The sequence below is a fragment of the Massilia sp. PAMC28688 genome (assembly GCF_019443445.1).
In the GTDB taxonomy this organism is placed as follows: Bacteria; Pseudomonadota; Gammaproteobacteria; order Burkholderiales; family Burkholderiaceae_D; genus Telluria_A.
The window spans coordinates 4,763,536-4,820,236 of record NZ_CP080378.1; the positions used below are offsets into that span (position 1 = coordinate 4,763,536).

Here is a 56,701-nt window from a genome sequence, read left to right on the forward strand (position 1 = left end):
CCACGTCGCGCAACGGCAGTAATGGCAGCGTCGTTTGCTCGGTTAATTTGGAAGTTGTCATGGCATACCTTATAGAAAAGCGTGTGTATGATGTTGGCACAAAATGCCCAAACACAAGACCGGAAAATGAAAAATATTTTCTATAAGCGGTTTGAATTAACTAACAACTTATATCGAATACACCGGAATTAATCTAAATGAATTTTTGAACTATCAAATAAAAAAAGCCACTGCACAGCAGGCGCTGCGAGTGGCTTTTCGATTGAAGCCTGATTCTTTTATTGAGGTAAATTGTACCGTCAAGAATTAGGGAGTCAACGTGTTTTGTTGTGTGCACACGGCACAATCTCAATTTTCGCCCGAAGCCTTCGCAGATTCGCTGTAAATGAGTAAAGGTTTTGCCCCATTCGTGATCGTATTTTCATCAATCACGACCTTGACGACGTTTTGCTCATTTGGCAGTTCATACATTACATCCAGCAGTGCATGTTCGAGAATGGAACGCAGGCCGCGCGCGCCGGTTTTGCGGGCCAGTGCTTTTCGTGCAATGGCATGCAAGGCGGCCGGGCGGATTTCAAGTTCCGCGCCTTCCATTTCGAGCAGTTTAGAATACTGTTTGATCAAGGCGTTTTTCGGCTCGATCAGAATCTGGATCAGCGCGTCCTCTGTCAATTCCGACAAGGCTGCCACCACCGGCAGGCGGCCCACCAATTCGGGAATCAGTCCGAACTTGATCAGGTCTTCCGGCTCGGCTTCCAGCAAGATGTCGCTGTTATCGCGTTCCACGGTGGTTTTAACACTGGCCGAAAAACCGATGCCGCCCTTTTCGGAACGGTTCTGGATAATCTTTACCAGGCCGTCAAATGCGCCACCACAGATAAACATGATATTGGTGGTATCAATCTGGACAAAATCCTGGTTGGGATGCTTGCGTCCGCCCTGCGGCGGTACCGATGCCATGGTGCCTTCGATCAGCTTGAGCAGCGCCTGCTGCACGCCCTCGCCCGATACATCGCGGGTAATCGACGGATTATCGGACTTGCGCGAAATCTTGTCGATTTCATCGATATACACAATGCCGCGCTGGGCCTTGTCGACTTCGTAATTGCAGCTTTGCAGCAGCTTCTGGATGATGTTCTCGACATCCTCGCCCACGTAGCCCGCTTCCGTCAGCGTGGTGGCGTCGGCAATGACGAAGGGAACGTTGAGCATGCGCGCCAGGGTCTGGGCCAGCAGCGTCTTGCCCGAGCCGGTAGGACCGACCAGCAGGATGTTGCTCTTGGCCAGCTCGACATCATCCTTCTTGCCGAGGTGCTTGAGGCGCTTGTAATGGTTGTAGACGGCGACCGACAGGATGCGCTTGGCCTTTTGCTGGCCGATCACATACTGGTCAAGCAAGTCCTTGATTTCGTTGGGCGTGGGCAGGTCGGACTTGGCGCCGGACACCGATTCCACGTTCGAAGTTTCATCGCGGATGATGTCGTTGCACAGGTCAATGCATTCATCGCAAATGAACACCGATGGTCCTGCGATGAGTTTCTTCACCTCGTGCTGGCTCTTGCCACAGAACGAGCAGTAAAGGAGTTTTTCGCCGCTGGAGGATTTTTTGTCAGACATGGGCAGATTTCTAATGGATTGCAGTGAATATAAGGCCTGGGCGGGCTAGCCACAAGTGCGGCCGCGCACATTAGCATGCTACCCGAAATAAAAAACAAACGCCCGAACGTTGTCGCGCCCGGGCGTTTTATTCAGCAACAACGTGGTGCTTGCATCAAGCGCGGCTGGTCAGGACTTTGTCAATCAGGCCATACTCGGCGGCTTCGTCGCCGGACATGAAGCGATCACGGTCAGTATCCTTGTGGATCTGTTCCATGGTCTTGCCGGTGCGCTCCGCGAGGATGTGGTTGAGGCGCTCGCGCAGGTACAGGATTTCCTTGGCCTGGATTTCGATATCCGAAGCCTGGCCCTGCGACCCACCGGACGGCTGGTGAATCATGATGCGCGAGTTTGGCAGCGAGAACCGCTTGCCGCGGGCGCCCGCCGCCAGCAGGAAGGCGCCCATCGACGCGGCCATGCCGGTACACAGGGTGGACACGTCGGGCTTGATGAAGTTCATCGTATCGAAGATGGCCAGGCCCGCCGACACCGACCCGCCAGGCGAGTTGATGTACAGCGAAATATCCTTGTCCGGATTCTCGCTTTCGAGGAACAACAGCTGCGCCACGATCAGGTTGGCCATCTGGTCATTGACCGGACCGACCATGAAAATCACGCGCTCCTTGAGCAGGCGCGAGTAGATATCGTAAGCGCGTTCGCCACGGCCGCTTTGCTCCACGACCATCGGCACGAGGCCGAGTGCTTGCGTATCCAATGCAGGATTATGGTTCATACCTGGCTATTCCTTTAAGAAGAGCTTAAACAGGAGCTTAAGCTTGTGCGTTAGAGCCCATCAGTTCGTCAAAGGCGACCGCCTTGGTGGTGGTCTTGGCCTTGCCGAGTACATAGTTAACGACGTTTTCTTCCAATACAAGGGCTTCCACTTCCGACAGGCGGCGGCGGTCGCTGTAGTAGTACTTGAGTACTTCGCGCGGATCTTCATAAGACTGGGCGAAATCTTCGATCTGGGCCTTGACCTGTTCCGGGGTGGCTTGCAGTTTGTTGTCACCAACCAACTGCGACAGGATCAGTCCCAGGCGCACGCGGCGCTCGGCCTTGGTGGCGAACAGCTCGGTCGGGAACTGCATGTTCTTGACATCCATGCCACGCTGGGTCATGTCCTGGCGCGTCATTTCGGCCAGGCGCTCGCAATCCTGGGCCACCATCGACTGCGGCACATCCATCTCGACAACCTTGACCAGGGCATCCATGACGGCTTCCTTGTTGCGGGCCTTGACGCGGCCGGCCACTTCACGCTCGAGGTTGAGCTTGATGTCGGAACGCATCTTGACCAGGTCGCCGTCTTCCATGCCCAGCGACTTGGCAAATTCTGCATCGACTTCCGGCAGGTGGGCCCATTCGAGCTGCTTGAGGGTGATGGTGAACTCGGCGGTCTTGCCGGCCACGTCCTTGCCATGGTAATCCTCGGGGAAGGCCAGCGGGAAAGTCTTGCTCTCGCCCACTTTCAGGCCGACGGTGGCAGCTTCGAATTCCGGCAGCATGCGGCCTTCGCCGAGCACGAAGGTGTAGTCGTCGGCTTTGCCGCCTGGGAACTCCACGCCATCGATCACGCCGACGAAGTCAACGGTGACGCGGTCGCCGTTGGCAGCAACCGGTTCGCCGCCGTCGCCGTGTTCGCCTGCCACGCCTTTTGGATGGTAGTGCACGCGCTGCTTGCGCAGGATGTCGATGGTTTTTTCGATTTCAGCGTCCGACACTTCGGCCTGGACGGTTTCGATTTCCACGGCCGACAGGTCGGGCACGACCACTTCCGGGTAGACTTCGAAGGTGGCGTCGAAGGACAGCGTGCCTTCGGGCGACTCCTGCTTTGGCTCGATCTTGGGGAAACCGGCGACGCGCAACTGGGCAGCATTGGCAGCGTCATTGAACGCGCGGCCGACCTTGTCGTTGAGGACATCGGACTCGATCTGGTAGCCGTACTGGGCAGCGACCATCTTCAGAGGAACTTTACCTGGACGGAAGCCGGGGGCTTTCGCGGTTTTCGCCTGTTGCTTGAGGCGTTTTTCGACTTCCGTACGGACGTCAGTCAGCGGAAAAGAGATCGTCAAGCGACGTTCGAGTTTACCCAGGGTTTCGACTGCAGTTGCCATTGTAAAAATCGTCCAAAAAAATATGAATTAAACTCGTGGTGCGAGGAGGGGGACTCGAACCCCCACACCATTGCTGGCGTCAGGACCTAAACCTGGTGCGTCTACCAATTTCGCCATCCTCGCGGGATCGCAGCCGCCTTTGCGACTGCCTCTGACCGTCTGAAAACACAAAGGGCGCCCGACGAAGAAACCGGCCGCCCTGTCCTGCTGTGTTACGGGCTACAACATCAACCCGGTATTTTACTGGATTTCTTGACCACATAGGGGAAATTTCCTTGCGCCCCCCTGCCGCGGGCGATTGTACGCCGTCTGCGCCGGCCCGGCAAACCTGCCATACCCACAATCAATTTCCCCACTCCAGGGTCAGACCACTTAAACACACCAAAATCAATTTCCTCACGCCAGGGTCAGACCACTTGCGGGGCAGGCGCAATAATTTGCTGTCCAGCATTGACGGCAATGGTGTCCAATGCCAATTTATCCGTCAAGCCAGCGGCCTTCGCCCAAGACTTAGGCCCACGCGTTTCGCCGTAACGAGGCGACAATTTGTTTAAGAAATTGATTTTAGCCGCTTTAAGTGGTCTGACCCCGCCTGTAGGAAAGAGCCATTGATCAATTAACTTCGAGGGAGGAACTGCTGCTATGGAATAATTGAAACGGGACGCGGTGTGCGTCGGCAAGAACGTAAAGCGCCGTGACAGGCGCGATACCTTTCGCCATAGGGCGCCACGTTGCCCAGGCGGTGCGGGGTCTGACCCTGCTGCAAGGATATTGATTTTTGAGCGTTTAAGTGGTCTGACCCTGGCGGGAGGAAAGGATTGGCAGCCATGCGGACACGGCTGCCGAACGCTTCACTTATGCGGCGGGCTTTTTGACGCGGAACCAGGCTGCGTACAGCGCCGGCAGAAACAGCAGGGTGAGCGCCGTCGCCACTACCAGGCCGCCCATGATGGCCACCGCCATCGGGCCCCAGAACACTGAACGCGACAGCGGTATCATGGCCAGCGCCGCTGCAGCAGCGGTCAGGATGATCGGCCGGCAACGCCGCACCGCCGCTTCGATCACGGCATGCCACGCCGGCGTGCCGTTGGCAATGTCGTGCTCGATCTGGTCGACCAGGATCACGGAATTGCGGATGATCATGCCGAACAGCGCGATCACGCCCAGGTTGGCCACGAAGCCGAACGGCCGGTCCAGGATCAGCAGCGCCATGGCGGCCCCCGCCACACCCAGCGGACCGGTCAGGAACACCAGCAGCGATCGCGAAAAGCTATGCAGCTGCAGCATCAGCAGGGTGAATACAATGAACAGGACCAGCGGCACATTGGCGGCAATCGAGGCCTCGGCCGCCTTGCTGTCGGCCGCGGCGCCTTCCAGCTCGATGCTGTACCCGGGCGGCAGCGCAGCGCGCAATTGGCCCAGCTTGTCACTGATCTGCGCCGATACGGTCGGGCCCTGGATGCCGTCGATGACGTCACTTTGCGCCGTGATGGCCCATTCCCGCCCCTCGCGCCACACCACGCCCGGCTCCCACACGAACCGCACCCGCGCCAGCTGCCCGATCGTGACCGACTTGCCGGAGGCAGTCGGGATGTTGGTGTCGTTGAGGATGGAAATGGTCGAGCGCTCCTCCACCGGCTGGCGCACGACGATATCGATCAGTTTGTTGTCTTCCCTGAACTGGCCAATGGTCGTCCCGGACAGGATGGTATTTGCCGCCCGCATGACCGTTTGCGACGTCACGCCCACCGCACGCAGCTTGTCCTGATCGAGCTCCAGGCGCAGCACCTTCACCGATTCATTCCAGTTGTCGTTCACGCCCACCGTGTTGGGATTGGCGCGCATGATGTCCTTGAGCTTGTCGGCGTACAGGCGCACGGTCGCAATCTCCGGCCCGGCCACCCGGAACTGCACCGGATACGGTACCGGCGGACCATTGGGCAGCAGCTTGACGCGCCCGCGCACTTCCGGGAAGTCGTTTCGGAAGACCTCCACGATCTTCAGGCGCAGCGCTTCGCGGCTTTTCAGGTCCTTGGCCAGCACCACCACCTGCGACACATTCGACTGCGGGAAGATCTGGTCCAGCGGCAGGTAAAAGCGCGGACTGCCATTGCCGACATAGCTGGTGTAGCTTTCCACGTTGGCCTGCCTGGCGATGAAGGCCTCGAATTTCTTCACCTGCGCCTCGTTGGCCTGGAAGGCCGTCCCTTCGGGCATCCACATTTCCACCATCAGCTCGGGCCTGCTGGAATCAGGGAAGAACTGCTTTTCAATGAATTTGAAGCCGAACACGCCCAGAAAGAATACGCCAAGACTGAGCGCGATGGTGGTCTTGCGCCACTCCACGCACCACGTCACCACGCGCCTGAAGCGCTGGAAGCCGGGCGTGTTGAAGACGTCGTGCCCGGCCTCCCCCGGCTGGTGCGGCTTGACCTTCAAGATCAAAAATCCAATGTAAGGCGTAAACAGCACCGCCACGAACCACGAGACAATCAGTGCGATCGCATTCACGGAGAACATGGAAAAGGTGTATTCGCCTGCCGCCGACTTGGCCAGGCCAATCGGCAGGAAGCCGGCGGCCGTGATCAGGGTACCGGTCAGCATGGGCATGGCGGTGGAGGTATAGGCAAAGGTGGCCGCGTCAAAGCGCGACATGCCCTCCTCCATTTTTCGCACCATCATTTCAACAGCAATGATGGCGTCGTCCACCAGCAGTCCGAGCGCGATGATCAGCGCGCCCAGCGAGATCTTGTGCAGGTCGATCTCGAAAATGCGCATGAAGAGAAAGGTAATGGCCAGTACCAGTGGAATGGTGAGCGCCACTACCAGGCCGGGACGCACGTCGAGCCGGAACGGTTTGGTATGCAGCCCCAGCGCGAGGAAGCTGACGATGAGGACAATGGCGATGGCTTCGGCCAGCGTCACGAGAAATTCCGTGACCGATGCGGTGACGGCGCGCGGCTGGTCCGACACCCGCTGCAGCTCGATCCCGACCGGCAGCTTGGCGCGGATCTCGGCCACGGTCTTGTCCAGGCCTTGGCCCATGGTGATGATATTGCCGCCCTTTTCCATCGATACGCCCAGGCCGATGACTTCCTTGCCGTTAAAGCGCATCTTGTCCCCCGGCGGGTCCTGGTACTGGCGCTTGATGGTGGCAAAATCCCCGAGCCGGATGGTGGTGTTATTGGCGCGCAGCTCCAGGTTTTCCAGGTCCTTGACCGAGCCCAGGGCGCCGGTCACGCGCACCTGCAGGTTGTCGGTGGGGGTGACAATCACGCCGGTCGCCTCCACCGTGTTCTGGGTGGCGATCTGGTTGGCGATGACCTCAAAGGGCACGCCCAGCTGCGAGAACTTCTTGTGGGAGAACTCGATGTTGATCTTTTCCTGCTGCACGCCGAACTGCTCGACCTTCGCTACCAGCGGCACCTGCAGCAGCTGCTGGCGCACGAAGTCGGCGTAATCCTTCATTTCTGCGTAGGTGAAGCCGTCGCCCGACAGGGCAAAGATGGAGCCGTAGGTGTCGCCAAATTCGTCATTGAAGAACGGCCCGATGACGCCGGCCGGCAGCGTGGCGCGGATGTCGCCGACTTTTTTTCGTACCTGGTACCAGGCGTTGGCGGTCTCGCGCGGCGGTGTCGATTCGCGCACCTGTACCAAAATGAGCGTCTCGCCCGGCTTGGAATAGCTGCGGATGGTGTCGATGTAGGGCGTTTCCTGCAACTTGCGTTCAAGCTTGTCGGTCACCTGTTCGGCCATCTGCACGGCGGTGGCGCCCGGCCAGATGGCGCGCACCACCATCACCCGGAAGGTGAATGGCGGGTCTTCATCCTGGCCCAGGCTCATGTAGCTGAAGATGCCGCCCAGGAGCAGCGCGGCGATCAGAAAGCGCGTCAGCGGGATGTGTTCGAGCGCCCAGCGCGACAGGTTCACGCCCCTCATTTGGGCACTCCGGACACTGCTGCCTCGCTGGCCAGGATCTTGACCTTCTGACCGGGCTTGAGGAGGTTGACGCCGGCCGTGACCACGGTCTGCCCGGGCTTGACGCCCCCGGCCAGCACGATGTCGTTACCCGAGGTGCCGCCCACCTGCACCGGCACCAGCTTGACTGCGCCGTTTTCCACGATCCACACCGATGTGGCGGAGCGGTCATGATACAGCGCTGTCAGGGGCACCCGTATTTGCGGGGTGTCGGTGGTGGAGGCGAACTGCACGCGCGCCGTCATGCCCAGTTTGACGTTGGGGGCAGTGTCGGGTATCGACACCTTGGCAGCGTAGGTGCGCGTGGCAGGATCGGCCACCGGGGAGACTTCGCGGATCTTGCCGGGAATGGCCTGGTCGGGACTGGCCCACAGGCGCACGGTCACGTCCTGCATCTCGCGCAGGCTGTCGACCTTGTCTTCCGGCAGCCCGATCACCACTTCCTTGCCGCCGCTGCCCGCCAGGCGCACCACCGGCTGGCCGGCCGTCACCACCTGCCCCACGTCGGCGTCCACTGCGGTGACGACGCCGTCGATGTCGGCCACCAGCGAGGCGTAGCTGGCCTGGTTGCTCTGTCCCGCAAACCCTGCGCGGGCGGCGTCCACATTGGCCTGGGCCGCCGCCAGTGCCGACGCTTTCTGGTCCAGCACTGCCTGGCTCACGAAGTTCTGGCCGCGCAGCTCCTGGTAGCGCTTCAGGTCCGCGCGGGCCAGGTCGCGCGTGGTCTCGGCCGCGCGCAAGGCGGCGCGCGCCTGGGCCTGGGACAGCCGTAAATCCTGCGGGTCGAGCTGCATCAATACCTGCCCGCGCTTGACTTGCGTGCCGGGGTCCACCTTGCGCACGGTGATTTTGCCCGGCACCCGGAACCCCAGGCGCGACTCCACCCGGGCCCGCACTTCGCCTGAAAACTCGGCCTGCATGCCCACATTGCTGGCGTCGAGCACGATCGCGCGCACCGGGCGCACATCTTCCACCTTGGCCGGCTCTTTCGTGCATGCGCTGAGCATGAGGGCGAACGCGAGAGGGAGTAATTTCAAAGAGGACACAGGATTTCCTTTATTATGCGGTAAGCAACTTACAGGGCGCGGTCGCGCCGGCGCCACTAACTGACTTTCCAGTTAGTAATTATAATACTGCAAAAAATCCGTCGCAAATGACTTTCGCGTCATTTATATTTCATGCCAGTTGATCATTACGAAAATTTCCCGGTCGCGTCCATCCTGCTCCCCAAACGGCTCGTCCCCGCGGTCGAGGCGATTTACGCGTTCGCCCGCAGCGCCGACGACATCGCCGACGAGGGCGATGCCGCGCCCGCCGAGCGGCGCGCCGCGCTGCTGGCCTATGAAGCGGCGCTCATTTCCATCGGCCGGGGCGAACCGCAGGCGGCGCCGATGTTCGACCGTCTCGCCAAGGTCATCGTTCAATACGGCCTGCCGCTGCAGCCCTTTCATGACCTGCTGACGGCGTTCATGCAGGACGTCGACACCACCTCCTATGCCGACTTCCCCCAGCTGCTCGACTACTGCCGCCGCTCGGCCAATCCGGTCGGCCTGCTGATGCTGTCGCTGTACGGGGCGGCCACGCCGGGCAATATCACCGATTCCGACGCCATCTGCTCGTCGCTGCAGCTGATTAACTTCCTGCAGGATGTGGCCATCGACCGCCAAAAGGAGCGTACGTATATTCCCCAGGGCGACCTGGCGCGCTTTGGCGTGGACGATGCGCAGCTTGACCGCGGCCAGGCCGACGCCCGCTTCCGCGCCCTGATGCTGTTCGAGGTGGAGCGTGCGCGCGCGCTCATGCTGTCAGGCGCGCCGCTGGCCCTGCGCCTGCCGGGCCGCATCGGCTGGGAGCTGCGCATGGTGGTCCAGGGCGGGCTGCGCATCCTGGAGCGCATCGAGCAGGCCGGCTTTGATGTCTTTCGCCACCGCCCGCGCCTGGGCAAGCGCGATTGGCTGCTGATCATGTGGCGCGCGCTGACCATGGGCGCAAAAAACAGCCGGGCTTGACCTGTCCGGCGCCGCCACGCTATAGAATAGCGGCTTCGCTCCGCCCACCATTGCATCTTTGACCATGTCACCCGACGAATACTGCCAGCAAAAAACCGTCCAGAGCGGCTCCAGTTTCTATTACAGCTTCCTGTTCCTGCCCCCGGAGCGGCGCCGCGCCATCACGGCCCTGTATGCATTTTGCCGCGAAGTGGACGACACGGTCGATGAATGCACCGACCAGTCGATTGCCCGCATCAAGCTGGCATGGTGGCGCAATGAAGTGGCGCAGACCTATGCCGGCAAACCCACGCACCCGGTCATGCAGGCGCTCGAGCCGCACCTGGCACTGTACGATCTGCAGCAGCAGCACATGCAGGCGATCATCGATGGCATGGAGATGGACCTGGACCAGACCCGCTACCTGGACTATCCGGCCATGCAGCGCTATTGCTGGCATGTGGCAAGCGTGGTGGGCATCCTCTCTGCCAGTATCTTCGGGCTGACCAATCCAAAGACGCTGGAATACGCGGAAAAACTTGGCCTGGCCTTCCAGCTGACCAACATCATCCGCGATGTGGGCGAAGATGCGCGCAAGGGCCGCATCTATTTGCCGGTCAACGAACTGCAGCAATTCAATGTCACGGCGGCCGATCTGCTCAATGCCCGCCACAGCGACAAGTTCGAGAACCTCATGCGCTTTCAGGTCGAACGGGCCAAGAAGGTCTACGATGAAGCCTTTGCACTGCTGCCAAGGGAAAACCGGCGCGCCCAGCGCCCGGGCCTGATGATGGCGGCCATCTACCGCACGCTGCTCGACGAGATTGAGCGCGACGGCTACCACGTGCTCACCCAGCGCATTTCGCTGACCCCGATTCGCAAGCTGTGGCTGGCGTGGAAGACCTACGTCCGTGGCTGAGGCGCGCAGGAGCGCGGTGGTGGTCGGCGCCGGGTGGGCCGGCTGCAGCGCCGCGGTGGAACTGGCCCATGCCGGCTACCGGGTCACGCTGCTGGAAGCGGCGCGCACCCTCGGCGGCCGTGCGCGCGCGGTGCAGATCCAGGGCCGCTCGCTCGACAACGGCCAGCATATCCTGCTCGGCGCCTACAAGGAAACACTGCGCCTGATGCGCAAGGTCGGCATCGATCCGGCCAGGGCGCTGCTCAGGCTTCCGCTGCAGATGCGCTACCCGGCCCATTCCGGCGGCATGGATTTTCTCGCCCCGCGCCTGCCGGCGCCCTTGCACCTGGCCATTGCCCTGCTGCGCACCACCGGCCTGTCGGGCGCGGACAAGATGTCGCTGGCGCGCTTTTCGACTACTGCCCGCTGGATGGACTGGCGCCTGCACCACGATTGCAGTGTCAGCGAACTGCTGGAACGGTTTGATCAGACCGCGCGCCTCACGGCTCTCATGTGGCGCCCCCTGTGCCTGGCGGCGCTCAACACGCCCCCCGAGCGCGCGTCGGCCCAGGTATTTTTGAATGTGCTGCGCGACAGCCTGGGCGCACGGCGCGCCGATTCGGACATGCTGCTGCCGCGTACCGACCTGACCGACCTGTTTCCGATCGAGGCCGCCGCCTTTGTCGGCGCGCGCGGCGGCTGCGTGCGCACCGGCGCCAAGGTCAGTGCCGTCACGCGCGAGGCTGGCCACTGGCGGGTCGAGGCGACCGGCAATGCCGGCGAAGGCAGCTTCGGCACCGAGGCCGATGCCGTGGTGCTGGCCGGCGGTGCGATCGCCACCGCGCCTTTGCTGGCCCGGCTCGGACGCGAGGAGCTGGCAGAGCAGCTGAGCGCCTTCAGCTACGAGCCGATCACCACCTGCTACCTGCATTACCCGAGCGGCACTGCCCTGCCCCTGCCTTTTTATGCGCTGGTGGACCGGCCGGACCTGGGCCACTGGGGACAGTTCGTGTTCGACCGGGGCCACCTCGATGCGGGCCAGTCGGGCGTGCTGGCCGTGGTCATCAGCGCCTCCTCGGCAGCGGCGTCGCTCGAGCGGGCAGCGCTTGGTGCGGCCATTGCCGGGCAGCTGGCAGCCGTCTTCGCCAGCCCGGCCCTGGCAGCGCCGGACTGGACCCAGGTAATCACCGAAAAACGTGCAACCTTTGCCTGCACGCCCGGCCTGGCCCGCCCGGCCAACGATAGCGGTTTGTCAGCACTGGCCATTGCCGGCGACTACACGGCCGGCGACTACCCGGCCACGCTGGAGGGCGCAGTGCGCAGCGGCGTGGCCGCGGCGCAGCTCGTGAAGCGGTAGGCGCACGCGCGGCTGTCGCCGCCCTGGGTCGCCTGTTCCGTGAAAATTGCAGACTGTCGCACCGCGCTGGCGCGGCCCGGGCGCTTTTCGTACAGTAGCACCATCGAAAACCAGCCTGAAGGATCCCCACGGGGACAAGCAAAATGAACATGAGTTTGGGATTGCGTGCTGTTGCTTTGCTGGCATTTGTTGCCGCAACGACTGCTGTGATTATCGAACCGGAACTGATTGGCGGCCCACAGGCAGCCACGGTCCGGACACTGGATCCGGTGGTGGCCATCAGCCACCCCTGACCGATCAGAACATGGAACAGAATATGGGCAAGACCGATTACCTCGAAGCGCTGCGGCGCGCCATGACCGGCCTGCCGCCGGAGGCGCAAGCGAAAACCCTGGCCCTGTACGAGCAGCGCTTCGTTGACGGCGTCCTGAATGGGCAGAGCGAAGAGGACGTCGCCCGGGAGCTGGACGACCCGAAGAAGATCGCCCTGACGCTGCGCGCCAGCATTCACCTGCAATCGTTCAACCGCAGCAAAAGCCCCGCGACCTTCGTGCGCATGGCCTTCGCGGCGGTGGGCCTGCTCATTTTCAACCTGGTGATGGTGCTGCCGGCCATGGTGTACGCGGCCGTGTTGGCTGCCATTTACGCGTTCGGCTTCGCCGCCTATCTGTACGGCGTGGTGATCACGGCCAGCGGCCTGACCGGGGTCACCGAAGTGAACCTGGACGGCGTCGGCCAGTACCAGCATCGCGAAGACAATGGCAGCATCACCCGTCATGACATCAATGTGCGGGTACTGATCAGCGGCCCGAATATGCGCTTTTTCGCCAGCCAGCATCCGGGCCGCGAGAAACAGGTGGGCACGGCCGGCTTCATGTTTGCCAGCGAGCTCGAAGATGCATCGCGTCCGGTGCAGTCCTTCCTGGGGCTGGGCATTACCCTGTTTGGCATCCTGATGCTGCTGATGTCGGTGCTCATGACGCGCTATACCCTGGTCGGCATCCGCCGCTACATCGACATGAATTTTTCCCTGCTCAAGGGGCACTGACCTATGCGTATCCTGTTCAGAATTGGCGCCGCCCTGCTGCTGCTCTCGTTTGTGCTGGTGGGTGTCACCGCCAGCCTGTTGAAAACCCACGGCACGGTCAACCGCACCACCCCGGAAATGCGCGAAGTGCGCAGCCAGACCCGCCCCGTGACGGCGGAGGTGACCGACATCGTGCTGTCCGGTTCCGTCAACGTCATGCTGCGCCAGGGGGCGGTGCCGTCCATGACGGTACGGGGCGAAGAGCGCCTGCTGGCCAATGTCGAAACGCGCCAGGATGGCGACACCCTCCACATCGGTATCACGGGCATGCTGCTGCATCATCGCCAGCCGCTGCAGGTGATCCTGGTATTGCCGGAACTGGAAACGCTGCGCATCGCCGGCTCGGGCGACAGCGAAGTCAATGGCTTCAATGGCGAGCATATCGACGTGCGGCTGGAGGGCCGCGGCAGCCTCAAATTCAACGGCCGCTACAAGCATGTACGGGCCACGCTGAAAGGCACGGGCGACATGGAAATGAACGGTGGCGCCAGCGACGAGGTGGAAGTGGCCATGGACGGCTCCGGCGACATGACGGTCGTCGGTTCAGCCAAACAATTTCGCGCCACCCGCAAGGGCTCCGGCGACCTCGATGCCCGGCACCTGGCCGCTGATGACGCCGAGGTGGTCGTCACCGGAAGCGGCAGTTCCGTGGTCCAGGCCCGCAAGAGCGTGGAAGTGACGCTGCATGGCAGCGGCGAGGTGACGGTGTTTGGCAATCCGGCCGAGCGCGTGACCGAGCGCACCGGCAGCGGCGAGATCAATTTCAGGCAGTAGCAGGGGCGCGCCGGGCCAGCCAGTGCAGCGCGTCCATGGCGGCCACGCGGCCACTGGCAAAGCAAGCCGTGAGCAGATAGCCGCCGGTGGGCGCTTCCCAGTCCACCATTTCCCCGGCCACAAACACACCGGGCAGCGCGTGCAGCATCAGCGTGCCGGGTTCGAGCGCCGCAAAGCGCACGCCCCCGGCGCTGCTGATTGCCTCGTCGATGGGGCGCGCGGCCTTGAGCACCAGCGGCAGGCGCTTCAAGGATTGGGCCAGGATCGCGGTATCGTTAAACTGGGCCGCCGTCAGGCATTCGCGCAGCAGGCCGGACTTGACGCCCTTGATGCCCAGCCGGCTTTGCAGGTGGCTCGACATCGAGCGTGAGCCGCGCGGCCGTGTCACTTCGTCGTGCACGCGCTGCAGGTCATGGTCGGGCACCAGGTCGAGCCAGATGGTGGCACTGCCGCACTCGGCAATCTGGTCGCGCAGCGGCGCCGACAGCGCGTAAATCAGGCTGCCCTCCACCCCAGTGGCCGTGACCACGAACTGACCCCGGCGCCGCGTTTGCACGCCCTGTTCGTCGGTGGCGATGATGGCCACCGTGGTCAAGGGTTCGCCCGCATGGCGGGCGCTGAAATGCGCGCTCCAGCCAACATCAAAACCACAGTTGGCAGGCACCAGGGGCGCCACCGACACAGCCTGTTGTTCGAGCAGCGGGACCCAGGCGCCGTCCGATCCGAGCCTGGCCCAGCTTGCGCCACCAAGCGCCAGCACGACGGCGTCGGCGCGCACCTGCTGCTCGCCGACCGGCGTGGCCAGGCGCAGCGCGTCGCCGTCCCATCCCAGCCAGCGATGGCGCATGTGAAAACGCACGCCCGACTCGCGCAGGCGGTGCAGCCACGCGCGCAGCAGCGGCGCGGCCTTCATATCAGCCGGGAAGACGCGCCCGGAACTGCCGACAAAGGTGTCCACCCCAAGGCCGTGGATCCAGGCGCGCACGGCATCGGCATCGAAGTCGTTGAGCCACCCCTGCACCTCGCCCGCCCGGGCGCGGTAGCGCTGCACGAACTGCGCGAACGGCTCCGAATGGGTGATGTTCATGCCGCCCTTCCCGGCCAGCAGGAACTTGCGTCCCACCGAAGGCATTGCATCGTACAGGTCAACCTGCACCCCCCTGGCACTGAGCACTTCAGCTGCCATGAGGCCGGCCGGGCCGCCGCCGATGATGGCTACGCAAGGGGAACTGGTGGATGAAGTGGACATGGTCGCGGCAGGTCTGGAATCGACCCGCATTGTAGTCCAGTTTGACCGCCGCAAAAAAAATGTAAAGGCAGCTTGACATGTCAAGGAAGCTTGACTACGATGTAAAGCATACTTTACTAAAGGAGAAATGTCATGCACGAAAAGACAGTGGCCCGCGTCTATTTTCGCGAACTGGGAGGCGCGCTGCTCATCTATGGGACCTTGCTGGTGGCAAGCATTGTGTTTGGGCGCGCCATGGCGCCAGGGATGCTGCGCACCGTGGTCCTGCTCAGTCCCATGATCGGCTTCGCCCTCGCTGCCTGGGCGATCGCCCGCCACCTGGGGCGCATTGATGAATACCAGCGCCTGATGACGCTTGAAAACCTGGCCATTGCCGCCGCCACCACGGCCGGCCTCTCCTTCAGCTACGGCTTCATGGAAACCGCCGGTTATCCAAAACTGTCCATGTTCAGCGTGTGGGTGGTGATGGGGGCGTCCTGGTTTGTGGTGCAGTTCATCCGCTGCAGGTGGCCACGTTGAACAACCATATCCGCGAACTGCGCGCTGCCGCAGGCTGGAGCCAGGCCCACCTGGCCGACCTGCTGCAGGTGTCGCGCCAGACCATCAATGCCATCGAGACCGGCCGCTACGATCCCAGCCTGCCGCTGGCGTTTGCGATCTCGCGCCTGTTTTCCCAGCCAATCGAATCCATTTTCACACCCGACCAGGAGACAACATGATCAAGCGCCTCATTCTCGCCCTTTCGCTCAGCCTGCCGCTGGCACAGACCGCCGCGGCGCAAGCCGGCCCGGTAGCGAATCGCTACGCCGCCACCATCGCCGCGGCCGAACGCTTCACCGTCGGCGATACGCTGGTCGAACGCCATGGCAGCGGCAGCCCCGCGCTCATTCTCATTCCCGGCCTGGCCAGCGGGGCGTGGGTGTGGCAGGAAACGGTGCGCCAGTTCGCGCCGCAGCACAGTATCTACGTGCTCACCCTGCCCGGCTTTGATGGCCATCCGGCGGTGCCGGGCAAAGGCATGGCCGCGGCCATGGAATCGGTGCGCGAGCTGATCGCCTCGCGCAAGCTGGTGCGTCCGATCCTGATCGGCCACAGCCTGGGCGGAATCATGTCGATTGATCTCGCGGCGCGCTATCCGGACCTGGTGCGCGGCGTGGTCAGCATCGATGGCTTGCCCGTGTTCCCGGGCACCGAACAGTGGCCGCAGGCCCAGCGCAGCGCCATGTCGGCCACCCTGGCGGCAAGGCGCTCGTCGCCGGCACTCTTTGCCGAGCAACAGCAGCAGTACATGAGCGGTACAGGGACGATCGACATGAGCCGCGCCGCGGACCTGGCCAGGCTGACGGCAAAAAGTGATCCGGCTGCCGTGGCGCGCTACATGGCCGACGGCATCGGGCTAGACCTGCGCAGCGCGCTGCCTGCGATCAAGGCGCCGGTACTGGTACTGTCGCCGTTTGCGGCCGTCGATGGCGACCAGCTGCAGATGAACGAGGAAGGCAAGACCGCGTACTACAAGTCGCTCATGCAGGGCACGCCGAATGTGACGGTGCAATCGATTTCGCCGGCACGCCACTTCGCCATGTTTGACCAGCCGCAGAAGGTCAATGACGCACTGCGCGCCTTTATCGCCGGCCTGCCCAGGTAAATTCAGCCGCCGGTGACGGGAGGGAAAAAGGCGACCTCACCGCCATCGGCGATGGCGGTATCGGGTGCACACATCACATGGTTGAATGCCATGCGCAGCGGGCGGTCCTGGCCCAGCGCGTCGCTCCACAGGCCGCCGCGCTGCTGCAGGAAGGTGCGCACCTCGCCCACGGTCGCCACGCCGGCGGGCAGCGTGAGCTGTTCCTGGGAAGTGCCAAGCTGCTCGCGCACGCTGGCGAAAAAACGCAGGGTAATTCTCATGATGTCCTAATACAGTAAGCCGGAAAACGGAATGAACCGCACCATGTCGCCCGGCGCGATCGCCTGACCCGGCGCATTATCGACCAGGCCGTCGCCCCACACCGTCGACGTCAGTACACCTGAGCCCTGATTGGGAAACAGATCAAGGCCGCCGCCGTCATTGATGCGCACCCGCAGGAACTCGTTGCGGCGGTCAGGCCTCGGCCAGTGAAAATCAGATCGCATGGCATAGGCGCGGGGAGCAAAGTCGCCGGCGGCGCCCTGCAGGCGCAGGATGAACGGACGCACGAACAGCAAAAAGGTAATAAAGCTCGACACCGGGTTGCCGGGAAGGCCAAGGAAATAGGCGCAGCCGTCGTCGCGCCGCACTTCGCCAAAGGCCAGCGGTTTGCCCGGCTTGACGGCGATCTGCCACATGTCGAGCCGCCCTTCCGCTTCCACGGCAGGCTTGATGTGGTCTTCTTCGCCCACCGATACCCCGCCTGAGGTGATGATGAGGTCATGCTCCCGGGCTGCCGCGCGCAAGGTGGCCCGGGTGGCGTCCAGCGTATCGGGCACAATGCCGTAGTCGGTCAGCGAACAGCCCAGGTTTTCCAGCAGCGCGCGCAGGGTAAAGCGGTTGGAGTTGTACACCGCTCCCGGGGCCAGCTTGCCGCCGGGAGCTTCACCGGGCATGGTCAGTTCGTCGCCGGTAAAGAACACGGCCACGCGCAGGCGCCGGTACACCGACAGATGCGCCAGGCCCACCGAGGCGGCCAGGCCGAGCTCCTGGCTGCGCAGGCGCGTGCCGGCGGCCAGGATGACGGAGCCGGCCACGATGTCTTCGCCGGCGCGGCGGATCCACTCGCCCGGCTGCGGCGCGTGCAGGACCCTGACCATGTCGGGCGCCACGGCTTCGCACTGCTCCTGCATGACCACGGCGTCGGCGCCTTCGGGAATCATGGCGCCGGTGAAAATGCGCGCCGCGCAGCCGGGCTGCAAGGCTTCTCCCACATGGCCGGCCGGGATGCGCTGGCTGACCCTGAGCGTCGCCGCGCCGCTGACGCAATCGGCCGCGCGCACGGCATAGCCGTCCATCTGAGTATTGTCGGCTGACGGCACATTGATGGCCGAGGCCTTGGCTTCGGCCAGGACGCGGCCATTGGCGTCCAGCGTGGGCACGATCTCGGCCTTGAGCGCCTGGCGCGGGGCGGCCGCCATGAAGTCCAGCGCCTCGCGCACGGTCAGCATGGGCCGTTTCGCAGCATTCATCGCCTACAGTCCCGTATTGGCCGCGATATAGGCCTTCATCTGCTCCACGTCGGGCGGCATGACGACGAATTTTTGCGGCAGCGACTCGATATTCTCGAAGCCGGGCGGCCGTGCGGCGTCCACGCCCAGCGCATCGAGTATGGTCTCGTTGAACTTTGCAGCCAGCGCGGTTTCGAGCACGATCATGGGAACGCCCGGCGCCACGTACTGGCGCGCCACCTTGATGCCGTCGGCCGTGTGGGTGTCGATGGTGATGTCATAGTCGTCGGCCACGTCGCGGATGGTGTCGAGGCGATCCTTGTGGGTCGATTTGCCCGATGCGAAACCGTATTCGGACACCAGCTTGAATTCGTCGCCGTCGCTGCCAGGCTTGCCGGACAGGTCGAAGCCGCCCTGGGTTTCCACCTTGTGGAACAGCTCGCGCACGCGGTCGCCGTCGCGCCCTACCAGGTCGTAAATGAAGCGCTCGAAGTTGGACGCCTTGGAAATATCCATCGACGGACTGCTGGTGTGGTAGGTCTCGGCGGACTTGCGCACGCGGTACACGCCGGTGCGGAAAAACTCGTCCAGCACATCGTTTTCGTTGGTGGCGGCAATCAGGCGGTCAATCGGCAGGCCCATCATGCGCGCGATGTGACCGGCGCAGATATTGCCGAAGTTCCCCGACGGGACCGTGAACGACACCTTTTGCGTGTTGTCGGTGGTGGCCGCGAGGTAGCCGCGGAAGTAGTACACCACCTGCGCCACCACGCGCGCCCAGTTGATGGAGTTGACGGTGCCGATCTTTTGCCGGCCCTTGAACGGCAAATCATTGGAGACTGCCTTGACCAGGTCCTGGCAGTCATCGAACACGCCTTCAACGGCGATGTTGAAAATGTTCGGGTCCTGGAGGCTGAACATTTGCGCGCTCTGAAAAGCGCTCATCTTCTTGTGCGGCGAGAGCATGAAGACACGGATGCCCTTCTTGCCGCGCATGGCGTATTCGGCGGCACTGCCGGTGTCACCGGAGGTGGCGCCAAAGATATTGAGTTCGGCGTTGGACTTGGCCAGCGCGTACTCAAACAGGTTGCCAAGCAGCTGCATGGCCATGTCCTTGAAAGCGAGCGTGGGGCCGTTCGACAGCGCTTGCAGCATCAGCGTCTTGTCGCCATCCTGCTCCAGCACGCGCAGCGGCGTAATCTCCCCTGCATCCTCGCCGGCGCGCGCATTGCAGTACACGTCGCTGGTGTAGGTACGGGTGGTGAGCGCCATGAGGTCCGCATCCGGGATGTCGGTGGCGAACTTGCGCAGGATTTCATAGGCCAGGCTGGCGTACGACAGCTTGCGCCAGGCATTGAGCTCTTCGCCGGTCACCTGCGGATACTCGGCCGGCAGATACAGCCCACCGTCCGGGGCCAGGCCGCCGAGCAGGATGTCGCAAAATTGTTGGGGAGCTGGCGCTGCGCCCTTGCCGGCGCGGGTGGAGACGTAATGCATGGTGGAAGGGGTCCGTTATAAGCTGCGTCGATGAAAACTGCGCGCATACTGCGCTATCTGACGTTTATTATAGTGCGGACCGGATTGTCTCGCGTGAAACGGCGATTTTTCCGAATTATTCGCGGCCAGTCACTGCCGGCCGCGCAATCGCGCCTGAAACCTCAGCAGGCCGCGTGATTGACCGTGACCACGTGGATTGCCAGGCCGCCGAGCGAAGTCTCCTTGTACTTGACCTGCATGTCGGCCCCGGTCTGGCGCATCGTTTCGATCACTTCATCAAGGCTGACGAAGTGGGTGCCGTCCCCGCGCAGCGCCAGTGAGGCGGCCGTGATGGCCTTGATGGCGCCCATGCCGTTACGCTCGATGCAGGGAATCTGTACCAGGCCACCAATCGGGTCGCACGTCATGCCCAGGTGGTGCTCGATGCCGATTTCGGCCGCGTTTTCGATCTGTTCGTTGGAGCCGCCCAGGGCCGCCACCAGGCCCGCTGCCGCCATCGCGCACGCCACGCCCACTTCGCCCTGGCAGCCGATTTCGGCGCCCGAGATGGAGGCGTTCTTCTTGCACAGCATGCCGATGGCAGCTGCCGTGAGCATAAAGGCGCGCACGCCCGTGACCGGGTCGCTGGGACGGCAGTCTTCGGCGTAGTAGCGCAGCACGGCGGGAATGATGCCGGCCGCGCCGTTCGTTGGCGCAGTCACCACACGCCCGCCTGCCGCGTTTTCTTCATTGACCGCCATTGCATACAGGCTGACCTGGTGCATGGCATCGTGCGGCAGGTCGTTGGCGCGGTTGTCGCCATTGAGCACGTCCTGCGCCTGGGTCCAGAGCGCCGCGGCGCGGCGCTTGACATTGAGTCCGCCCGGCAGCTGGCCGGCAGTGACGAGGCCGTGGGCGATACAGTCGCGCATGACCTGCCAGATCTGGTCCAGGCCAGCGTCAAGTTCCGCTTCGCTCATGCGCATCAGTTCATTGGCGCGCATCATCTGGGGAATGGTTTTGCCGCTTGCCTTGCCATGGGCCAGCAGCTGGTCCATGGTATCGAAGGCAAACGGGATCGGCGCCGAGCCGCCCGAGGCGCTCTGGCGCGCCTGCGATTCCCCCGCCGCGTGGATAAACCCTCCGCCGACCGAGTAAAAGATGCGCTCGATGACCGAGCCATCGGCCAGCTTGAGGGTAAAGCGCATGCCGTTGGGGTGCTCCGGCAGGGTCGAGGTCTTGTGCCACAACAGGCCGGTACGCGCCGTAAACGGCACTTCCTTCACGCCCAGCAGCTTGATGACGCCATCGAGTTCGACCTCGGCCAGGCGGTCTTCGACCGTATCCGGATTGATGCCCTGCGGTGTCTCGCCCATCAGGCCCAGGATGACTGCCTTGTCGGTGGCGTGGCCGACGCCGGTGAGGGCAAGCGAGCCGTAAAGCGCCGCTTCCACGCCGACGGCGTTGTCGAGCGGGCCGCATTCGACCAGGAACCGGCGCGCCGCCACCATCGGCCCCACCGTGTGGGAACTGGACGGACCAATGCCGATCTTGAATAGGTCGAATACGCTCATGTCCATCGTCTTGCCTCTTTCTGTTCTCGTGCGCCTTGTGAGCGCGTATCAGGCAGCCTGGCTCAGGCCGACGTCGATGTTGTCGAGCATGTCGGTGACCAGCTGTTCGAGTCCGATCCGGGCTTTCCAGCCCCAGTCGCTTGCAGCTTTGCTGTCGTCCAGGCTTTGTGGCCAGGTATCGGCAATGGCCTGACGGCTGTCAGGGACGTAGCTGATCGTGAAGTCGGGCTGCACCACGGTGATCGCGGCCGCCAGTTCACGCGGTTTGAACGACAGACCCGCCACATTATATGCCGAACGAACCGCGATCTTGTCGGCCGGGGCGTCCATCAGTTCAATGGTTGCGCGAATGGCATCGGGCATGTAGATCATCGGCAGCGTGGTCTCGGGGCCGAGGAAGCACTCGTAGCGCGTGCCCTTGAGCGCGGCGTGGAAGATGGCGATGGCGTAGTCGGTGGTGCCGCCGCCAGGGGGCGACTTGTAGCTGATGATGCCGGGGTAGCGGATGCTGCGCACGTCCACGCCGTACTTGGTGAAGTAGTACTCGCACAGGCGCTCGCCGGCCAGCTTGCTGATGCCGTAGATCGTGGTCGGATCCATGACGGTGAACTGCGGCGTGTTCTGCGCCGGCGTGTTGGGGCCGAAGGCGGCAATCGAGGATGGCCAGAACACGCGCAGGGGCTTGCCCGCTTCGCCGCGCTCGCGCGCCACTTCCAGGATGTTGAGCAGGCCATCCATGTTCAGCTCCCACGCCTTGAGCGGGGCTTTTTCGCCGGTGGCGGACAGCAGCGCGGCCAGCTGATAGACCTGGGTGATGCCTTCGTCGGCCACCAGTTGAGCCAGGCGGGTGCGATCGAGCACGTCGAGCTGGGTGTAGCGCGCAGCCTTGTAGACGTTGCTGGTGCCGATGTCGGAGGCGATGACGTTGTCCGCGCCGTGCTGCTCGGCCAGTGCGCCGACCAGCTCACTGCCGATCTGGCCGTTGGCGCCGATGATGAGGATGCGTTCCATGTGTTTTCCGTATTCTTGTGCGTCGCTGACGTGGTCAGTTCTTGAGGATGCCCAGCTCGCGCCCGGCCTGTTCGAATGCTTTCAGTACTGTCTCGAGCTGCTCGCGGGTGTGCGCGGCCGAGAGCTGCACGCGCACGCGCGCCTGGCCCATTGGCACCACCGGGTAGAAAAAGCCCGACAGCAGCACGCCCAGCTCATACATTCGGGCTGCGAACTTCTGTGCCACCGGCGCCTCGAACAGCATCACCGGCACTACCGGATGGGTGCCCGGCTTGATGGTAAAGCCGATGCGCTCGATCTCCCGGCGGAAGAACGCGGTATTGTCGTGCAGGCGGTCGCGCAGTTCCGTCGACTGGGAAATGCGCTCCAGTACCGAGAGCGAAGCGCCCGCAATGGATGGCGCCAGCGTGTTGGAGAACAGGTAGGGACGCGACTTCTGGCGCAGCGTCTCGATCACTTCCTTGCGGGCGGCGGTAAAGCCGCCCATGGCGCCGCCCAGGGCCTTGCCCAGCGTGCCGGTGATGATGTCGATCCGGCCCATGACATTGTGGTGCTCGTGGGTGCCGCGCCCGGTCTTGCCCATGAAGCCGGAGGCGTGGCATTCGTCGATCATGACCAGCGCGCCGTATTTGTCCGCCAGGTCGCAGATCTTGTCGAGCTGCGCGATGGTGCCGTCCATGGAGAACACGCCATCGGTGACGATGACCTTGTGGCGCTTGCCGGCATCCACGGCGGCCTTGAGCTGCACTTCGAGGTCGGCCATGTCGTTGTGCAGGTAGCGATAGCGCCCTGCCTTGCACAGGCGGATGCCGTCGATGATGGAGGCGTGATTGAGCGCGTCCGAAATGATGGCATCGTTCTCGTCAAACAGCGGCTCGAACACACCGCCGTTGGCGTCGAACGCGGCGGCGTACAGGATCGTGTCTTCGGTTCCCAGAAATTGCGAGAGCGCCTTTTCCAGTTCCTTGTGCACGGTCTGGGTACCGCAGATGAAACGCACCGACGACAGGCCGTAGCCATATTTTTCCGTCGCCTCGATCGACGCCTGCTGCGTCTGCAGGTCGCCGGACAGGCCGAGGTAATTGTTGGCGCACATATTGATGAGCGTGCGGCCATCTTCTGCCACCACTTCGGCGCCCTGGCGCGAGGCGATCACGCGCTCCGGCTTGTACAGCCCCTGCTCGCGCAGCGTGTCCAGCTTGTCCTGCAGACCACTGAAAAACGCATTCTTGGCTTGTTCGCTCATTTTTATCCCCCGTGGTGACGCCGGCTTGACCGACTGTTGCACTATGCTGTACCGTGATCGCTCGATGCTGCTAATTCCTGCATATCGAACTTAAATTCAATATAATGGATATTACCCAAGGCTGTTGAACTTGGCAAGCATGACGTTGGCTTAATTTCGATCAACTTTACTGAAATATCATGAACACAGCCCTGTCCACCAATTCTCCTCCAGAAGTCGGCGCCACGCTGCAAAGGCTGCGCCTGGCGCGCGGGCTGACGCTGGAAGACCTGTCGCGCATTGCAGGGGTGTCGAAATCGATGTTATCCCAGATCGAAAGGGAGAAGGCAAACCCGACGATCGCCATCACGTGGCGCCTGGCCAACGCGCTGGGCGTGGCCATCGGCGAATTGCTGTCGTCGGAGACGCGGGTGGCGGAAACGATCCGGGTGCTGGAGGCGCACGAGACCCCTACCCTGCCAGGCGCCCATGCCGGCTACACCCTGCGCATCCTGGGGCCGATGGAAATGGCCGGCAAATACGAATGGTATGAACTGACGCTGGCGCCAGGCGGCGAACTGGCCTCGCAGGCGCACGATCCCGGCACCAGCGAGCACATGACCGTGATCCAGGGCGCCATCGAGGTGGAAGTGGGCATGGAAAAGAAAAAACTCAAGCTGGGCGCCACGGCGCGCTACCCGGCCGACCAGAACCATGTGCTGCGCAACATCGGCAAGACCGAGGCCAGGGCCCTGCTGGTGGTGGTACACCGCTAGGCGCGGCTGCGGCGCGCGAACTGGCGTGCCAGGACAAAGGCTGCCAGCGTGGCCAGCACATGCTTGATGGTGTGCCCGCTCATCACATCGAGCGCGTCGAGCACGGCGTGGTCGGCCACCTCGAACAGCTTGGCCCACACGTACAGCACAATGGCGATGAAAAAGGCGGTGCGCTGGGCCATGGGCGCGCGCGCCTGCCACTGCAGCACGGGAATCAAGACCAGCGGCGCGCCCTGGATCAGCAGGTAGTAGCGCAAGTCGCCCGTCCACGACCACCACAGCACACTGCCGATGCCAAAGGCGACCAGCGCCGGCAAGGCCATCGCGGCCGCGGCGCCGCGACAGGCGTCGCGCATGGTGGCGGCCAGCAGTGCGGCGCAGGCAACGGCGATCGGCATCCGGTCCCACAGCAAGCGCGCATCGTCGGGCGCCAGGTGATACCAGCCGGAGCCGATGGCCGTCAGGCCGATGGCCGCGAAAAACACCGCGTACGCGGGGCGGGCGGGATCGGCTGCCGAACCGCGGCGCAGGGCCACCAATCCATAGGCCGCCACCAGCAGGAAGCCGAAATTGGACAGTACATCGGCACCCCGCGCGATCCCGAACAGCGCGCGCTGGTCGGCAAAGGCATGGTAGTCGTGCGGCTGGGCGATGGGGCCGGACAGGACCAGCGCCGCCATGAGCGCCAGGGCGACGAAAGGCGCCACGCGGGGCCGTGCTTGGGTAGAGTTCATAGCAGTCTCTTCGTGAAAGGGAGCCCAGTGTGCCCCCGCCAGGCGCCAGATCAAATCACCCTGCCTCTGGTGCCTTAAACGGCCACCTCACGTACCGGATTGTAATACCCACCGGGCCGGCCAGCGCGCGCCAATGAAAACGCCGCCTCGTGGGCGGCGCTGGAACACTGGTGACTGCTTACTTGCTCGCTACCTTGGCCGGCTGGCTCATCCCCAGCGCGCGGCTCAGGAAACCCCAGCGGTCTGCCGCCTCTTCGATCACCTTGGCTGTCGGCTTGCCGGCACCGTGGCCAGCCTTGACGTCGATGCGGATCAGGATCGGCGCGCCACCCGCTGCCTGGGCTGCCTGGGCAGCGGCGGCAAACTTGAAGCTGTGCGCAGGCACCACGCGGTCATCATGATCGGCGGTGGTGATCATGGTGGCCGGATAGCAGGAACCCTTCTTCAGGTTATGCAGTGGCGAGTACTTGACGAGCGCCTTGAACTCTTCCGGATTGTCGGCCGAACCGTAGTCGGAGGTCCATGCCCAGCCGATGGTAAATTTGTGGAAGCGCAGCATATCGAGCACGCCCACCTGGGGAATGGCCGCGCCGAACAGTTCCGGACGCTGGGTCATGGCCGCACCCACCAGCAGGCCGCCATTGCTGCCGCCGCCGATGGCAAGCTTGGACGGCGAGGTCACCTTGTTGGCCACCAGCCATTCGGCCGCGCCAATAAAGTCGTCGAACACGTTTTGCTTTTGCAGCTTGGTGCCTGCAGCGTGCCACGCTTCGCCGTATTCGCCGCCGCCGCGCAGGTTGGCCACCACGTAGACGCCGCCCATCTCCATCCACGCCACGTTGGCGGTCGAAAAGCCAGGGGTCAGCGAGACATTGAAGCCGCCGTAGCCATACAGGTAGGTCGGGTTGGAGCCGTCCATCTTGATGCCCTTCTTGGACACGATGAACATTGGCACCCTGGTACCGTCACGGCTGGTGTAGAACTGCTGGCGCGTCTCGTACTGGGATGGATCGAAGTCCACCTTCGGCTTGCGGAACACGGTGCTGGCGCCGGTTTTCAGGTCGAGGCGATAGATCGTGGTCGGAGTGGTAAAGCTGGTGTACGAATAAAAGGTTTCGCGGTCATCGCGCTTGCCGTAAAAGCCGCCGGCCGAACCGATGCCGGGCAGTTTCACCTCCCGTACCATCTTGCCCTTCAAGTCGAACACCTTGACCATGCTGCGCGCATCGGCCAGGTACTCGGCCACGAACTGGTTGTTGAGCAGGCTGACATTGGCCAGCGTCTGGGCCGATTCCGGAATGATCTGCTTCCAGTTCGCTTCTGCAGGCTTGCGGGTGTCAATCGCCACCACGCGCGAGCGGGCAGCCTTGCGGTCGGTCTTGAAGTAGAAAACGGGACCGTCATTGTCGATGAAGTCGTAGGCCGCCTCGAACTGGTCGATCAGCGGCAAGACCTTGGCGTCCGGCTTGGTCAGGTCTTTATAGAATATGCGGTACTTGGGGGCGGTGCCCTTGGTGGCCGTAATGAGCAGGTACTTGCCGTCGTCCGTCACCTTGGCGCTAAAGCCCCATTCCTTTTCGTCCGGACGGTCATACACCAGCGTGTCGGCGCTTTGCGGGGTGCCGATCTTGTGATAGAAGACCTTCTGGAAATAGGTCACGCCCGAGAGCTTTTCCGATTCCTTCGGTTCGTCGTAGCGGCTGTAGAAGAAGCCCTTGCCGTCCGGGGTCCAGGACGTGCCTGAGAACTTGACCCACTTGATGTGGTCTTCCAGGTCCTTGCCGGTATCGATGTCGCGCACCTTCCATTCGTTCCAGTCGGAGCCGGAAGCTGCGGTGCCATAGGCCAGGTATTTGCCGTCCGGGCTGACGGAGGTGCCCGACAGGGCCACGGTGCCGTCGGCGGCCAGGGTGTTCGGGTCGAGCAGCACGCGCGGCGTGTCCGACAGCGACTTCATGGTGTACAGGACCGACTGGTTCTGCAGGCCGTCGTTGCGGCTGTAGAAATAGCGGCCGCTTTCCTTGTATGGCACGCCGTAGCGCTCGAAATTCCACAGCTTGGTCAGGCGCGCCTTGATCGCTTCGCGCTCGGGGATCTGGCCCAGGTAGCTCTGGGTGACCTTGTTCTGGGCCTCGACCCAGGCCTGGGTTTCGGCGCTGTTGGCGTCTTCCAGCCAGCGGTACGGGTCGGCGATGCTGGTGCCGTGATAGACATCCTGCTGCGCCACGGTCTTGGTGACCGGGTAGGTCAGTTCGGGGCCGGTGGCGGGACAGGTTTGCGCCATCGCGTTCGCGCCAAGCGCGGCGAGCAGGCTGGCAACCAGGGGGACGAGCTTCATCTGCATAGGAGTTTTTCCGTCTTTGTCTGTAAACAATCGAGGACGGCAGCCGGATCGCGGCGTGCCGGTGCTGGCAAGATGCCGAGCCAGATGATAGCGTGAATCGGCCCCAGCGGCCAGCAGGGCTACGCCGGGGCGGACCCGGTATTGACAGGAAGGGTGATGCGGGTGCCGCTCTGGCTCACGCAGACCAGGGGCAGAATTTCTGCGCTGCCCGATCCCGCTGGTTTTCGGGACGGCTGGCCCGGCGGCGAGCCCGCGCTGCAGTTTCATCGGGCGGCGCAGAAGAAGGCTCCTTGCGCCTGACAGCCTGCTGCGGCCCGTGAAGGATAGTTCCGAAAGAAATTTGCCTAATCCGTGGCGGGCCTGTTGGACACAGGACCCGCAGCGGCCTGGTGGCTCAGCTGCCACTGGCGCGACATGTCGAGGGCGCAGCCGATTTCGGTGGGGGTGAGGCGGCGCGCCACGATGCTCTTGTTGGCGCCAGCCGTTTCGTCCCCCGCCTCCGCTGCCAGCAGCATCCACATGTAGGAGCGGACCGCATCGCGCGGCACGCCGCGCCCGCTGCCGTACATGCCGCCGAGATTGTACTGGGCCAGGGCATGGCCCTGCTCGGCTGCCTGGGCGTACCAGAATACGGCCATCGCATCGTCCTGGGGCAATCCTTGGCCGTTGGCATACATGACGCCCAGGTTGTTCTGGGCGCTGGCGTCGCCCTGTTCGGCGGCGATACGGTACCAGCGCGCCGCCTTCGCTTCGTCCCTGGGCACCCCCTGGCCGGTGGCGTAGATGACGCCCAGGTTGAACTGGGCGTTGGGCGCGCCCTGTTCGGCCGCGCGGCGGTACCATTCCAGCGCGCGCAGCTCGTCGCGCGCCACGCCGCGCCCGTTGGCATACATGCTGCCCAGGTTGTACTGGGCCATGACGTGCTGCTGTTCGGCCGCGCGCAGATACCATGACAGTGCGCGCGCTTCATCCTTGTCCACGCCCTGGCCGTTGGCCAGCATGACACCGAGGCTGAACTGGGCATCGCGATCGCCCTGCTCGGCGGCGCGCTGCAGCCAGGCCAGCGCGCGCAAGGCATCGGTGCGCACGCCCGCGCCTTCCGCATAGGCAATGCCCAGCTGGCGCTGGGCCGCCGCATTGCCCTGGGCTGCGGCCTGGCGGAACCAGCACAGGGCCTGGGAATCGCTGGCGTCAACGCCCTGCCCGCGCTTGTACATCAGCCCCAATGCCAGCTGGGCCGGCGCATCGCCCTGCACTGCCGCCTTGCGGAACCAGGCCATGGCCAGCGGATAATTGACCGGCGCGCCATGCCCGGTGAGATAGCATTCGGCCAGCAAGGTCTGGGCGCTGGGCGAACCCTGCTCGGCCGCGCGGTAAAACCAGGCCAGGGCCAGCTCGTGACTCTGTTCCAGGCCGCGGCCCTTCTTGTACATCTGCCCCAGGTTTTGCTGGGCCGAGGGATCGCCCTGTTCGGCCGCATGGCGGAACCAGTAAGCAGCCTCGACGTCGCTGCGGCACACGCCGCGCCCGTTGTAGTACAGCGCCCCCAGGTGGTTCTGCGCGAACGCCAGTCCCTGCAAGGCCGCCTGGCGCAGCCACTTGAAGGCGTGCACATAATCGCGTTCGATGCAGTCGCCTTTCTTGTACATGAGCCCGAGGTTGAACTGGGCGTAAGCGTCTCCGCGCTCAGCTGCCTGGCGGAACCACACGTATGTCTGATAGTTCTCGCGCGATGTATTCTGGCGGTTCATGCTTATCCTCCGGCGCGAAGCCGTGATCGTGCAGGAAAAAAGGCGTCGATGGCGTGGGGCGGGACCGGCAACAGGCGAAGCGGCCTGGAAGTATTGCTAAAAGTTTAATGGAGCAAGGCGTGTGCCGTTTGACTGATCACAATCGTCCTATCAGATTGTCACCGTGCGGGCGCAAGAAAAAACCCCGCGGACGCTGGCGCCGGCGGGGTTTGTGTGTGGCTGGAAAAGTTTTACAAGGGCGATCCGGCTCAGAACTTGGTGCGCGCACCAAACACGAGGCTGCGTCCCGGCAGCGGCGTGATCGACTTCAGTACCGAAGTCGACAGGCGGATATCCTCGTTCAGCAGGTTCTTGGCCAGCACGAACCACGTCACATCCTGACCGCCAAAGGGCTGGGTGTAGGACAGGTTGGCGTTGACCTGGGTGTAGCCGGGAGTGGCTTCTTCCTCGAACGTGGCCAGGCGGTCCTGGCGCAGCGCGCGCATGACCGACAGGCCGGTGCGCAGGCGCGCCGTGCGGTAGCCAAGGTCGGCCCCGACCCGGGTGGCAGCCTGCAGCGGCAGGTTGCCGCCGTTGTCGAGCTTGCCGCGCGAGGTGTCGGCGAACAGGCGCCCGGTGACGCCCATGCCGGAGGCATTGTAGGTCAGCTCGGCTTCGGCGCCCCGGATGGTGGCATCGGCCTGCTCGAAGATGCGTTCGCGCAGTTCGTCGCCGGGGTTGCCTTCTTCGTCCAGCAGATTGCCGTTGATATTTCCGTAAATGAAATCCTTGACCTGGTTGTAGAACAGGTTGCCCTTCCATTGCACCAGGCCGGTCGTCTTTTGCGCCGTCAGTTCCAGATTGCGCGACGTCTCCTTGCGAAAAGCGCTGTTGCCGATGTCGAAGGTTTCGGTCGCTTCATGCGGGCCGGCCGAATACAGCTCCTCGGTGGTCGGGGCACGCTGGGCCACCGACACCGTGGCGCCGGCGCTGTAGCCGGGCGCGAGCGGAACCATGGCGCCCACGGAGTACGAGGCCAGGCTGAAGTCGCGCTCCGGTCCCGTTTCCGGGCGGCGCTTCACGTTTTCTCCGCGTACACCGGCGTTCAGGCGCACTACGCCGAAGTTGCGTTCTTCGACCAGGAAGACGGCTACCGACGTGGAACGGGTGACCGGCACTGTGTCTGGCCCCCCTTCGGTGGCCTTGCCCGAAAAATTGGCATGCTCGGTCTGCACGCCAAAGGTGCCGTGCCATCCGGCAACAGGCTTGTGGGTCGCTTCCAGGCGCGACTCGAGCGCCCGGTTTTCGTAGCGGATTTCCGGTTCGTCTTCGTCGTTGATTTCTTCGTGATGGTAGTCGGTGTAGCCCAGCTTGAAATGCACCGCTTCCAGGGTCGACATAGGCGACTTGAACAGGACATCGGTGTCATAGCGGGTCTGCGACATGTCAATGCGCGCCCCTTCCAGGCTGGGAATGCCATAGAACTGGTCGAGCACCGACACGGACGCGCCGGCGTGGCCCCAGGCACCGACCACGGAGGCACCGGCCCCGGCCGTGTCCTGTTCGATAAAGGAGCGCGGCAGGCGCCGCTCAGCGCCCATGTCCCCGCCCGTGTCCCCGCCTAAGATGCGCTCGCCGGGGATCTTGTAGTCATCGGTACGGCGCACATTGCCATCGACATGAAAGCCGATATTGCCCACCGAGCCATCGACCGAGGCCGAGCCATTGCGGCCCTTGTCGACCGTGCTGTAGCGCACTTCAGCCTGGCCGCCGATGCCGCCTTCCAGGGCATTGGGGATGCGCTCGTTGACCACGTTGACCAGGCCGCCAATGGCGCCGGAGCCATACAGCAGCGCGGCCGGACCGCGCAGGATTTCAATCTGGCGCGCGGTGGCGCCATCGGCCGAGACGGCATGGTCATTGGACAGACCGGACACATCCGACACCGCCATGCCATTTTCCAGCATTTTCACGCGCGTGCCTTCCAGGCCGCGGATGATGGGGCGCGAGGCACCGGCGCCGAAGGCCGAAGCCGATACGCCCAGTTCCTGCGACAGCGTTTCACCGAGGGTGGCGCCCAGCTTGTCGCGCAGCTCGTCGCCGGCCAGGATCTTGGCCGGGGCCAGGATCTGGTCGGTTTCCGTCTGGCCAAACGGCGTGGCAGTGACCACGATCCTGGGAACGACGTCAGACTCGGTGGACGCGGTGGTCTGGGCCACGGCAAGGGTCGACAGCGCCGACAGGATGGCGCTGGTAAAAACGGTACGCTGGAAATTCATGTAATAACCTCAAAACAAAACTGACAGGAACAGGCAAATGCAACACGCCGGCGCTGGCCGGAGGGTTGATCAGATCAAGGGAACAAGCTGTCAGGCGTGAGGCGGACCGCGGGAATGAAAGGCGAGGATGGTGCGCGCGTGAGCGGCAGCGACTTCGGCACCGAACACAGGCAGGGACCCGCATGCGGGCAGGGGGAAGGCAAAATACGGGGTGGCAAGCGGGCCGCCGAGCTGGGCAAAGGCGAGGCACTGGTGGCAGCTCTGGTCAAGGGCCAGCGCCGTGGCCGACCCGGGCGCCGCAGATTCGCTGCCGCTGTGGGCCTGGGCGCTGCGCTCGATCGACCCGCTCCAGTGCGACAGCACGTGTGCAGTGGCCATGTGCTGGGAGGCCAGCAACAGCAGCGACAGCAAAACACGGAACAGGGCGTGGCGGGTCATGGTGCGAATATTGTAAAGCGATTAGCTTTCCTGTGTCGCATTATTTGTTTCCGCATATTTCTGCAGGAAGGCCGGGACTTTGGCTGCGCTCAATTTATTGAGCGACAATAGCAAATCGGGCGTGACCGGCCTGCCCAGGGTATAGGTGGTCCCCAGGTGGCGGCCGATGTGGATCAGCACTTGCGCCGCCACTTCCGCATCGGACTCGGCGCGGTGGGCGGCGCTACGGAAGGCAATTCCCAGCTGGCCCGACAGCAGCCCCAGCTTGTAGCTGGACATGCCGGGAAACACCCGGCGCGACAGCTTGAGCGAACACACAAGGCTTGCGTGGCGGGGCGACAGGGACAGGCGAGCCGCTTCGGCCTTCAGGAATTTTTCATCGAAGCTGGCGTTATGGGCGGACAAGGTGTCGCTCCCGATGAAGTCGAGCAGCTCGGGCACCACCCGCGATACGGGCGGCGCATTGTCCACCATGTCCTGCGAGATACCCGTCAGCTGGGTGATGAAATAGGGAATGCGCGCGTTGCAATTAATCAAAGACACATAGCGCTCGCGCACCACGCCGTCGACAATGCGCAGGGCGGCGACCTCGGTGATGCGATCGCCCATCACGGGCGACAGACCGGTTGTTTCAAAGTCGAGCATGACAATCGGTTTTTCGAACACGCAGGCCTCCTAGCCGTATTTGCGCACGGCGTCGAGTGCGAGGCCGGCCCCGATACTGCCGAACAGGTCGCCTTCGACCTTGCGCGCATTGGGCAGCAGCGCGCCAATGCGCTCGCGCAGCATGCCCACCCCGCTTGATCCGCCCGTAAAAAACACCGTATCGACGCCGCCCCGCCCCACGCCCGCGTCGGCCAGCAGCTTGAGTACCGTCTGGTCAATCTGGTCCACCAGATGGCCGATCGCGTGCTCGAACGCGGGACGGGCAATGGTGAGGGTTTCCGGAGGGCTCAGGCGGTCGAGCATGAGCTCGATGGCATCAGCGTCCGACAGCGCGATCTTGGCTTCTTCCACCTTCATCGCCAGCCAATGGCCTTCACGCGCTTCGATCAGGCGCTGCAGACGGCCAAGCTTGGCCGGTTCGCGCGCGTCGCGCACCACGTCGGCCAGCTGGGTCCAGGTCTTTTTGGTGTAGGCCTGGTTGATGGTGTGCCAGGTGGCCAGGTTGAAGTAATAACCCGACGGGATCGCGCTGTCATTATTCATCAACGTCTGGTAACCGAGTAGCGGCATGACCGACGTCAGGCTCAGGTACTTGTCAAAGTCGGTACCGCCGATGTGGACGCCGCCGGTGGCCAGGATATCGTCGCGCCGCTCGGCCCTGGCCGCCCTGTCGGGAGACAGCCTGACCAGGGAAAAGTCCGAGGTACCGCCGCCAATGTCGGCGATCAAGACCAGTTCTTCGCGCGCGATCTGAGACTCGTAGTCAAACGCGGCGGCAATCGGCTCGAACTGGAAGGACACCTCCTTGAAGCCGACCGCATGGGCGATCCCGGCCAGGGTATCTTCGGCCAGCTTATCGGCCGCAGCGCTGTCGTCGATAAAAAACACGGGGCGGCCGAAGACAGCGCATGAAAACTCCTGCCCGGCCTGGCGCTCGGCACGCCGCTTGACTTCGCCAATGAACTGCTGCAGCAGCAGGCGAAACGGCAGCGAACGCCCCGCCACCTCGGTCTGGCCATCGATCAGGCTGGTGCCGAGCAGGCTCTTGAGCGAGCGCATCAGGCGCCCCTCGTAACCTGCCAGATAGCCGGCCAGCGCGGCGCGACCGTAGCTCACTTCATCGTCATCGGCATTGAAGAACACAACCGACGGCAGAGTCGCCTTGCCGTCTTCCAGCGCGAGCAGGGACGAACCCACGGCGCCGGTGGCGCGCGAATCAATATAACCAACCGTGGAGTTTGACGTGCCGAAGTCGACGCCGCAAGCCTGTGCCATGTAAGCCTTCGTAGTGAGGGGCGGTATTTTATCAGAAACCAGGCGGGCCCGGCTATCTTGTGGCGTACTCGCACAAGGTTCCCAGGGTGGCAATCTGGTTTGAGTGGGATCAATCTGCCGCCGCCTGCCAACCGTGTACGGTCTTGCGGCCCCCTACCAGCGTGGGTGCCGCGCCGTTTTGGCCAACGCAGGTATACTGGCTGTTCACAGTCGTACCGAACATCCAGGGCGGCCAGGATCTGGATGGTGACAAGGGGCTGTAATGGGCTGTACGAGTGCTGCACCCTTTCACATTTTTGAACAAGCCCCCCATCATTAAACTGCAGGCATCCACGCGCAACCATGCAACATGAATGGCTCCTGAAACGCAATTGCTCCATGACGCCCCGGCAAGTGGCCAAGGCGTATGGCATGCTGTGCACCGGCGTGCTGGGCGTGAGCCTTGCCTTCGCCATGCAGGGGATCTGGATCGTGTTCGCGTTCGCGCTACTGGAAATCACCGTTGTCGTGGCGGCGCTGTTGTACTACGCCCGCCATGCACTGGATCAGGAGCGTGTATGCCTCAGTGACAGCTGTCTGCGCATCGAGCGCACCCATGCAGGCCAGGTGGAGCACTTCATCCTCGACCCGCACCGCACCCGGATTGTTGTCCCGGACCGGCGACGCCAGCTGATCGCATTGGAGTCACGCGGCGTCAAGATCGAACTGGGGAGCTACGTGTCAGAAACGGCGCGGCGGGCCGTGGCGCGCGAACTGAAAGCCAGCTTGCCGCGCGGGCTGTATTCGTAGTGGTGGACTACCCGTCGGCACGTCCGCCCGAGCGGTTTTGCGGTGTGTCCCTGGAAACCCAGGTAGATTCATGGTTGCCGGCATCATGCACATGAAATCCGGGTAGTACATTGGCAAAGCGGCATCGATTGCCTGAAAAGCTGGTCGTCAGCGAACGTCACACCAGCGCTGTAACGGGCCTTGGCCTGCTCGGGCCCGGCGCGGCCCACCCACTGTTCCTGATTCCACTTTATGACGCGCCTATACAAGGTATAGCACTAGCAAGCTATGGCTGCCGCACGAGCCAATTGTTACATCGCCGCCCCCGCCCCATCAAACCCCGGGGTCAGACCACTTAAACGATCCAAAATCAATTTCCTAAATCCAGGGTCAGACCACTAATTCGCGGCACAGGCAATATTTTTAGGCGTCCGTTGGTATTTTCTTGTGCAGGCGATCATAAACTTACCCATCGTACAGATGGAGAATGCCACTGCGACATACTTCCGTGTGAATGACAAACAATTGATCGAATTGTGACGGAAAACTGGCTGTATCCGTACTGCGATCACGGCCGTCATTCGTGATTGGCGCCGACGAATGCACGGCCCAGACCCTGTCACGATGAATACAATTTCGAAAGTTTCATTTGTGTGGTTTAAGTGGTCTGACCCTGAAATTAGGAAATTGATTTAAGCGCGTTTAAGTGGTCTGACCCTGGCTGGGGGAAATCTTTCAGGGGCTGGCGGCTGCCTGGCCTACGGGATCGCGTTTCCGCCCTCGCCCGCCTGAATGCTGCCCCGGCGCGACAAATCCAGCACGCTGCGCACCCGCGCCGCAAGCTGCTCCGAACGGTATGGCTTGCCCAGCAGGTGCACGCCGGCCGCCAGCCGCCCGTCCGTACACAGGGCGTCGCGCGTATAGCCGGACGTGTACAGCACCGCAATATGGGGGAAGCGGGCCACCGCCTCGCGCGCCAATTCCGTACTCGACACCGGGCCGGGCATGACCACATCGGTAAACAGCATGTCTACCCGCGCCTGTCCACGCAGCAGGCGCAGGCCGGATTCGCCATCTTCTGCCGCCAGGATGTGATAGCCAAAGCCGCTGAGCATGGTCACGGCGGTGCTGCGCACTTCCGTATCGTCTTCCACCACCAGGATGATCTCATGGCCGCCCTCAGTGGCAGCACTCCCCGCCTCGACAGCGGGCGTGGCCGCTTCGTCCGAACGGGGGAAAAATAGCGCAACCGTGGTCCCGGCCCCCGGCGCACTGTCAATCTCAATGTGGCCGCCGCTTTGCTTGACGAAACCATAGGTCATGCTCAAACCCAGACCCGTGCCCTTGCCCACCGGTTTGGTGGTAAAGAAGGGCTCGAATGCCAGGGCCTTCACGTGCTCATCCATGCCGGTCCCGGTATCAGTGACAGCCAGCCGCACGTAGCTGCCTTCGCGCAGTGCCCCGCCCGCTTCCTCCACTACATGGTTGGCCAGGCTGATGGTGACCGGCCCGCCGTTCGGCATGGCGTCGCGCGCATTGATGACGAGATTGAGGATCACATTTTCGAGCTGCCCGACGTCGACCAGCGTATTGCCCAAACCCGGGTCGACCTGGAAACGCAAATGGTATTGTTCGCCCAGCGCCGGGCGCAGCAAGCCGTCCAGGCCCTGGACCACGTCGCGCAGATTGACCACGGTCGGCTGCAGCGGCTGGCGGCGCGCAAACGACAGCAGCTGGGACGACAGTTTGGCGCCCTTGTCGACGGCCGATTGCATGCTGGCCAGGCGCTGCAAGAGCCGCTCTTCGCCGCTCAGCGACATTTTCAGCAGCTGCAGGTTGCCGCCAATGACATGCAGGACATTGTTGAAGTCGTGCGCAACGCCGCCCGTCAGCTTGCCCACCGCTTCCAGCTTTTGCGCATGCTGCAGCGCCGTGCGCGCTTCTTCGAGGTCGCGCGTACGTTCCGCTTCGAGCCGCTGCGCCTGCTTGCGCTCGGAAATATCGCGCACAAAGGCACTTACCGCATAACCTTGCAGGTCGGGAAAGCCGGCAATGGCCAGTTCCACCGGTACCAGGTGCCCATCGCGGTGGACCGCTTCCACTTCCACGACATTGCGCAGCAGCTGCCCCTGCCCGCTTTGCACAAAGCGCCTGAAGCCGGCGTTGTGGGCCTCGCGCAGGGGCGCCGGGATGATCAGTTCGGCCAGGTCGGCGCCGATTGCCTGCTGCGCCGGCCAGCCCAGCATGCGCTCGGCCTTTGCACTCCAGTCCGTCACCCGCCCCTGGGGCGACACGGCAATGAAGGCGTCGTGCGAATTTTCAAACATGAGCTTTACGCGCTGCTGTTCCGACGCCAGCATGGCGTTTGCATGGCGCAGTGCCGCCTCGTCGGCCTTGGAGCGGCTGATGTCGGTGTGGGTGCCGATCGTGCGCAGCGGCTTGCCGGCGCTGTCGCGGGTCACTGCCATGCCGCGGGCCAGGATCCACTTCCAGCTGCCATCCTTGCAGCGCAGGCGGAATTCGACGGCGTAATGCTGGTCGGTGCTGTCGGTGTAGCTTGCCAGGGCTGCCTGGATGGTGGCCAGGTCGTCCGGGTGGATCAGGTCCTGGAAGGCTTGCAGGGTTTCGTCGATTTCATGGGCCTGGTAGCCGAGCATTTCCTTCCAGCGCCGCGAATAGACGACCGTGCCGCTGGGGCGGTCCCAGTCCCACACGCCGTCGCCCGCCCCTTCGAGCGCGTACTTCCAGCGAAATTCACTGGCGCGCAATTTGTCAGTGGCCCGCGCCGCCAGCTGCAGGGCCTGGCGCCGCCCGCTGGCCAGTGCCCATACCAGCATGCCCAGCAGGATGCTGGCTGCCGTGCCGATAATGGCGACCAACACCGGCTTGTTGGAGTGCAGGCGCTGTTCGAATACGGGCGTGGAAGCCATTTCCAGCGTCCAGGGACGGCCCGCAATCGATACCGTCTGCACCGTCCGGAAGCGGGCACTGCGCCCCGGGCCGGCCGGCCCGGCCGATTGATACAGCTGCTGCGCCGGATCAATACCGGCCCCGTCATAGATGGCCAGGGTCAGGTCGCCGGAGCGCTCGCCGCCCAGGCCGGCCATCAGGTCATTCATGCGGAACGGGGCACCGACCCAGCCAATATGCTGCGCGCGCCGCTGTGCCAGCGTCTGCAGCACCGCGCCGCGCCTGTACACGGGCAAATACATGACCAGCCCGGCCTGTTCGTCCCGTCCGTCTTCCTGGATCAGGCGCACCTTGCCCGAGGCGGCGGCCTGGCCACTGTCGCGCGCCCGTTCCATCGCCACGCGCCGGGTGGGGTTGGTCAGCATGTCGTAGCCGGGGGCGCGGATGTTCAGGCCCGAATACGGCGAAATATGGGTGATCGAGGAATACACGGGGCGCTCGCCCAGCGGATGGACCCGGTAGCCGGGATCGTCGCGCTGGCGGTCGCGCACGTGCGCTTCCAGCCGTTCGGGCGCAATCAGTTCCACCAGCGCGATGCCCTGGATTCCGGGATAGAGTTCGGCCAGTTTCAGGCTGTCGACAAACAAGTGAAAATCATCGCGCCGCACGTCCATGGACCCCAGCAGAAAGGCCTGGGTACTGCGCTGCACCTGTTCATAGGTATTCATCCGTTCCGCAATGCGGCGCACGGTCTGGCGCGTCTGGAAGTCGAATTCGAGGCTGCTGCTGCGCGCCAGCTCAGTGCTGGCGAGCTGCCAGAAGGACGCCGTGGCAGCCAGGGCCACGCCGCTCATCACGACAGCCAGGACCAGCGCGCCGCGCACGCCGCGTACCGGCGCGCCGCGCGCCCCGCTGCCGGCTGCTGCCAGGTCCGGATGGTCCGATGAAACTGATGTCATAGCCACTCATGGTTGATTCCAGATGGCATTATCTGACAAGCTGGCAAGGTCCGGCGCCACTTTGCCGCCGTGCCCGCTTTGCGCACGGGGACAGTGCACGGAGATCGTCACGCCAGAGCGTCGCCTCAGCGTGGCCCGGCACCCGCTCCTACCTGGGCCGGCAGCTTGTCCACCGGGTCGAGCCGGTAGGCATACATGGCCACATCGGCCAGGGCGCGCGCGCCCGTGTGCCTGTACGGGTCGCTTGCCGATACGCCGGTATACCGATTCGATGCCAGGTTTGCATCGAGCATGCCGCCGGCTTCGGCCCAGTGCGGCCGCACCGTATTGGCAAAAAAGTTTCCGTCGATCCGGGCCTGGGCGCCGTTATTCGCATTGATGGCGAAATACGTGACATCGAGCCAGTAATTGTTGTAAAGATGCACACGGGTCGCAGCGCCGTCGAGCTTGGGGTTGCGCCCGGAAGGCTTGTTCCAGAAATTATGGTGCAGCGTGACCTGGGAGTCGGCGATGGCATTCGTGTAGTGGTGCTTGCCACCACACACGGCCGGGTTGAGCCCGTCAAAACGATTCCAGCTCAGCGTGACATTCTTGCTGTTTTGAATATCGACATGGCCATCGCTGATCATGCTGAAGCGCACGTGGTCGATCCAGACATGACTCGACTGATTGAGTGTGATGCCGTCGCCGGCTTCGATCAGCCCGGGGTTGACGTGCTCGATCGCCAGGTTACGGATGATCACGTTTCTCGCGTTGCCCAGGTTGAAGGAGGCGCCAATAATGCGCGAACCGCTAGATAAACCCACCAGCGTCTTGTTGGATGCGACCTTGATCGTCGTTTCATTGCGCGTGCGGGCATGGCGCGCATCGGTCGCACTGCCCAGCTGCTTGCAGGTCTGGGTGCCCACAGGAACGCGGTAAAACGTCTTGCCCGGGTCCTGGTAACTGGGGCAGCTGATGGCGCAGGCACTCTGGCTGCGCGCAGCCGTACGGCAGTCGATGGTGGCGCCGGCCGCCACCTGGATCACGGCCGGCGAAGCAGATTGCAGGGCACTGGCCAGCGCGCTGCAGCTGCCCACCGTCACCGGCGTGGCGCTGCCGCCGCCGGTGGTGGTGCTCAAGCCGTCCGGCCCCGACTGCGCCGCAAAGCCGTCAGGCCGCCCACCGCAGCTGCCCGACACCGGATTGAAGAACCAGCGCTGCAGCAGGCTGGCCTTGTCGCTGGCCTGGTACACGCGCGAGCCGCTGTTGCTGTCGGCCACGCTGAGCGACTTGCCGGAGTGGCGCGCCACCACGTTATAGCCGCCTGTGGTCGACTTCTTCAGCAGCCATTGCTGGTTGCTGCCGCCCGTGGCGGGCCACTGGACGATGCGGCCGCCTTCCTGCAGCGATTGTCCGGCAACGTCAAGCAGCATGGCACTCTGGCGGCCCTGAATCGTCCAGTAACCATTGCCCAGGCTGCGGACATAAAACTGCTGGTTGGGCGACCCGCCATTTCCCCATAGCTGCACCGGCGCGCCGGCCTGCACGGACCCGGCTTCAATGTCGAGCACCTTGCGTGACTCGACGCTGGCGATGGTGTAAAGCTGGCCGTCGATGACGTCAGCCGTGCAATTGGCCGCGATGGCTGCCGGAGCGGGCAGCGACAGCCCCGCTGCCAGGGCCAGGGCGGCACCGGCGCGCACGGCGCCGGGCCGGAGAATAACAGCAAAAATCGAGGTGGCAGCGCGCATTGCAAATTCCCGGTGAATGGATCAGCATCCGAGAATAGCAGAGCGCAATAGCCTTATTGATAATATTTTCTTCGCGATTGATAGCCATATTGATATCAGCGACCGCGGCGCGAGGGCGGGCGCCCCGCGCCCTGCCGATTCAAACGATGGTGCTGCGCCCCGCCGTGGCGGCAAAGTGGGTATCCATGCCCCACACCACGCTGGCCCGGCTGAGCAGTATTGCTTCTGCATCGGCCAGCCAGCCATCGGCGTCGGCAATGTCCCACATGGCCCGCAGCAAGCGGCTGCGCAAGATCGGATCGCCAATTTCCAGCAACAGCCGGTCAATCAGTTCCGGTTCCAGGTTGATCACCCCATGGCGCGAGGTGGTGGCCAGCATGTCCTGGCACAGCTCCTGCAGCAAGTGCTGGAACTGCTGGTCGTCGAGTGCGACATGGTGCAGGATGCGGGAGTGCTGCAGGGCCGCCACTTCGCTCGGGGCCAGGTTGCCGTCCGAAACCATGGTCAGGGCAAGCAGGCGGCCGGCAGCTTCCGGGCTGTCGACAGTGTACGAACGCATGTGAATATTCCTTAAAAAGTATGTATGGGTTGGCGGCGGAGAGGTCCGGCAGGCCGGACCTCTTGCACTTACTTGCCCTTGTTACGGGTAACGAACAGACTGGCCACGCAGCTTGCCGTAATCAGCACCGCCACCACGGTCAGCGAAGCCTGCACCGGCACGTGATACCAGGGCATGATCAGCATCTTGGCGCCGATGAAGGTGAGCACCATTGCCAGGCCATACTTGAGCAGATGGAAGCGGTCAGCCACATCCACCAGCAGGAAGTACAGCGCCCGCAAGCCCAGGATGGCGAACAGGTTCGAGGTGAAGACGATGAACGGATCGGTCGTGATCGCGAAAATCGCCGGGATCGAATCGACCGCGAACACCAGGTCGGTTACCTCGATCAGCAGCAGCACCAGGAACAGGGGTGTCACGTAACGCAGGCCATTCTTCGTGACAAAAAACTTTTCGCCGTGCTCACCCTCCGCCACCCGCAGGTGACGCCGTGCAAACTTGAGCACAGGATTGTTGGCCACATCCGGTTCTTCATCGGCCGCCACCAGCATGCGCATGCCGGTAAAGAGCAGGAATGCGCCAAAGATGTACAGCACCCAGCTAAATTCGCTGACGACCCAGGCACCGGCACCGATCATGATGGCGCGCATGATGATGGCACCGAGCACGCCGTAGATCAGCACCCTCCTCTGGTATTGCTGCGGCACCTGGAATGCGGTAAAGATGAGCAGGAAGACAAACACGTTGTCAACCGACAGCGTCTTTTCAATCAGGTAGCCGGAGAAAAATTCCAGCGCCTTCTGGTCTGCAATCTCGGGACCGACGGTGCCGTTCAAGTACCACCACAAGCCACCATTAAACAGCAGTGCCAGGCTGACCCACACGAGCGACCAGATGCCTGCCTCCTTGACGCTGACCTTGTGGGCCTTGTTGCCGCCGAAGACAAACAAGTCGAGCGCCAGCATCAGCAGCACAAAGGCGATAAAGCCTGCCCACATGGGGCCGCTTGCAATCGTTTCCAAACCATTCATTCAGTTCTCCCTGTTAACGAAATCTGTCAGCCATGTTCCATGGTACTGCGGTCCGGCTTGGCACGATGTCCGGTAAGGTCCGCGTCAGGCCCCGCAGCAGTGCCCGCCGCGCGGGTATGGCTGAAGACGCGCCGCCTTTCCACCCGCCGCACCACGGCGCGGTCTGCCCGGGAGGCAGCGCGGTCGATGGCAACGTACAAATCCGCTTCCGTGTCTTCGATGACGACCTCTGCACCGCCACCGAGCTGGACCTGGATCTTGCAGCGTTTGTCGATGCCGCCGCGGGGGCCATTGATGTCGGACAGTGACACCGCCAGCTTGTGCATGTGCTCGCCTGCCCACCCCAGGGCCATGCTCAGCCGCTGTTCGGTGTAGGCGCGCAATGCTTCAGTCAGTACGAATCCGTTAGCCTGAATGGTGAGACGCATGTTCTTTCTCCTGTTGGGTTAGTGGAGCCATCATAGGGCCCGGCCAGACATCGTACAATTCGAATATAATTTGAACTAACATCGAAAATTTCGATGCATCAGGAGGCCATTTTGTCCACCCTCAATTTCAAGCACCTGCGCTACTTCTGGATGGTGGCCAAGACCGGCAGCATCGCCAAGGCGGCCACCCAGCTGCACTTGACACCCCAATCCATCTCTGGCCAGCTGAGCGAATTCGCCGATACACTGGGGGTGGAGTTGTTCCGGCGCGTGGGACGCAACCTGGAATTGACGGACACGGGCAGACGCATCCTCAGTTATGCCGAAGATATTTTCAGTACCGGTGACGAATTGCTGGAGGTCGTGCGTGACAGCAGCCTGAAGACGACCATCACCTACCGCGTGGGCTGCGCCGACTCGGTCTCGAAACTGATTGCCTGCCGCCTTGTGGAGCCGGCACTGCGGCTCGATGAACCTGTCAAGCTGGTCTGCCGTGAAGGCCGCCTCGCCAGCCTGGTGGCCGATCTGGCCGTGCACCGGCTCGACCTCATCATTGCAGACCGGCCCATGCCCAGCCACCTGAGTGTGCGCGGCTACAACCACTTGCTGGGCGAAAGCGGCATGACGGTGTTTGCCACGGCCGGCCTGGCCGAAACGCTGGCGCCCGGTTTTCCCCAGTGCCTGAATGGGGCGCCGATGCTGCTGCCCGGCGAAGACTTCGCCATCCACCAGCGCGTGCTCCAGTGGCTGGAGAAGCACCAGGTCTACCCGAAGGTGGTGGGCGAATTTGATGACAGCGCCATGATGAAAGCGTTTGGCCAGTCCGGCGCCGGCGTATTCTTTGCCCCCACCGTGATCGCCGCCCAGGTATGCGACCAATACCGCGTGGTGGCTCTGGGACAGGTGGCCTCGCTGGTGGAACAGGTTTATGCGATTACCACGGAAAGGCGCCTCAGCCACCCGGCCACGGTCGCCATCAGCAAGATGGCGCGCGACCGGCTGTTTGTCTGATTCAGTACACCAGGCGCACCCAGTGTTCAAACACGGGCAAGCCGATCAGGACATTGACGGGAAAGGTAATGCCAAGGGCCGCCAGCATGGCCAGGCCGATGTTGGCCTGCGGGATCGATGCCTGTACCGCTGCCGGCGCCGCAATGTAGGATGCCGACGCCGTCAGCGCCGCCAGCACCAGGGCACTGCCTTCCGGCAAGTCGAGCGCCAGCGCGGCGCCAATGCCGATCCACGCCAGGATAAAGGGCGAGACGGCCGCGAACACCATCAGCCGCCAGTGCTGCAGTGGCAGGGGAAAGCATACCTTGGCCGTGCACAGGCCCATTTCCAGTAAAAACACGGCTAGCATGGTCTTGAAGCCGTCCAGCAGCACCGGCTGCAAGGGTGCCAGTCCCACCGGCCCATACAGGTAGCCGATCAGCACGCCACCGCCAAGCAGCATTACGCCGCGGCTGGTCAGGGCTTCATGCAGGACGCTGTGTCCGGACGTGGTGCCGGTCATTTTTCGGTGCAGCCACAGCATCAGGATAATGGCGGGCAGCTCCAGGATCACCAGATACAGCGTGGTTTCGGCAGTGAGCGGGATGCCCGACTTTTCCACCATGGTCAGCACCACCGCAAAGGTGCCGGCGCTGACCGAGCCGTAGTGCGCGGCCATGCTGGTGGCATCATCGACATTGAGCCGCACCAGCTTGCGCAAGACCGGATAGCACAGCACGGGGATGAGTATGCCCAGCGCCATGATGGGCAGCAGCGTGGACAGCATGGGCAGTGCAAATTTGCCGTGCAGCGCCTGCCCGCCCTTGAGGCCGAGAATGAGCATCAGCAAGATGGACAGGGTCTGATAGACGGGATCGGGAACCTTCAGGTCAGACTTGAGAAGGCCGGCGCCCAGGCCGAGGGCGAAAAAGGCGATAACAATATCAGGCATGGATGGCGTGTCATGAGGCGAGTTCGCCATTGTCGGCAAATTTGGGTATAGTCGCCAATAAAGACTGTAGCTTCTCCCCATAGACGATCATCAATGAACATCCGCCATCTGAGCTTTCGCCTGCTGCAGGTATTCATGCACGTCGCCGGCACGGGCAATATTTCTGCCACCGCCCGCGACATGCACCTGACCCAGCCCACTGTCTCCTTGCAGCTCAAGAAGCTGCGCGAGGCCGTGGGGGAACCCTTGTTCGACAACCGCAACGGGACACTGGCACTGACCGATGTGGGCAAAGAGCTGTACCTGGCGGCAGGCGACGTGCTGGGCCGCTTCGACGACTTCAATCTATTTCTGCAACGCTTGCACGGCGGCAGCGCTGGCCACATCAACATCGGCATCGTCACCACGGCCAAGTACGTGCTGCCCCGCATCCTGGGGCCCTTCTACAAGCATTTCCCCGACATTGGCGTGACCCTCAGCATTGGCAACCGGGCCACCATCCTTGAGCGATTTGCACGCCAGGACGACGACCTGTACGTGTTCAGCCACCCGCCCAGCGGCAGCGAAGTGCAGGCCACGCGCATCGTGAAAAATCCCCTGCAAATCATTGCGCCGCTCGATCACTGGGCTGCCGGCCGTCAGCGGCTATCGTTTGCCGACATCAAGCACGAACGCTTTCTCATTCGCGAGCCCGGCTCGGCCACCCGCATGATGTTCGAGGCCTGGCTCACGGCACGCGGCATGGAACTGGGTGACACCATGCAAATCGAAAGCAATGAAGCGATCCGGCTCAGCACCGCTTCCGGGCTGGGGCTGGCGCTCATTTCCGCCCACACCTTGCAGGAAGGCCGCGATGCGGTGGCCATCCTGTCTGTCGATGGTTTTCCCATGGAAAGCAACTGGTATCTCGTGAGCCGGCGCGACCGCCGCCTGCCCCATGCGGCCATGCAGTTCATTGCCTTCATGGCGGCCCATCTGGCCGAGTGCGTGGACCCGGCACTGGTGGTGCCCGACATCGCTTCCCTGGTCAAGCATTACGCGCGCGCCGGCCGGCCGGACATGGCAAATTCATGAAAGAAGGGATGGAACGTCAGTGCCTATTGCACATTCTCCCTGACCTGGCGCGCCATTTCAGCTGACATCTCGGTGGAGCGGGGAGCCAGCACGGTGGTGCCGCGTTTCCCCTGGCTCTCGATATCCTGGATCAGCAATTCCATTTCAGCGATTTCCTTTACCTGCGAGGCGATAATGCCGTCGGCCAGTTCGCGCACGCGCGGGTCGCTGATGCTTGCCTTGCGCGCGTTATTAATGGCAATCGAATGGTGGGGAATCATCGCCTTCATGAATTTGATGTCATCAATGAAGACCTGGCTTCGATTCGCAGCGAGCAATGCCACGCCCGCAACCGCTGCGACCGCCACGACGGTGACTTTGATGCGCGTGCCCTGATACATGGACCACATAAAGGCAAGCATCACCACCGTCATCACGCAGCCCATGACCAGGGACGCCACCATCCGGCTGACCGAAAAGAAAGCATGATCGACTGCGTACACCAGTTGATACATCAGGAAGAACATGATGACGACCGACGTGATGATCATGGCGGCGAATTTTCCCCAGCCCATATTCATATGCTCTTGCTTGTCCATATAGTCTCCCATCATGGCGTGCTGCTGATGAATGTCATCGTCACCGCCCCCGCTTCGCCTTGGCAACGGATGGCACGCTGACTTTGCTGAACCGCCCGCCCCCCGTTGGGGCAGCAGCAAGGTTCGCCCAGCGGTGGACAGCATGGCCACCGTAACACGACAGCTACGTTCCCGTCGCACCGATCCAAACGGCAACTTTGCTTGACGCGGCGGGGACACAGGGGTTTTCGGCAGGACAAGTCGGCGCAGGCAAGCGTGGCACGCTCCGAGTGCGTTTCGCTGGCGCATTGCAGGCTCGCGACGGGACGTTTGCCCGCCGGAGCGGGCATGCCGGGCGCAATAAAAAAAGGCCTGCAACGCACGCTGCAAGCCTTTGATGTGACGCGAATTCTTGGTGGGAAGTGCAAGTTTCGAACTTGCGACCCCTGCAGTGTGAATGCAGTGCTCTACCCCTGAGCTAACCTCCCGGGCGGCTCGTATTATGGCACACTGCCGGCAAAACGTCACGCCTGTGCGTAATTTCTCCACACGCAGCTGCCCTTGACGGCCTTGTCCAGGCCCGCCAGCAGGCTTTCGTGATCGGCCAGCTCCTCGGCACTGGCGCGCAAGATGACAATCTCGGCCAGCGCCACGGTTTCCAGCAGCCCGCCGCCGGCCGCGCTTTCTTCTTCCACATCCATCGACAGGCTGTTCTGCCCGCGCGTCATCGACAGGTAGACGTCGGCCAGCAGCTCCGCGTCGAGCAGTGCGCCGTGCAGCTTGCGGTGCGAATTGGACACGCCATAGCGGTCGCACAGCGCGTCAAGCGAATTGCGCTTACCGGGGTGCAGTTCCTTGGCATTGACCAGGGTATCGATCACGCCGCTGCAATGATCGACAAATGGTGGCAGGCCCAGCAGCTTGAATTCGTGATTCAGAAAGCCCAGGTCGAACGGCGCGTTATGGATGATCAGTTCGGCGCCCTGCACATAGTCGCGCAGCTCGCCCGCGATCTCGGCAAACTTGGGCTTGTCGCGCAAGAATTCCGTGGTCAGGCCGTGGACGGCCAGCGCGCCCTCTTCCGAATCGCGCTCCGGATTGATATAACGGTGGAAGTTATTCCCCGTCAGCATGCGGTTTTTCAGCTCCACGCAGCCAACCTCGATCACGCGGTCGCCCGTGCGCGGATTCAAGCCGGTGGTTTCGGTATCGAGGACAACTTGTCTGTTAGTCATATTTCGTAAATTCCTGCATGTTATCCAAAACCGCTATTCGCATCGTTTACCCCTCAAAGGAACTCTAGCGGCACACATCAGTCCAAGAAAAACTTGCGTAAAGTGTAAACGGCCACTGTCGTTCTTTCCAAGTTAGGAAAACTGTAAACGCGAACAAATAGGGCACGGTCTGATGAGCTTGGAAATCAAATCCTTCATAGCGAAGAACGGCGAGCGGTTCAGCCAGCTTTATTCGCGTGACGATCCCTGGCCGCTATTTTACCCGACTGCCATTATTGGTCGTAGCGTCCGTCAGTCTTGCACCGCTAGCACGCAAGCAGCTTAGCTCGAAGCGATCAAACGGTTGCTTGACTGGGAGGCCAACAACAAGATTGACTTGGAGGTGCGCTTCAACGCCACGATTTTTTGCGTCCGCACGAAATTGATAGTCTGGCACACTACATCAACGTCGCCCGCCGTGGAAAGCAGGGAGACACCATCAGCGCAGGCAAAGGAAACACGTATGTCGGCTATGTAGCCAAGTATCTGAATTGGCTTGCTAACGAGGCAATCACGGACACCAACCGTCCTGAAGTCCAAGAGTTGATGAACACGCAGCATAGAAGGCTGATCGATGGTAATCCCCCATTTTGTCATGCATGGCGGCCCACATCTGGTCGTCTCGCTGATGTCGGGACCGTTGTCGCAACGGATAATGCGGGGCTTGCCACGCCATTCGATCAGTTGATTCAGTGACCGTACGATGCGCTCCGACGGCAGCGAGAAATCGACGTCGATGATCAAGCCTTCGCGGTTGAAGTCGTCGATGACGTTGAACAGACGAATGCTGCGCCCATCGGCAAGCTGGTCGTGCATGAAGTCCATCGACCAGGTGTCAATTTCCGGCATTGAGGCGCCACCGCTTTTCGGCGTAATGGAGCCACTTTGACCACTGAAGTCACGGGCTCAAACTGGGATGCAAGAATGCGCGATTTCTGACGTGTTGGCAACATCGTCTTTTGACGTTAACCGCTTTATTGGCTTGGTCTTTTTGTCCATTAGTGAGGTACCAGACATATTCGGGGACGAAGATCGCCTGCGTGCGTCATCGCTCCAGATGAATGGCCGCATCCGCCGACGAGTAGCAATCGTAGTGGAGTGCAGCAACCAGCTGCTACTGCCGCAGTCAGTTCAGTTCCAAATTCGCGGTAATGGAATCTGCATCAGTCACCAAGACTGTTCTTGACTGGTTGTTCAATAACGTTGATAATGCAGTTATTGAATAACCGTTCCATAACCTCTGAATGTCTTCCCATGGCCAGACCAAGAACTTTCGATGAAGACGTTGTCATTGCCCGTGCGGCGGAGGTTTTCGCCCGTCTTGGCTACAACGCCTGCTCGGTCGACGACCTGGTAGAAGCAACCGCGCTGCAGCGAGGCAGCCTTTACAAGGCATTCGGTTCCAAACGCGGCCTGTTCGAAAAGGTGCTGGACCAGTTTTTGGTCGGCGAATGGCACCGCGATCCCGCCGTTCTCGACCTCCTGATCACGGCCCTGCGCGAACTGGCGCCAGCAGACCTGCCGATCGCCACCCGCTGCCGCGACGCCTTGAACGCCTATGGAGAGGACGCTGCTGAACTGATCGGCAGGCGTCTGCTCGATAACTTGCCCAATCAACCTTTCACCCAGGAGTAGCGATGCCACGACTCGAATTAACCGACCGCGAACTGATCGTCCACCTTACAGCGTGGGAATCAATCTGGTCGCTACGCCGCAGCTTTCGGGTGCCTCTCGCGCACGTTCGGGGCGCGACCGAAGATTGTGGCTTCGGCGGCAGTGCGCTTGGCCTACGCATTCCAGGCACCCACGTCCCAGGTCTGATCGCCGCCGGCACCTTTATCAAAGAGAGCGACAGACAGTTTGTCTACACCATGCGAAGGCTGCAGACCATCGTGATCGAACTAGCCGGAAATGAATGGACCCGCTTGGTGATCGGGGTGCCGGATGCGCGTTCCGAGGCAGCGCGTATAAATGACGCCGTGGCCCGCCTCCACTAGCATACGAAACCGGATCTGCACCATGGTGCTTGAATGGTAGCGATGCCGATTCACCTCATCGAGCTAAATGAATATATGATAAAAAACGTTAAACTGCGCTTGGGCGTAACGATGTGGCTGCTTGCCATGGTTGGCGTGGTGGCAGTGGCGTCCACCGTAATTCCCCAGCTGCTCGCTAGGTCGCCGCAGCAAGTTCCGCTTTGGATCGCCGTTACCGCCAGCATCGTGCAAAGTGGCGTCCTGCTGATCCTTGCTGTGTGGGCAGGCGTTACATTTTCCAGACCACTAGGGTTGGGGGCGCCGGTGATCGAGGCGGCACTGTCCAGATCGGGCGCTTGGTTGGTTCTCAGAGATCAAATCTTTCCCGCTGCGATAGTCGGGATCGCAAGTGGCGGCGTACTGCTGGTCGCCCAGCGCATGAGCCCCGATGAACTTCTCGCCGTTGGCCAAACTATCACGATTCCCCTTGTTTCGAAGGTGCTCTACGGTGGAATAGTAGAAGAAGTGCTGGTCCGCTGGGGGCTGATGACAACTTTGATCTGGCTTCCTTGGCGTTTAGCGCAAAAAAAGGCAGGCCCTCCTCAAGCTAGGTACGTGGTTGGCGCAATAATTTTCTCTGCTGTGCTCTTCGGACTGGGACACCTGCCGGCTGCCGCTGCATTCATAGCAGGCGACCTGACCGCTCCCGTAGTTGCTTTCGTCATTGTTGGCAATAGCTTGCCGGGCGTGATGTTCGGATACCTATATTGGCGCTACGGAATCGAGGCGGCAATGGTGGCGCATGCTGTGGGCCATGTCGTGTTCTTTTTGGCGACAGGAGCGTAAGCGGTCCGACAAATGGCGCCGGCATCTAGCGCACCGGGAATTGGTCCTGTAACTCGGCAATTAAGGTGTACCTTACCCGGACGTCTTGGCAAAGTACACCGCGGCCTTTTTCAATATTTCACGCTCCTCCGTGACGCGCTTCAGCCCGGCCTTTAGCTGCCGCATTTCACCGCTCTGAGCGTTTACCGCCTTGCGCTCTTCCTCAGGGACGCCGTAGCGTTTCGCCCAGGCGTACAGGCTGTGGATGCTCACCCCGAGCCGCTCTGCAACTTCACTCACGGGGTGCCCCCGCTGCGCAACTTGCTTCACCGCTGTACGCTTATGCCCACCGGCCCCGGTATCCCCGCCCTAACGAGACATCGCAGTAGGTTATGGCTGACTTAACTCGAAAAAGTGTAAGCGAGCGAGGCGGTTTTCGACACCCGGTTTACGTTTTTTCGTTCAGAGGCCCAAAATGTGCCATTACTTCCTGTTTACGCTCATCTACCACTCACTCAATGTTTACAGATGTGCTAACTGTATAGAAGAGGACAATTTGGCGCATGATGCTCTGAGAGGTCAACAGGAAAGAAAAGAAACGGTGGCGCGCAGTATAGCAAAGCGCGCCGCCGGTTAGCGAACTGTCTCGACCCCGCGGTTGGCGAGCACGTCGGCCCGTTCATTGCCCGGGTGGCCGTTGTGACCCCGTACCCACTTCCATTCCACCTTGTGCTGGTGCTGGGCCAGGTCAAGCGCCTTCCACAGGTCTTCGTTCTTGACCGGCTCCTTGGACGCGGTTTTCCAGCCGCGCGCTTTCCAGCCGTGGATCCATTCCGAAATCCCTTTTTGTACGTACTGGCTGTCGGTATGGAGCACCACATCGCATGGACGGTTAAGCACGCTTAGTGCTTCGATGACGGCGCGCAGCTCCATGCGGTTGTTGGTCGTGTTGCGCTCGCCGCCAAAGATTTCCTTCTCGTGCCCATCGGCCACCAGCAAGGCACCCCAGCCGCCCGTGCCCGGATTGCCCTTGCAGGCGCCATCCGTAAAAATATCCACTTTACTCATTGATGCTTTCGTCAGCTATTTGCGATTGGTGGCAGGCACGGCCTGGCGTGCCGCCCCCGCCTTCTTGTTCCATGCCGGGCCGATCATGGTCATGCCCTTGACCCGCTTGACCGCGTGCACCATGTACACCGCGCCCAGGTAGGGCCACCAGCGCTGTCCCGCCTGCTCCATGAAGGCGAAGCGATTGATCCACCGCTCGCTGCGGCAAGGTGGTGCGTAGCAGCCAAAATGACTGCCGCCGACCCGGAGATTGAGCAATTTTAACCAGTCTTTCATGCGCGGCATAGAGATGAATTCCCCTGCTGAGGGCAGATACGGCGAGCGCACCAGCCGCCCCAGGCCCTGGCGCGCCCCCCACAGGCTGGCGGGATTGAAGCCGCAAATGATCACCTGCCCTTCGGGAATGAGCACGCGCTCGACTTCGCGCAGCACCTGGTGCGGTTCGGCCGCGAATTCAAGCACGTGCGGCAACACCACCAGGTCCAGGCTTTGCGAGGCGAATGGCAGCTCTTCAAAATCGAGCGCCACGGCAATCTGGCTACTGCCGGCGCGCGAGAGCAGCAATTGCGCGCTGGACGTGCGCGTGGCCGCCTGCCACTTGTTGGGCATGCGGTTGGCCGCCAGCGCATCGAGCTGCGGCAGCCCGATCTGGATGGCATTGAAGCCGAAAATGTCGGCCGTCAGCTCGTCCAGGCAAGCCTGCTCCCAAGCCCGCACGTACACCCCGGCCGGCGTTTGCAGCCAGTCGTCGAGCGCTATAATGGACTTCTCGGACGCTGCACTGTCCATGCCTCTCCTTGATTGAACTTCTTATGCCAAACCAGTCACACGCAGCCCTGAGCATTCTTGCCGTACCTGCTTTCAAGGACAATTACCTCTGGCTGGTCCACGACGGGCAGCATGCCGCCGTCGTCGATCCGGGCGACGCCGCGCCCATTTTGGCCGCGCTGGAGCATCATCATCTCACGCTCACCGCCATTTTACTCACCCACCACCACGCTGACCATATCGGTGGCGTCAAGGCTTTGCTGGAACTTGCCGATGTTCCCGTGTTCGGCCCGGCCCATGATGGCATCGAGGCCGTCACCATCCCGCTGGCCCAGGGCGACCTGCTTGCCGTCCCCGGCCTCAGGCTGCAGCTCCAGGTCATGGACGTCCCGGGCCACACCCTGGGCCACATTGCCTATGCGGGCGACCTGGGCGGCGAGAGCGTGCTGTTTTGCGGCGATACCCTGTTTGGCGCCGGCTGCGGCCGCCTGTTTGAAGGCAGCCCGGCCCAGATGGCCGAGTCGCTCGACAAGCTGGCGGCCTTGCCCGAGAGCACGCGCGTGTATTGCGCGCACGAATATACCTTGTCCAACCTGCGCTTTGCCGCAGCGGTAGAGCCTGGCAACGAAGCCATTGCCGAGCGCACCCGGCGCGATGCGGCCAGCCGTGCGCGCGGCGAAGCGACCATTCCCAGCACCATCGGCCTGGAAAAGGCAACCAATCCCTTCCTGCGCTACCGTGAACCGGCCATTGCCCACCAGCTGGCACAGGCGGGCATGGTGGGCCCGCAGGCCGCACCGCTGGAGGTATTCACGGCACTGCGCGAATGGAAAAACACCTTTTAAGGCGCCACCGCAGCGACGGGGCAGCGAAGCGCCCGGCCTGATTGCCCCTGCACAGCTGCCTGCACCAACAAAAAGCCCCCGGTCGCAGGCAATGCGCCGGGGGCGTTCTGGCAGGCCGAGGCCTTAGATTTCTTCGTACAGTGGCAGCGTCAGGAATTCCGCGAAGTCTTCCGACGTCGACATGTCTTCAAAGATTTGCGCGGCCCGCTCGTAGGTCGGGCTTTCGCCGTCCGGCGCCACGCCCTTCACCTTGGTGAGCTCTTCCGGAATCATGGCGCGCACCATCTCGGCCGTGACCTTGCGGCCATCTTCCAGTACGCCCTTGTCCGAGCGGATCCACTGCCATACCTGGGACCGGCTGATCTCTGCCGTGGCCGCGTCTTCCATCAGGTTATGGATCGGCACGCAGCCATTGCCTGCCAGCCAGCTACCCAGGTAGTGAATGCCGACATTGATGTTGTAGCGCAAGCCCGCTTCCGTGATCGGCGCTTCGGGCTTAAAGTCCAGCAACTCGGCCGCCGTGACATTGACGTCGTCGCGCTGCTTGTCGATCTGGTTCGGCTTCTCGCCCAGCACCTTGGTAAATTCGTTCATGGCCAGCTCCACCAGGCCCGGGTGGGCAACCCAGCCGCCGTCATAGCCATCGGTGGCATCGCGCGCCTTGTCGTTGCGCACCCCGCCCATGGCCACTTCATTTTTCTCCGGATCGTTCTTGATCGGGATGAGCGCGGCCATGCCGCCGATGGCCGGCGCGCCCCGCTTGTGGCAAGTCTTGAGCAGCAGCAGCGCGTAGGCGCGCATGAATGGCGAGGTCATCGTCACTTTGGGACGGTCAGCCAGGCAGAAGTCCTTGTCGAGCTTGAATTTCTTGATGCACGAGAAAATGTAATCCCAGCGGCCGGCGTTCAGGCCTGCGCTGTGCTCGCGCAGCTCGTACAGGATTTCATCCATCTCGAAGGCAGCGAGCACGGTTTCGATCAGGACCGTGGCCTTGATCGTGCCCTGCGGCAGGCCCATTTCCTGCTGCGCCATCACGAAGATGTCGTTCCACAGGCGCGCTTCCAGATGCGACTCCATCTTGGGCAGGTAAAAATACGGGCCGGCGCCGCGTGCCAATTGTTCTTTGGCGTTGTGGAACAGGAACAGGGCGAAGTCGAAGATGCCGCCGGAGACGCGCTTGCCGTCCACCAGCACGTGCTTTTCATCCAGGTGCCAGCCGCGCGGACGCACCACCAGGGTCGCGATTTTGTCCTTGAGCTTGTAGGTCTTGCCGTTCTGTTCGAGCGAGATGATGCGGCGCACGGCGTCGCGCATGTTGATCTGGCCGCTGATCTGGTTGTCCCAGTTCGGCGTGTTCGAGTCTTCAAAGTCGGTCATGTAGCTGTCGGCGCCGGAATTGAGGGCGTTGATGACCATTTTGCGCTCAACGGGACCGGTGATTTCCACGCGGCGGCACTGCAGCGCTTCCGGAATGGGGGCGATCTTCCAGTCACCGGCGCGGATGTGCGCCGTTTCGGCCAGGAAGTCGGGGCGCTCGCCGGCGTCCAGGCGCTTGGCACGGGCCACGCGGGCCGCGAGCAATTCCTGGCGGCGCGGCTCGAAGGCGCGCGAGAGCCGGGCCACCAGGGCCAGCGCTTCGGGCGTAAGAATGTGTTCGTAACCGGGCTTGATCTCGGCCGTGATTTCCATACCGGCTGGGGTGGCAAGTGTCATAGGTACTCCTGTAGAAGATGAAAGGGGGATGGCATTGGCGATTCGGATGAGTTCCAGTATATTCACTTACTGGTAGCTAAACGAGACAAATAATATATTCATCTGTGCGTTTTTGTCACAGATCGCCGGAGAGAGCATGGGGCAGTTCCGTCAAATATCGACCTTTGTCGAAGTCATCAACCGCGGCAGCCTGTCCGCCGCGGCCCGCGCAGAAGGCATTGCGCCGGCCATGATCGGGCGCCGCCTGGACGCGCTCGAGGCGCGCCTGGGCGTCAAGCTGGTGCAGCGTACCACGCGCAAGCTGGTACTGACCGATGAGGGCGCGGCCTTTCTGGAGGATTGCCAGCGCATCCTGGCAGAGCTGGAAGAGGCCGAATCGGCCGTCGCAGAACGCAGCGCCCGCGCCACCGGCCACCTGCTGGTATCGGCGCCGGCCGGCTTTGGGCGCCAGCACGTGGCGCCCCTCTTGCCCTCCTTCCTGGCCGAGCACCGTGACGTGACGGTCAACCTCAATCTCAACGACCGCCTGGTCGATGTGGTCGGTGAAGGCATTGACGTGGCGATCCGCATCGCCACCCTGTCCGACTCTTCGCTGGTGGGCATGAAGCTGGCCGACAACCAGCGCGTGCTGGTGGCCACCCCCGGCTATCTCAAGCGCCACGGCACGCCGCGCACCCTGGCCGACCTGGCGCGCCACAATTGCCTGGCCATCAGCAGCGAAGGCAGCCAGCGCGGCTGGACCTTCCGCGAAAACGGCAAGGTGGTGACATTGAAAGTGGCGGGGAATATGACCTGCAACGATGGGGCCGTGCTGCACGACTGGGCGCTGGCCGGCAAGGGCATCGCATGGCGGTCCATGTGGGAAGTGCACGCCGAGATTGATGACGGGCGATTGAAAACGGTACTGGAACAGTATTGCGCACCGGGCAGCGATATCTATGCCGTATTTGCCCAACGCCGCCATTTACCGCTGCGCATCCGCGCCTTTGTCGATTTCCTGCGCCATTCTTATGCGCAGCCCGGTTACTGGCGCAAGGCGCGCTAGCAGCAGCCATTCAAATACGACAGGCAAAAAAAAATCCCCGGAAACCGAGGATTTTCTTGTCGTTGTTCAGCTAATTACAGCGGCTGAATGTTCGAAGCTTGCTTACCCTTTGGGCCAGCGGTGACTTCGAAAGATACGCGCTGGTTCTCTTGCAGCGACTTGAAGCCTGCCGACTGGATAGCCGAGAAGTGAGCGAACAGATCTTCGCCGCCTTCGTCAGGGGTGATGAAGCCGAAGCCCTTCGAGTCATTGAACCATTTTACGATGCCAGTTGCCATTACAATTTCCTATTTCAGTTAGTTGGGCTTTCACCCGTTTTAGATCGTTTGAAGAAGCAAGAAAGAAATGACAGACAGACTGCACTACTACCTCGAATCCAACGATCCCGCATTATACCCAATAAATCAAAAAAATCACGTTCTCTGCAAAATAAACCTGAAGGCATTCGTAATAGTTCAGATACTCAACTTTCACGAAGCCCGATTGCAGCGGCAGTACGATGAATATAGGGCATGGATGCTGCGGAAGTTTGCGCTAAATCAAACGATCCTCGCACCAGTGTTTGCATTAACGCATAAGCAAGGGATCGATGGCGCACTATTGCGCCGGCGGTGACCCGGCGCCGTCCTCGGCTTTCGGGTCGATCTCGGCCCATGCGATGTAGGCGTCAAGCGAAGCGAGCCAGTCGTCCCAGTCGCGCGGCGCCACCGCGTCAAACGCCGTCAGCACGCGCAGGCGCTGCTCGAGCGCGCGGGCCTGCTGGCCAAAGCTGCGAAAGCCGAACGTGGCAGCCGATCCGGCGATGGTATGCAGCGTTTCCTGCAGCGCGGTGACGCTGGTCCGGTCCGGTGCCTGCGGATTGATCGCGGCGCGCTGCGCGCGCAGGCGCTGCAGCGTCGCCGGCACGCCGGCGGCAAACTTGTCATTCAAGGCGCGCAGGCGCGCGAAGAATTCCTGGTCGATCGGCGCTGCCATGCCTTTACTTGGTCCCGAAAATGCGGTCGCCCGCGTCGCCCAGGCCCGGCACGATATAAGCGTGGTCGTTCAGGTGCGAATCGAGCGAGGCCACATACAGCTTCACGCCAGGGTGGGCATCCTGGAATACCTGCACGCCTTCGGGCGCCGTCACCAGGGCCAGGAAGATGATCTGGTCGTCGGACACGCCGCGCTTTTTCAGCACATCCACCGCATGCACCGCGGAGTTACCGGTGGCGACCATGGGGTCGCACAGGATGAAGATGCGGTCGGCCGTATCAGGCAGGCGCACCAGGTACTCCACCGGCTTGTGCGTTTCAGGATCGCGGAATACGCCCACATGGCCCACGCGGGCCGACGGCACCAGTTCCAGCAGGCCGTCGCTCATGCCGATACCGGCGCGCAGGATCGGCACGATGGCCAGCTTCTTGCCGGCGATGACGGGCGCGTCGATGGTCTCGAGCGGGGTCTCGATCTTGCGCGTGGTGAG

52 protein-coding genes, 2 tRNA genes and 2 pseudogenes (2 of these 56 running past the window's edge) are annotated in these 56,701 nt (G+C 62.3%); 18 read left to right on the top strand and 38 right to left on the bottom strand.

All coding sequences use genetic code 11. The features are described from left to right. From lon to KY495_RS21235, 7 genes are all read right to left on the bottom strand, one after another. Positions 1–61, bottom strand: the beginning of a protein-coding gene (gene lon, locus KY495_RS21205) for an endopeptidase La (RefSeq protein WP_219881271.1). Its footprint begins 2,345 nt before the window's first position; only the first 61 of its 2,406 coding nucleotides appear in the window; it begins with the start codon at positions 59–61; the stop codon falls past the left edge of the window. Positions 62–348: 287 nt separating this feature from the next. Continuing rightward, a complete protein-coding gene (gene clpX, locus KY495_RS21210; RefSeq protein ID WP_219881272.1) occupies positions 349–1,617 on the bottom strand; it encodes an ATP-dependent Clp protease ATP-binding subunit ClpX in 1,269 nt (422 codons plus the stop codon). Positions 1,618–1,771: 154 nt separating this feature from the next. Then, positions 1,772–2,389, bottom strand: a complete 618-nt coding sequence (gene clpP, locus KY495_RS21215) for an ATP-dependent Clp endopeptidase proteolytic subunit ClpP (protein WP_219881273.1) — start codon at positions 2,387–2,389, stop codon at positions 1,772–1,774. A 37-nt stretch (positions 2,390–2,426) separates the two neighbouring features. Further along, positions 2,427–3,767, bottom strand: coding sequence for a trigger factor (gene tig / locus KY495_RS21220; protein WP_219881274.1), 1,341 nt, complete (start codon positions 3,765–3,767; stop codon positions 2,427–2,429). A gap of 36 nt (positions 3,768–3,803) precedes the next feature. Then, positions 3,804–3,890 (bottom strand) — tRNA-Leu (locus KY495_RS21225). Between the two features lie 732 nt (positions 3,891–4,622). Beyond that, positions 4,623–7,706: an efflux RND transporter permease subunit gene (locus KY495_RS21230; RefSeq protein WP_219881275.1), complete on the bottom strand. Its 3,084-nt coding sequence runs from the start codon at positions 7,704–7,706 to the stop codon at positions 4,623–4,625. After that, positions 7,703–8,791, bottom strand: a complete 1,089-nt coding sequence (locus KY495_RS21235; RefSeq protein WP_229518404.1) for an efflux RND transporter periplasmic adaptor subunit — start codon at positions 8,789–8,791, stop codon at positions 7,703–7,705. Before KY495_RS21235 ends, KY495_RS21230 begins: the two co-directional genes overlap by 4 nt. A 132-nt stretch (positions 8,792–8,923) precedes the next feature. Here KY495_RS21235 and hpnC point away from each other — a divergent pair, with 132 nt between their 5' ends. From hpnC to KY495_RS21265, 6 genes are all read left to right on the top strand, one after another. Continuing rightward, positions 8,924–9,754 (top strand): squalene synthase HpnC, encoded by an 831-nt coding sequence (hpnC, locus tag KY495_RS21240; protein ID WP_219881276.1) that lies wholly within the window; start codon positions 8,924–8,926, stop codon positions 9,752–9,754. Between the two features lie 64 nt (positions 9,755–9,818). Then, positions 9,819–10,652, top strand: coding sequence for a presqualene diphosphate synthase HpnD (gene hpnD, locus KY495_RS21245; protein WP_219881277.1), 834 nt, complete (start codon positions 9,819–9,821; stop codon positions 10,650–10,652). Continuing rightward, positions 10,645–11,988 carry a hydroxysqualene dehydroxylase HpnE gene (gene hpnE / locus KY495_RS21250; protein ID WP_219881278.1) on the top strand — a complete coding sequence of 448 codons (1,344 nt, stop codon included), beginning with the start codon at positions 10,645–10,647 and terminating at the stop codon, positions 11,986–11,988. Before hpnD ends, hpnE begins: the two co-directional genes overlap by 8 nt. Positions 11,989–12,131: 143 nt before the next feature. Continuing rightward, complete coding sequence (locus KY495_RS21255; protein WP_219884414.1) at positions 12,132–12,281, top strand: hypothetical protein; 150 nt, start codon at positions 12,132–12,134, stop codon at positions 12,279–12,281. Positions 12,282–12,292: 11 nt separating this feature from the next. Beyond that, positions 12,293–13,036, top strand: coding sequence for a DUF1700 domain-containing protein (locus KY495_RS21260; RefSeq protein WP_219881279.1), 744 nt, complete (start codon positions 12,293–12,295; stop codon positions 13,034–13,036). A gap of 3 nt (positions 13,037–13,039) precedes the next feature. Continuing rightward, a complete protein-coding gene (locus KY495_RS21265; RefSeq protein WP_219881280.1) occupies positions 13,040–13,849 on the top strand; it encodes a head GIN domain-containing protein in 810 nt (269 codons plus the stop codon). Here the strand turns inward: KY495_RS21265 and KY495_RS21270 are convergent. After that, entirely contained in the window at positions 13,839–15,098 is a 1,260-nt protein-coding gene (locus tag KY495_RS21270; RefSeq protein WP_219881281.1) for a TIGR03862 family flavoprotein, read from the bottom strand. The genes KY495_RS21265 and KY495_RS21270 overlap by 11 nt on opposite strands. 132 nt (positions 15,099–15,230) lie before the next feature. Here KY495_RS21270 and KY495_RS21275 point away from each other — a divergent pair, with 132 nt between their 5' ends. Genes KY495_RS21275 through KY495_RS21285 form a run of 3 tightly spaced genes read left to right on the top strand, consistent with a single transcriptional unit; the run spans position 15,231 to position 16,743 of the window. Continuing rightward, positions 15,231–15,617 (top strand): hypothetical protein, encoded by a 387-nt coding sequence (locus tag KY495_RS21275; RefSeq protein WP_219881282.1) that lies wholly within the window; start codon positions 15,231–15,233, stop codon positions 15,615–15,617. Continuing rightward, complete coding sequence (locus KY495_RS21280) at positions 15,614–15,817, top strand: helix-turn-helix transcriptional regulator (protein ID WP_219881283.1); 204 nt, start codon at positions 15,614–15,616, stop codon at positions 15,815–15,817. The genes KY495_RS21275 and KY495_RS21280 overlap by 4 nt, the downstream gene beginning before the upstream one ends. Next, positions 15,814–16,743: an alpha/beta fold hydrolase gene (locus tag KY495_RS21285; protein ID WP_219881284.1), complete on the top strand. Its 930-nt coding sequence runs from the start codon at positions 15,814–15,816 to the stop codon at positions 16,741–16,743. Before KY495_RS21280 ends, KY495_RS21285 begins: the two co-directional genes overlap by 4 nt. A 2-nt stretch (positions 16,744–16,745) precedes the next feature. Here the strand turns inward: KY495_RS21285 and moaD are convergent, their stop codons facing one another. From moaD to kbl, 6 genes are all read right to left on the bottom strand, one after another. After that, a complete protein-coding gene (moaD, locus tag KY495_RS21290) occupies positions 16,746–17,003 on the bottom strand; it encodes a molybdopterin converting factor subunit 1 (protein ID WP_219881285.1) in 258 nt (85 codons plus the stop codon). 6 nt (positions 17,004–17,009) lie between these two features. Next, complete coding sequence (gene glp / locus KY495_RS21295; RefSeq protein ID WP_219881286.1) at positions 17,010–18,254, bottom strand: gephyrin-like molybdotransferase Glp; 1,245 nt, start codon at positions 18,252–18,254, stop codon at positions 17,010–17,012. 3 nt (positions 18,255–18,257) lie between these two features. Continuing rightward, positions 18,258–19,730, bottom strand: coding sequence for a threonine synthase (gene thrC / locus KY495_RS21300; protein ID WP_219881287.1), 1,473 nt, complete (start codon positions 19,728–19,730; stop codon positions 18,258–18,260). Between the two features lie 161 nt (positions 19,731–19,891). Then, positions 19,892–21,289 carry an L-serine ammonia-lyase gene (locus KY495_RS21305; RefSeq protein WP_219881288.1) on the bottom strand — a complete coding sequence of 466 codons (1,398 nt, stop codon included), beginning with the start codon at positions 21,287–21,289 and terminating at the stop codon, positions 19,892–19,894. Positions 21,290–21,331: 42 nt separating this feature from the next. After that, complete coding sequence (locus KY495_RS21310) at positions 21,332–22,294, bottom strand: NAD-dependent epimerase/dehydratase family protein (RefSeq protein ID WP_219881289.1); 963 nt, start codon at positions 22,292–22,294, stop codon at positions 21,332–21,334. 34 nt (positions 22,295–22,328) lie between these two features. Beyond that, entirely contained in the window at positions 22,329–23,540 is a 1,212-nt protein-coding gene (gene kbl, locus KY495_RS21315; protein ID WP_219881290.1) for a glycine C-acetyltransferase, read from the bottom strand. A gap of 179 nt (positions 23,541–23,719) precedes the next feature. On the opposite strand from kbl, the gene KY495_RS21320 reads away from it, so the two are divergent. After that, positions 23,720–24,295, top strand: coding sequence for a helix-turn-helix domain-containing protein (locus KY495_RS21320; protein ID WP_219881291.1), 576 nt, complete (start codon positions 23,720–23,722; stop codon positions 24,293–24,295). Here KY495_RS21320 and KY495_RS21325 read toward each other — a convergent pair. The 7 genes from KY495_RS21325 to KY495_RS21355 form a co-directional block, all read right to left on the bottom strand. Further along, positions 24,292–25,029: a hypothetical protein gene (locus KY495_RS21325; protein ID WP_219881292.1), complete on the bottom strand. Its 738-nt coding sequence runs from the start codon at positions 25,027–25,029 to the stop codon at positions 24,292–24,294. The two genes, KY495_RS21320 and KY495_RS21325, sit on opposite strands and share 4 nt — an antisense overlap. A 178-nt stretch (positions 25,030–25,207) precedes the next feature. After that, positions 25,208–27,373, bottom strand: coding sequence for a prolyl oligopeptidase family protein (locus tag KY495_RS21330; protein WP_219881293.1), 2,166 nt, complete (start codon positions 27,371–27,373; stop codon positions 25,208–25,210). A 344-nt stretch (positions 27,374–27,717) separates the two neighbouring features. Continuing rightward, positions 27,718–29,124: a tetratricopeptide repeat protein gene (locus KY495_RS21335; protein ID WP_219881294.1), complete on the bottom strand. Its 1,407-nt coding sequence runs from the start codon at positions 29,122–29,124 to the stop codon at positions 27,718–27,720. Positions 29,125–29,372: 248 nt separating this feature from the next. Beyond that, on the bottom strand, positions 29,373–31,382 hold the full coding sequence (locus KY495_RS21340) for a TonB-dependent receptor (protein WP_219881295.1): 2,010 nt from the start codon (positions 31,380–31,382) through the stop codon (positions 29,373–29,375). A gap of 90 nt (positions 31,383–31,472) precedes the next feature. Then, positions 31,473–31,820: a hypothetical protein gene (locus KY495_RS21345; RefSeq protein ID WP_219881296.1), complete on the bottom strand. Its 348-nt coding sequence runs from the start codon at positions 31,818–31,820 to the stop codon at positions 31,473–31,475. 21 nt (positions 31,821–31,841) lie between these two features. Next, positions 31,842–32,486 carry a PolC-type DNA polymerase III gene (locus KY495_RS21350; protein ID WP_219881297.1) on the bottom strand — a complete coding sequence of 215 codons (645 nt, stop codon included), beginning with the start codon at positions 32,484–32,486 and terminating at the stop codon, positions 31,842–31,844. 9 nt (positions 32,487–32,495) lie between these two features. Next, entirely contained in the window at positions 32,496–33,761 is a 1,266-nt protein-coding gene (locus tag KY495_RS21355; RefSeq protein WP_219881298.1) for an Hsp70 family protein, read from the bottom strand. Between the two features lie 342 nt (positions 33,762–34,103). Between KY495_RS21355 and KY495_RS21360 the strand changes: the two genes are divergently transcribed. Beyond that, entirely contained in the window at positions 34,104–34,550 is a 447-nt protein-coding gene (locus tag KY495_RS21360) for a DUF2244 domain-containing protein (protein WP_267876161.1), read from the top strand. Between the two features lie 737 nt (positions 34,551–35,287). On the opposite strand, the gene KY495_RS21365 is transcribed toward KY495_RS21360, so the two are convergent. From KY495_RS21365 to KY495_RS21385, 5 genes are all read right to left on the bottom strand, one after another. Continuing rightward, on the bottom strand, positions 35,288–38,398 hold the full coding sequence (locus KY495_RS21365) for a CHASE domain-containing protein (protein ID WP_219881300.1): 3,111 nt from the start codon (positions 38,396–38,398) through the stop codon (positions 35,288–35,290). 125 nt (positions 38,399–38,523) lie between these two features. Continuing rightward, complete coding sequence (locus KY495_RS21370; RefSeq protein WP_219881301.1) at positions 38,524–40,131, bottom strand: RICIN domain-containing protein; 1,608 nt, start codon at positions 40,129–40,131, stop codon at positions 38,524–38,526. A 139-nt stretch (positions 40,132–40,270) separates the two neighbouring features. Continuing rightward, positions 40,271–40,690 carry a TerB family tellurite resistance protein gene (locus KY495_RS21375; RefSeq protein ID WP_219881302.1) on the bottom strand — a complete coding sequence of 140 codons (420 nt, stop codon included), beginning with the start codon at positions 40,688–40,690 and terminating at the stop codon, positions 40,271–40,273. 68 nt (positions 40,691–40,758) lie between these two features. Further along, entirely contained in the window at positions 40,759–41,721 is a 963-nt protein-coding gene (locus tag KY495_RS21380) for a TerC family protein (protein WP_307728215.1), read from the bottom strand. A gap of 26 nt (positions 41,722–41,747) precedes the next feature. After that, a complete protein-coding gene (locus KY495_RS21385; RefSeq protein ID WP_219881303.1) occupies positions 41,748–42,149 on the bottom strand; it encodes an HPF/RaiA family ribosome-associated protein in 402 nt (133 codons plus the stop codon). Between the two features lie 111 nt (positions 42,150–42,260). Here KY495_RS21385 and nhaR point away from each other — a divergent pair, with 111 nt between their 5' ends. Next, complete coding sequence (gene nhaR / locus KY495_RS21390) at positions 42,261–43,160, top strand: transcriptional activator NhaR (RefSeq protein WP_219881304.1); 900 nt, start codon at positions 42,261–42,263, stop codon at positions 43,158–43,160. A 1-nt stretch (position 43,161) separates the two neighbouring features. On the opposite strand, the gene KY495_RS21395 is transcribed toward nhaR, so the two are convergent. After that, on the bottom strand, positions 43,162–44,091 hold the full coding sequence (locus tag KY495_RS21395; protein ID WP_219881305.1) for a sodium-dependent bicarbonate transport family permease: 930 nt from the start codon (positions 44,089–44,091) through the stop codon (positions 43,162–43,164). 93 nt (positions 44,092–44,184) lie between these two features. Between KY495_RS21395 and KY495_RS21400 the strand changes: the two genes are divergently transcribed. Then, positions 44,185–45,165 (top strand): LysR family transcriptional regulator, encoded by a 981-nt coding sequence (locus KY495_RS21400; RefSeq protein WP_219881306.1) that lies wholly within the window; start codon positions 44,185–44,187, stop codon positions 45,163–45,165. 23 nt (positions 45,166–45,188) lie between these two features. Here the strand turns inward: KY495_RS21400 and KY495_RS21405 are convergent, their stop codons facing one another. The 4 genes and pseudogenes from KY495_RS21405 to KY495_RS21420 all read right to left on the bottom strand — a co-directional run. Continuing rightward, a complete protein-coding gene (locus tag KY495_RS21405; protein ID WP_229518405.1) occupies positions 45,189–45,743 on the bottom strand; it encodes a DUF305 domain-containing protein in 555 nt (184 codons plus the stop codon). A gap of 392 nt (positions 45,744–46,135) precedes the next feature. Next, positions 46,136–46,210, bottom strand: a tRNA-Val gene (locus KY495_RS21410). A 36-nt stretch (positions 46,211–46,246) separates the two neighbouring features. Further along, complete coding sequence (gene dnaQ, locus KY495_RS21415) at positions 46,247–46,957, bottom strand: DNA polymerase III subunit epsilon (protein ID WP_219881307.1); 711 nt, start codon at positions 46,955–46,957, stop codon at positions 46,247–46,249. A gap of 669 nt (positions 46,958–47,626) precedes the next feature. Then, positions 47,627–47,827: pseudogene (locus KY495_RS21420) on the bottom strand (DDE-type integrase/transposase/recombinase); the annotation flags it as partial. A gap of 378 nt (positions 47,828–48,205) precedes the next feature. Between KY495_RS21420 and KY495_RS21425 the strand changes: the two are divergent. Genes KY495_RS21425 through KY495_RS21435 form a run of 3 tightly spaced genes read left to right on the top strand, consistent with a single transcriptional unit; the run spans position 48,206 to position 49,818 of the window. Further along, complete coding sequence (locus tag KY495_RS21425) at positions 48,206–48,631, top strand: TetR/AcrR family transcriptional regulator (protein ID WP_229518406.1); 426 nt, start codon at positions 48,206–48,208, stop codon at positions 48,629–48,631. A gap of 2 nt (positions 48,632–48,633) precedes the next feature. Continuing rightward, on the top strand, positions 48,634–48,993 hold the full coding sequence (locus KY495_RS21430; RefSeq protein WP_219881308.1) for a hypothetical protein: 360 nt from the start codon (positions 48,634–48,636) through the stop codon (positions 48,991–48,993). A gap of 42 nt (positions 48,994–49,035) precedes the next feature. Beyond that, the gene (locus tag KY495_RS21435) at positions 49,036–49,818 is read left to right on the top strand and encodes a CPBP family intramembrane glutamic endopeptidase (protein ID WP_219881309.1); all 783 of its coding nucleotides are present in this window, start codon (positions 49,036–49,038) and stop codon (positions 49,816–49,818) included. Positions 49,819–49,890: 72 nt separating this feature from the next. Here the strand turns inward: KY495_RS21435 and KY495_RS21440 are convergent. The 3 genes and pseudogenes from KY495_RS21440 to KY495_RS21450 all read right to left on the bottom strand — a co-directional run. After that, a pseudogene (locus KY495_RS21440) lies at positions 49,891–50,130 on the bottom strand (transposase); the annotation flags it as partial. Positions 50,131–50,430: 300 nt separating this feature from the next. Then, a complete protein-coding gene (rnhA, locus tag KY495_RS21445; protein WP_219881311.1) occupies positions 50,431–50,865 on the bottom strand; it encodes a ribonuclease HI in 435 nt (144 codons plus the stop codon). Between the two features lie 15 nt (positions 50,866–50,880). Then, positions 50,881–51,654: a class I SAM-dependent methyltransferase gene (locus tag KY495_RS21450; protein ID WP_219881312.1), complete on the bottom strand. Its 774-nt coding sequence runs from the start codon at positions 51,652–51,654 to the stop codon at positions 50,881–50,883. Positions 51,655–51,677: 23 nt separating this feature from the next. Between KY495_RS21450 and gloB the strand changes: the two genes are divergently transcribed. Then, positions 51,678–52,478 (top strand): hydroxyacylglutathione hydrolase, encoded by an 801-nt coding sequence (gene gloB, locus KY495_RS21455; protein ID WP_219881313.1) that lies wholly within the window; start codon positions 51,678–51,680, stop codon positions 52,476–52,478. A 123-nt stretch (positions 52,479–52,601) separates the two neighbouring features. Here gloB and aceB read toward each other — a convergent pair whose 3' ends face one another. Further along, positions 52,602–54,191: a malate synthase A gene (aceB, locus tag KY495_RS21460; protein WP_219881314.1), complete on the bottom strand. Its 1,590-nt coding sequence runs from the start codon at positions 54,189–54,191 to the stop codon at positions 52,602–52,604. 136 nt (positions 54,192–54,327) lie between these two features. Here aceB and KY495_RS21465 point away from each other — a divergent pair, with 136 nt between their 5' ends. Next, positions 54,328–55,236 (top strand): LysR family transcriptional regulator, encoded by a 909-nt coding sequence (locus KY495_RS21465; RefSeq protein ID WP_219881315.1) that lies wholly within the window; start codon positions 54,328–54,330, stop codon positions 55,234–55,236. A gap of 74 nt (positions 55,237–55,310) precedes the next feature. On the opposite strand, the gene KY495_RS21470 is transcribed toward KY495_RS21465, so the two are convergent. The 3 genes from KY495_RS21470 to upp form a co-directional block, all read right to left on the bottom strand. Further along, complete coding sequence (locus KY495_RS21470; protein WP_008448165.1) at positions 55,311–55,514, bottom strand: cold-shock protein; 204 nt, start codon at positions 55,512–55,514, stop codon at positions 55,311–55,313. A 319-nt stretch (positions 55,515–55,833) separates the two neighbouring features. Further along, positions 55,834–56,211, bottom strand: a complete 378-nt coding sequence (locus KY495_RS21475) for an Hpt domain-containing protein (RefSeq protein WP_219881316.1) — start codon at positions 56,209–56,211, stop codon at positions 55,834–55,836. A 4-nt stretch (positions 56,212–56,215) separates the two neighbouring features. Further along, a protein-coding gene (gene upp / locus KY495_RS21480) for a uracil phosphoribosyltransferase (protein WP_219881317.1) crosses the window boundary here: on the bottom strand, positions 56,216–56,701 show its 3' portion. 165 nt of this gene lie beyond the right edge of the window; 486 of the gene's 651 nt are visible here — the last part of the coding sequence; its start codon lies off the right edge, out of view — the gene reads right to left on this strand; it ends in the stop codon at positions 56,216–56,218.

Excerpts from the sequence above, each read along its gene's own strand:
- dnaQ (WP_219881307.1), bottom strand. The coding sequence starts at position 46,957 with ATGACTAACAGACAAGTTGTCCTCGATACCGAAACCACCGGCTTGAAT.
- KY495_RS21450 (WP_219881312.1), bottom strand. The coding sequence starts at position 51,654 with ATGGACAGTGCAGCGTCCGAGAAGTCCATTATAGCGCTCGACGACTGG.
- kbl (WP_219881290.1), bottom strand. The coding sequence starts at position 23,540 with ATGAGCGAACAAGCCAAGAATGCGTTTTTCAGTGGTCTGCAGGACAAG.
- moaD (WP_219881285.1), bottom strand. The coding sequence starts at position 17,003 with ATGAGAATTACCCTGCGTTTTTTCGCCAGCGTGCGCGAGCAGCTTGGC.
- KY495_RS21340 (WP_219881295.1), bottom strand. The coding sequence starts at position 31,382 with ATGAATTTCCAGCGTACCGTTTTTACCAGCGCCATCCTGTCGGCGCTG.
- KY495_RS21380 (WP_307728215.1), bottom strand. The coding sequence starts at position 41,721 with ATGAATGGTTTGGAAACGATTGCAAGCGGCCCCATGTGGGCAGGCTTT.
- KY495_RS21345 (WP_219881296.1), bottom strand. The coding sequence starts at position 31,820 with ATGACCCGCCACGCCCTGTTCCGTGTTTTGCTGTCGCTGCTGTTGCTG.
- KY495_RS21375 (WP_219881302.1), bottom strand. The coding sequence starts at position 40,690 with ATGCGTTCGTACACTGTCGACAGCCCGGAAGCTGCCGGCCGCCTGCTT.
- KY495_RS21335 (WP_219881294.1), bottom strand. The coding sequence starts at position 29,124 with ATGAACCGCCAGAATACATCGCGCGAGAACTATCAGACATACGTGTGG.
- KY495_RS21325 (WP_219881292.1), bottom strand. The coding sequence starts at position 25,029 with ATGAACTCTACCCAAGCACGGCCCCGCGTGGCGCCTTTCGTCGCCCTG.
- glp (WP_219881286.1), bottom strand. The coding sequence starts at position 18,254 with ATGAATGCTGCGAAACGGCCCATGCTGACCGTGCGCGAGGCGCTGGAC.
- clpP (WP_219881273.1), bottom strand. The coding sequence starts at position 2,389 with ATGAACCATAATCCTGCATTGGATACGCAAGCACTCGGCCTCGTGCCG.
- KY495_RS21360 (WP_267876161.1), top strand. The coding sequence starts at position 34,104 with ATGCAACATGAATGGCTCCTGAAACGCAATTGCTCCATGACGCCCCGG.
- KY495_RS21255 (WP_219884414.1), top strand. The coding sequence starts at position 12,132 with ATGAACATGAGTTTGGGATTGCGTGCTGTTGCTTTGCTGGCATTTGTT.
- KY495_RS21395 (WP_219881305.1), bottom strand. The coding sequence starts at position 44,091 with ATGCCTGATATTGTTATCGCCTTTTTCGCCCTCGGCCTGGGCGCCGGC.
- aceB (WP_219881314.1), bottom strand. The coding sequence starts at position 54,191 with ATGACACTTGCCACCCCAGCCGGTATGGAAATCACGGCCGAGATCAAG.
- KY495_RS21275 (WP_219881282.1), top strand. The coding sequence starts at position 15,231 with ATGCACGAAAAGACAGTGGCCCGCGTCTATTTTCGCGAACTGGGAGGC.
- KY495_RS21320 (WP_219881291.1), top strand. The coding sequence starts at position 23,720 with ATGAACACAGCCCTGTCCACCAATTCTCCTCCAGAAGTCGGCGCCACG.
- KY495_RS21435 (WP_219881309.1), top strand. The coding sequence starts at position 49,036 with ATGCCGATTCACCTCATCGAGCTAAATGAATATATGATAAAAAACGTT.
- KY495_RS21365 (WP_219881300.1), bottom strand. The coding sequence starts at position 38,398 with ATGACATCAGTTTCATCGGACCATCCGGACCTGGCAGCAGCCGGCAGC.
- KY495_RS21385 (WP_219881303.1), bottom strand. The coding sequence starts at position 42,149 with ATGCGTCTCACCATTCAGGCTAACGGATTCGTACTGACTGAAGCATTG.
- KY495_RS21310 (WP_219881289.1), bottom strand. The coding sequence starts at position 22,294 with ATGGAACGCATCCTCATCATCGGCGCCAACGGCCAGATCGGCAGTGAG.
- KY495_RS21370 (WP_219881301.1), bottom strand. The coding sequence starts at position 40,131 with ATGCGCGCTGCCACCTCGATTTTTGCTGTTATTCTCCGGCCCGGCGCC.
- thrC (WP_219881287.1), bottom strand. The coding sequence starts at position 19,730 with ATGCATTACGTCTCCACCCGCGCCGGCAAGGGCGCAGCGCCAGCTCCC.
- KY495_RS21475 (WP_219881316.1), bottom strand. The coding sequence starts at position 56,211 with ATGGCAGCGCCGATCGACCAGGAATTCTTCGCGCGCCTGCGCGCCTTG.
- KY495_RS21405 (WP_229518405.1), bottom strand. The coding sequence starts at position 45,743 with ATGGACAAGCAAGAGCATATGAATATGGGCTGGGGAAAATTCGCCGCC.
- KY495_RS21330 (WP_219881293.1), bottom strand. The coding sequence starts at position 27,373 with ATGCAGATGAAGCTCGTCCCCCTGGTTGCCAGCCTGCTCGCCGCGCTT.
- KY495_RS21400 (WP_219881306.1), top strand. The coding sequence starts at position 44,185 with ATGAACATCCGCCATCTGAGCTTTCGCCTGCTGCAGGTATTCATGCAC.
- gloB (WP_219881313.1), top strand. The coding sequence starts at position 51,678 with ATGCCAAACCAGTCACACGCAGCCCTGAGCATTCTTGCCGTACCTGCT.
- KY495_RS21230 (WP_219881275.1), bottom strand. The coding sequence starts at position 7,706 with ATGAGGGGCGTGAACCTGTCGCGCTGGGCGCTCGAACACATCCCGCTG.
- hpnC (WP_219881276.1), top strand. The coding sequence starts at position 8,924 with ATGCCAGTTGATCATTACGAAAATTTCCCGGTCGCGTCCATCCTGCTC.
- KY495_RS21465 (WP_219881315.1), top strand. The coding sequence starts at position 54,328 with ATGGGGCAGTTCCGTCAAATATCGACCTTTGTCGAAGTCATCAACCGC.
- KY495_RS21270 (WP_219881281.1), bottom strand. The coding sequence starts at position 15,098 with ATGTCCACTTCATCCACCAGTTCCCCTTGCGTAGCCATCATCGGCGGC.
- KY495_RS21285 (WP_219881284.1), top strand. The coding sequence starts at position 15,814 with ATGATCAAGCGCCTCATTCTCGCCCTTTCGCTCAGCCTGCCGCTGGCA.
- tig (WP_219881274.1), bottom strand. The coding sequence starts at position 3,767 with ATGGCAACTGCAGTCGAAACCCTGGGTAAACTCGAACGTCGCTTGACG.
- rnhA (WP_219881311.1), bottom strand. The coding sequence starts at position 50,865 with ATGAGTAAAGTGGATATTTTTACGGATGGCGCCTGCAAGGGCAATCCG.
- KY495_RS21265 (WP_219881280.1), top strand. The coding sequence starts at position 13,040 with ATGCGTATCCTGTTCAGAATTGGCGCCGCCCTGCTGCTGCTCTCGTTT.
- hpnD (WP_219881277.1), top strand. The coding sequence starts at position 9,819 with ATGTCACCCGACGAATACTGCCAGCAAAAAACCGTCCAGAGCGGCTCC.
- clpX (WP_219881272.1), bottom strand. The coding sequence starts at position 1,617 with ATGTCTGACAAAAAATCCTCCAGCGGCGAAAAACTCCTTTACTGCTCG.
- KY495_RS21430 (WP_219881308.1), top strand. The coding sequence starts at position 48,634 with ATGCCACGACTCGAATTAACCGACCGCGAACTGATCGTCCACCTTACA.
- KY495_RS21425 (WP_229518406.1), top strand. The coding sequence starts at position 48,206 with ATGCAGTTATTGAATAACCGTTCCATAACCTCTGAATGTCTTCCCATG.
- KY495_RS21260 (WP_219881279.1), top strand. The coding sequence starts at position 12,293 with ATGGAACAGAATATGGGCAAGACCGATTACCTCGAAGCGCTGCGGCGC.
- KY495_RS21470 (WP_008448165.1), bottom strand. The coding sequence starts at position 55,514 with ATGGCAACTGGCATCGTAAAATGGTTCAATGACTCGAAGGGCTTCGGC.
- KY495_RS21305 (WP_219881288.1), bottom strand. The coding sequence starts at position 21,289 with ATGGACATGAGCGTATTCGACCTATTCAAGATCGGCATTGGTCCGTCC.
- KY495_RS21355 (WP_219881298.1), bottom strand. The coding sequence starts at position 33,761 with ATGGCACAGGCTTGCGGCGTCGACTTCGGCACGTCAAACTCCACGGTT.